Below are 57,671 nucleotides of genomic sequence, written 5' to 3'. Positions count from 1 at the left end.
CATCTATTTTCCTGTGTGTCCGCCTGCACTCCTCAAAGGGAAGGTAGGGAAACAGCTCTTCTGCCTGCTGTCCGATGGCATCTGCAAGATTCCTTCCCACAATCGTCTCAGCCTTTTTATTACAGATGAATACGGCGCCCTGCTCATTGATACCGAGGATACCGATCTCCATGATGTCAATCAGGCTCTGGAAACTGGATTCCAAACGCAAGGCCCTCCCGAACAGCTCATCGAAATTATAATTATTGGATGCAATGGACGCAAGATGGGCCTTCCACTTACGGTTCTCCCATAAGTCATACATCTTAAGCTTCAATGCGATTTCCACCAGGGTCCCGCTGTCCATCTGCCGCTGCCCCACGTCTATGATATGGGGAATCCCTTCCGGCACGTACCTCGCCTCATCCGGTGTGATTGCATACTGTATACCTTCTGCCAGCTTAAGGGACGCCCCCGGATAAAAAGGTATGTAATTAATGTGGCTGGCCCCCAGCTGGATCAGCTTTGTAACCGCCTCCTGGGCCATAGGCTCATTCAGGTTGACCAGAAGCGCCTCTGTCCCTGAGGGAATCAGGCTGAGGCGCTGCAGTATATCATGGGAAAATGTGACACATAGCATGACAATGGGAATGCCGCCCTCCACCTGGGTATGGAAATCAGGGAGATTTTCAAGGGCATCCGTGGTAATACAGTACAGGTCTGCTTTTTCCAATCCATTTTTCCTGATGGACGGCACATCCATTGAAAATGCCTCTATCCGGTTGTCAAACAGGAACTCCATCTGTTCCGCATGGAATGCCCCGGCCCTTTCATCATAAGAAATCACTGCTACACGTTTCAAAAATTACCTTCCCCCCTACTCCACAAACAAAGGCGTGGAATAATACCGGTCCCCGCTGTCCGGCAGCAGGGCCACGATGGTCTTCCCCTCATTTTCAGGACGTTTTGCCACCTGGATGGCTGCATACAGGGCTGCGCCTGAGGATATCCCCACCAGTATTCCCTCTTTCCTTGCCAGCAGTTTCGCAGTGGTAAAGGGCACATCATTGTCCACCGCAATGATTTCATCATATATGCCCGTGTCCAGCACTTCAGGGATAAAACCAGCGCCGATTCCCTGGATCTTGTGGGGGCCGGCGGCCTTTCCCGACAGCACGGCCGAGGTGGCGGGTTCCACTGCGATTACCTGGATGTCCGGGTTCTGCTGTTTTAAGTAGGCGCCGGTTCCGGTAATGGTTCCCCCGGTTCCCACGCTTGCCACGAAAATGTCCACTTTCCCATCTGTGTCGTTCCAGATTTCCGGCCCGGTTGTGCCTATATGGGCCTTGGGGTTCACTGGATTTACAAACTGTCCCGGAATAAAGCTGTCCGGAATCTCCTTTGACAGTTCCTCTGCCTTCTCAATGGCACCTGTCATGCCCAGCTCCCCGGGAGTCAGCACGATCTCCGCCCCGTAAGCCTTCAGTATGTTGCGCCGCTCTATGCTCATGGTGTCGGGCATGGTCAGTATCATCCTGTATCCTTTTGCGGCCGCAATGGACGCCAGGCCGATACCGGTATTGCCTGAGGTGGGTTCAATGATGACGGAACCTGGTTTCAGCCTGCCTGTCTGCTCCGCATCCTCAATCATGGCCTTCCCCACCCGGTCCTTCACGCTGCCCGCGGGATTCAGATATTCCAGCTTAACCAATATCCGTGCCTTCAGATTCTCCTGCCGCTCAATGTTGGCCACCTCTACCAGAGGGGTGTTTCCTACCAGCTCCATCACGCCTTTGTAAATCTTTTCCATAGACTCCACCTTTCCCTTTCCATAATTCATAGTTAAATACTAGGTTTAGTAGGATTATAGGGCGGGGACACACATTTGTCAAGTATGTATTATGTGTGTCCCCTGTATTTACAGAGATTTTTAATTGATTTTACCTGATATAGCGCTAACTGTCCGCTACTGGACCATGGCCCCGCTGCTTCCAAAGGTATAGGATACACCGTCTATATCCATGGTGGTATTGCTTATCATACAGCCGTTGGGATCCAGATAATACCATGATCCGTCCACCTGGACCCAGCCTGTCTGTTTCCTGTAATCCTTCATGTAATACCAGCTGCCGTCCACATGCTTCCAGCCGTCCGCCGGTATCAGGGATGCGTAATCCGCAAATGCAAGCTCAATGGTCACATTTCCATTGATGCCGTCCACGGTTCCGGTGTCCGTGCCCTGCCATATGGTACGGTTGGGGTAGCTGTTTATGGTTCCATACCTGGCATACCAGATGTCATAGGGGATCTGGCTGGTGTCCATATTCTTAGTCAGCCACTCATTATTGGCATAGACCACGGGGCGGTAGCCTGCATCTGCTATGGTCTTGCAGAACGCATTTACATTATCCGTAATCTGCTGTCTGGTCAGGCCGTTGTCCAGAAGGTGCTGGGACTCCACATCATAGGCAATGGGGTAGGAGATGGGGAAATCCTTTATCACCTTGAGCACATACCCCGCTTCGTCAATGGCTGTCTGTACATCCAGGGCCTGGGTATAGAAAAATACCCCTGCCTTGATCCCATTGGCATCGGCTTCCATTACATTCCGGTCAAAATAGGGGTCCTTATCCCTGTAATAGCCAACACGTATCATTGCAAAAGATACCCCGTCTGCAGCCGCCTTTGCCCAGTCAATGCCATTTTCCGCATTGGCCCTGTTCTGGTACTTGGTTACCGTGATTCCTTTTGCCAGGGCGCCTGCTATGGGGGCGCCTGACGCATCCACATACTGTCCGTTTTCCATGGTCCATGGCTGGGCTCCCATGGATGTGAATGTCATTGCCGCCCCCAGGATGCCTGCCAGCACGGCTGTCCTGAATACCGGACGGATGGGGGTTGGGGCGGATGGCCGGAGGGCTGCTCTGCCTGACATTTTCTTATCTCTCATTTTCATATTTTTGTCACCTCATATAATTATTATTGCCGTTTTCCCAATCTTACCATGTATCCGGCTTCCAGACTTTATCATTCTATTAATAATTCCTTTCAAGTTGGGATATGGCAAAATGCAGGCTATCTTGGAACGGCTCCATCTTGTTATATAAAAGTGCTTTTTAAGTTAAGTCCCACGTTTTAGGTCTGTGCAGGTATGGGGGAAGGATGGTCTTATTATTCCCTTTTGCGCTATTGATCTGTATTTGCGTCAAAAACAGGCATTGGCTTAAATCGGTATTGCATATATTCGTGTCACGTGTATCAGCACCTAAAAAATTGGCCCCATATAGGTTAGATTGTCCTAAATTAGCCGCAATCAGTAAGGACATACTGAAATCCTTGCCTTTAAGGTTTTTTTGTTTCATATTTTTTCCAATATAATTCTTAGAAGATACTTTACCTGAATCAGGAAAATAGGATTGGAATATTGTGCAGATATGCCTGAGGTAGTTATTCGACTTCCCACAAAATGGCTGGACATCTAAAACAGCCAGCCTTTCCAACGGTATATCTATTAATTTATTTCCCTCGTCAATTAACAATCCGGCCTGTTTCTTTTCGGACTGCGGCAACTGTAATATGAAACATTGTGATAAATACCAAAGCGTCTGATATACCCTCATGACAGCTAAAAATGAATTGAATATCTGTTCCGCCTCTTTTTGGGGAATCGTACGCCAATTCGGCAAGTCCTTAATATAACGGGTAACATACTGCCCCGCACCAAAACAATCATAAGCCATACAGCCTTTCAGCCCCTGTTCCGATAATTGTGGATATACCTTGCATTGATAATCAGGCTGAAGATTTTTACAGGCTGTCCCGGCTTTTTTATCTTTAGGAAACCCATCCGATTTTGAAAAATATAAGGCAACACAGCATAATCCGCTGCAGCTTCTGCAGTTGATCTTATATGGTTCGAATATGGATAAATCAATGTCTTTTTCATATATCATATGGATACCTCCTTCAAAAGGCGTAACATCTGTGACACCACTACGATATAGTATAAATAGTTAGGAGAATGAAGTCAACAAAGGCCAAGGAAGCGCTGCATAAATCAAAAAAGACAGACCGTCCTTTCCCGTGCTCCCACAGGTCCCATCGGTCTGTCTTCACTGTTAATAGAACACCTTAAAGTATTCCTGATACGTATCACGTATAAATACCAGGTGTTCCTTCATGTAAAAATAAGCAAACTCCCCGTTCCTCGCCATCAATGCATCGCTGATGTTCTGATGCTGCTGGGCAATCTTGGCAGCCACGCTTTTCTGGCGCACCGGAGGCACAAGGCTGCGGATGGCTGGGGATGTCTCCATACTGTTCATCTGGTCAAACCATTGGAGCAGCACAGGGTTGTGGGTGGCCGCTATGATGGAGCGGTGAAATTCCCCGTCCTCATAGCCCTTTGAGCCGATGCATCCTGCAATGGCCTTAAGCTCCTCATCCGTTGCAGTGACAGCGATTTCCCTTACCACAGACGGTTCCAGAAGGATACGTGCATTGGTGGAGTTAATGAACTGCTCGTTATATGCCTCCGTCTCCTCTTCCCCGCTTTCAAGTTCGCTGCCGTCAACCACCACGAAGCTCCCCTTGCCCTTGTGGGTTTCGATGACTCCGGCTTCATTGAGAAGGCGCAGGGCTTCACGCACCGTAATCCTGCTGACCCCGGTCATCTCAATCAGTTCCTTTTCACTTGGCAGCAGGTCGCCTTTTTTGTATATCCCCTGCACAATCATGTTCTTTATCTGCTCAACTACCTGCTCGTACAGTTTGGGCCTGTCCACTACCTGAAACATGCTGTTACCTCCACCCCTATAAAATAATGTGAAAGTATTATAACACAGGGGGTTCCCAAGGTGCAAGCCCTGGAGGGATCCAGATAAAAGCCCCATTGCAGGATTCAGATACAAACCGCAGCTAAAATGCCCAGCCCCTGTCTCACGGGTGTCCTGCCGCCTGCGCCCTGCTCTTTAAGAACCCGTCAAACGTAATGAACAGTATGCTGGTAACCACAAGACAGCCGCCCGCCACAATCCCCAGTGTCACCGGGTCATCAAACCAGATGGTGCCGAATACCACGCTGACAATCGGTTCCAGCATGGACACAAAGGCTGCCGTGGATGCACCCAGCCTGCTGATTCCATACATCATGAGGAAGTAACCGCTCACCGTGAAAAGTCCGGACCCGCCAATCAGAAGGGCCCAGCCGCTTAATCCCCCGGCCGGGGCCTGAAGGGTTCCTGTGGCTGCCGACAGCACTGCAAATATCACGGTTCCTGGAAGGGATACATAAAACAGCTTTGCCTCGATTGGCAGGTCATTGGCAGGCCCCTTTTCATTGGCAATCAGATATCCCCCATAGGTAAGGGAGGATGCAATGGCTGTCACGATCCCGATAACCGGCATCTTCCCGCCCGCCCCGGTTAAGAAGGCCATGCCTGTTATGGACACGATGATTGCAGCTACCTGAAGTTTGGAAAATCCCTCCCTGAACACGGTCCCCATGATAATGCACACCACGGTGGGATACAGGAAATTCAGCATGATGGCGGTCCCCACCGGAAGATACAGGTAACTGGTGTTTAACAGCAGCGCCGTGAACATCATCCCGCTGGCTCCCATGATAAGCGCCTGGATAAGCTGTATCCTGGACGCCTTTAAGCTGCGTCCCTTTATGCGGGCCATTAACAGGCACACAAGGCTGATTGTAAGGTTCGTAAAAAACATCAGGCTGTTCATGGGTAGTCCGTCCACCAGCAGCGTCTTCTGCATACTTGGCATGATTCCTAATAAAGTGGCTGCTCCTGCCACAGCAATTATTCCGATTAACATACGTTTGTTTCTCACCTCTCAAGCTGTTTCTTCATCATTTCCACAGCCTTTTTCTTCTGCTCCGCCAGCTGTCTGGCTTTAAATCCATCCTCCGTCAGAAGGGTCAGGGCGCCTGTGGGACAGACCTTGACACAGGCCGGGACCATCCCGGCTTTCTGGCGCTCGATACACGCGTCACACTTGCGCATTTTCCCGTCAGGGCCAAAGGCCGGAACACCGTAAGGGCATGCCATTGCACAGGAATGGCAGCCGATGCAGTTGGCGGTATCGTAAAGTGTGAACCCTGATTCTGCATCCTTGGTAAGGCAGCCGCAGGGACAGCCCATGACGCAGGGCGCATCCGCGCAATGCATGCAGCTTACCGAATAAAAATGCAGGTCCCCGGTCCTGCCTTCCAGGGTGAAGGTATGGCGGAAGGGCTGCTCCCCTGCCGGGATATCAATATCATTCTGGTCCATGCAGGCCAGTGCACAGGCGCCGCAGGCAGAACATTTTTCTGAATCAAAATATAAATACCGTTTCATTTTCTTAATTACCTCCTGCTTTCCTGACCGCACACCTGGTGGAGCGGTAAGCCGGGAATCCTGAATACGGGTCCAGATGGTCCCCATCCATGATACTCTCGGCATCGGCCTCCGAATACCCATGGAACAGGTTGACCAGTTTTTCAGGTACGGACAAGGTGGGATGGACCTTTACCCTGATGGCGCCCCGGGCCGTGGATATCTCAATCCAATCCCCTTCTTTGACTCCCAGGCGGTCACAGTCCGCCTGATTCATATCTGCGGTCGGCTCGGGCTGCAGGGAGCGGTTTCTGGGAACCTTGTGCAGACGGCTGTGGATGGCTCCTGGTATACGTGAACCGGATGTGAATACAAATGGGTATGCTTCCGGATCCGCATCGTCTAATGGCTCCTTATAGGTGGGCAGCGGCTCCAGCCCCCACTCAGGATGCTGTTCAATAATAGCGCTCTTAAGCTCAAACTTCCCGGTTGGCGTGTCAAGTCCCTTTTCCAGCAGTTCCAGATCACCATGCGTGCTTACCTCTGCAATCCTGACGGGGAGGTCTGCCTTCTTAAGTTCCTCCACTGTCACACCGAAATCATCCAGTATATAGTGCTGGATAAAATATTCATATCCGTTCTTAAGCACCTCGTCCGGCAGGTCCATGACCCTTGCAAGTTCGGTACAGATCTCCACATCGCTCCTTGCTTCCCCGATGCGCTCAATTACCGGGCTGGTATACCAGGCAACGCCGCCCGGATACGGTTTGAACTCCCCTCTCTCAAAGGAAGAACAGGCCGGAAGCACGATATCCGCCCACATGGCTGTGTCTGTCATGAAAAGGTCTGTGTCAACAAAGAAATCCAGGCTTTCCAGCGCCTTAAACATGCGGCCTGAATCCGGGAACATACGCCCATTCAGCCCCAGTGCGAACACGGCCCTTAAGGGGTATGGTTTACCTTCCAGGATCTGACGCGGCATATCCATGGCCTGCATCTCCCCCTCCAAATAGTTCCACAGCGGGAAGCGCTCAGCCCCCACCGGCTCCTTCACATCCCTGGGCCTTGTCTCATACAGGTATTGGTTCTCCCTTGTCTCAAATCCGCAGGGCACATGCATGTAGCTGTGCACGGACAGTTTCTGTCCTCCCGTCCTGTCAAAGTTGCCCGTGATGGCCAACAGGGCCATGACCGAGCGGTAATTCTGAAGCCCGTTGCGGTGATGGCACAGGGGGGCGGAGGACTCATTGCAGCTCATCCGGGGATTTTCGTGGATCAGCCGGGCCGCCGCCACTACCTGGGGGTAAGGCACGCCTGTGATGGACTCGATGTTTCCTTCATTAAACTGCCTTACATACTCCGCGTACTCTTCAAACCCGTACACATAGCGGTCTATATAGGGCCTGTCAATCCAGTCATTTTCTATGAGCACATTGGCAATTGCATGGGCCAGGGCGCCGTCGGTCCCGGTTTTCGGCTGGAGGAATAAATCCGCCAGTTTTTCAGTGGCCGGCGTGCGCCGGGTGTCCACAATCAGGAACTTAAGTCCTTTTTCCTTCAGTTCCATGGCGTTGTGGGCGCCCATATAGCTGGAATAGAACGGGTTAAATGCCCAGCCCAGGAACAGGTCTGAATTACCCATGTCAGGATTCCCCTGCTCTCCTGCGGCCACCTTCCATGCCATGAATGCCGCCGTGTAACAGGCGCTGGACTCACAGCCGTAGTTGGGGCTTCCAAAGGCGTAGGCCAGACGCCTTAACATCTGGCGGTACCACTTGGAATAACCGGAATAAAAGGCAACGCTCTCAGCCCCGTATGTCTCCTTACAGCGGTTTAAGCCCTTTGCGATTTCCGCATACGCCTCATCCCATGAGATCGGTTCAAACCTGCCCTCACCGCGTTTCCCAACCCGTTTTAAAGGCGTCTTGATCCTGTCTTCCCTGTAGATGTATTCACGGTTGGCCATCCCCTTGGTACAAAGGCGCCCGTCATTGGATGGATGGCCGTCAATGCCTTCGATTTTAATTACTTTACCGTCCTTTATGTAGGCATTGATACCGCAGTGCATACCCGGCGAACAGATGTCGCACATGGTGTGGCGGACCTCAATCCCTGTGTCAGATCCGGGTATCTTTGCTTTTATCCTACGTTCCAATTCTGTCATATCGCTGCCTCCAAATAATCCATAAAACTTTCTTCCAGCCCATAACGCACCAGCTGCCCCCTCTGCTCCGGGGTAAAACGGCATGGCTCGCCCCTGAGGAGTTTAATCAGATGTGCTTTCAGGATACCGGATATACCGTGGTTATCCAGTATGTTGAATCCCACCGGCTTCCCGTCCTGAATGACGGCCTGAAGGTAAAAACCTTTATTATTGTTGGTGTATGTATAGGTGTCCCCGGTCAGGCGGTTATCTCCCAGGCCGATGAAATCCATATCCAGGAAATGGGTGATATTGTGCAGGATATTGCCGTCCGTCCCATCCGCCACACCGGCCATGTTGCGTCCGGCCACGCGGCCTTGGACCCCTGCGTTGGCCCACAGCCCGATGATCTGGGTCTGGCCGGACTGCATGTTGTTGCCCTGACAGCAGTCGCCTGCGGCGAAAATGTCCCTGGCGCTGGTATGCATGCGCTCATCCACCACAATGCCCCTGTCAATGGCAATCTCATCCGGGTCCAGTATTCCGGTGCATGCCCTGGTTCCTATGTTTAATATGAGCATTTCCGTCTCAAGGCAGCTGCCGTCCCCCAGATGGACCGTGTAGCCTGTGACATTTCCCTGTCCGTCCACATGTTCCTCTGCTGATGTGATGGCCTGCCCGAAGGCCATATCCATGCCCATGGCCCGGATGCGTTCCTCTATGATTTCCGATACCTGGGGATATGCCGCCAGCGCAAATATGTGGGGCGCCATGTCGGCCAGGGTTACGTGGATGCCCTTCTTATGCAGGAGTTCCGCCACCTTGATTCCCACCATGGAAGCGCCTACCACCACTGCGTCTTTATAATCCCTGGCCGCAAGGGCATCATGGAGACGGACCGCATCCTCTACCGTCCTCATGCAGAATGCCCCTTTAAGGCCTGCAAATGAGCCGGGCACAAACGCCGAGGCCCCGGTTGCAACCAGTATCCTGTCGTAATGCCTTGTTTGTCCGTCCTCAGTTATAACAGCCTTTTCCCGTGCATTTACAGCCTTAACCTTTGTATGGGTGATGAAGCTGGCCTTATAGCGGCCCGCGATTTCTTCCAGGGTGCCAAAGGGGAACATCCCCTCAAAGGGCAGGCGCCCGGCTGTATAATAAGTGGTAAGCATGGGGTTGTAGGGCGGCAGAGCCGTATCACTGTATATATCAATGGCGGCATCACAGCCAGCTTCCCGGATGGCGGCCAGCCCATGATAGCCCGCGCACCCGAATCCTATAATTGCAAAACGTTCCATGACTGCGTATCAGCCCCTTTCCGTATTGTCTTTCTTCTATGACTTTCTTCTGTTATATTTCTTCCCTAATCCATAAAGCGGCAAAAAAGGATGCGTACGGCATCCCTTTTTGCCCAGAGCGTGTCTGGAAATTACATCCTGCCATGCGTGCGTCCCGCTTTGCAGGGCGTACGCATGGCGGGATTGAAATCCCAAACACGCTCCAGGGTCCTGTGCCACAGCAACCCTTTTATATGCATATCAGTTAAATCAGTTTCATTATTTCTCTTTTGATGCGGCTGCTTCCATGCGGACCGCGCCCCGGGCGCCCTCTGCCTTCTTGGATGCCACGTATTTGTAACGTACCTGTGTATATACAAACAGGATCACGATATAGATAACACAGCAGATGGCTGCCGGTACCGTCAGGTCTGACAGGTTCACGTAAGAGGTTCCCAGCATCAGGAATCCGATGAAAAGAAGGATTGTATGTAAGGTGCTGTCCTTCATATAAAATGCGGACTTCTTATATTCCTCAGGCAGATGCTTCGGCAGGTTCCAGCATGCCAGCAGGACCATGAATTCTGTAATCATATCGGTTCCCACGCCCATGTTGGAAATCAGTGTCAGGTCCATTCCCGTAACAAGGGGAAGCGCACCCATGACAAAGAACACACCCAGGATGATGACCGGAACGCCGTTTTTATTTTCCTCCGCGCATTTCTCAGGAAGCCAGCCCTCTTTGGCCGCTGCCTGGAGTCCGCGGGTCACCCAGCTCAGTGTTCCGTTCAGGGTGGTCAGCAGTGCGAACATGGCGCCGCCGAATACAAAGAAAAGATACAGCCATGTTGGGAAAATCTCCTGCGCAACCAGGGTAAGGTTCTGGAACGCCACATCCTCAATGGGCAGCACCCCGGCTGCCACGATGCCGATCAGCGCATAGAATACGGCTACGATGGAAGTGGACAGGATGATTACCTTCGGTATGGTCTTCGACGGTTCGATGATATCATCGCCGTTCTCAGCAACGAACTTCGCGCCGCCGCAGGCAAAGCTTAAAAGCGCAACACCTGTAAAGAAGTTCTTAGGTCCGTTGGGCATGATGTTCTTAGTTGCCAGGTTCAAGGTTCCCCAGTTAACCTTTGGAAGACCGAATATGATGAATGTAAACAGGCTGACCATCAGGAAGGCAACCATGCATTTCTGGACCTTGGCACTGGACTGGAGCCCGATCATATTAACGCCGGTACAGACAACCAGTGCAAACATGGCTATGAGTGATTCGTTAAAGCCAGTGAAAATGGAGCAGAAGTAACTTGCAAAACCTTTTGCAAATGTTGCAATCAGCACCTGGCTCAGCACGAACATGCCGATGTACATGAAACCTGCCTTGTCCCCCATCAGGCGCTTCACATATGTATAGCCTGCGCCGGATGCCGGTATGGTGGATGTCAGGATGATGAACGGGACACATGTCACGATTGCTAAAAGCGCGCCCAAGATGAATGCCAGCGGTGTGCCGTGGCCCGTAAGGCCGATTACAACGCCGGTCAGCACCATGATTCCTGAACCGATGATCTGTCCGACAGCCAGTCCCATACAGTCGCTGAAGCCTATCTTTTTATGGGTGTTTTCTTTGGTATTACTCATTCTAAAATTTCCCCCTTATTAGTAGAGTTTTACATTGATAGCATTTCTTACTTTACATACTTGTCATACATCATTGCCATCTGTTCCAGTCCCTTTATAAGCGTGTCCCTGGTACATCCGATATTGAGCCTCATGAATCCCTCTGCCTGGGTTCCGTAATGGCTTCCATCCCCCAGGGCCAGTCCGTACTCTTTTGCAAGGATTGATGTCAGCTCCCCGCTGCTTTTTCCAAAGCAGGTCATATCCAGCCACATAAGGAAGGTGCCCTCATGTTTTGTGACCTGTACCCTGGGCATGTGTTCCGCCGCAAACGAATTGACGGTTTCAACATTGCCTTTAAGGTAGGCCAGCTGTTCATCCACCCACGCATCCCCGTGTGTGTAGGCTGCCTCCATGGCTGTGAACGCAAGGTCGCATGGACCGAACATCCAGCACGCATCATAGCTGTCTGATATCTTCTGCTTTAATTCCGGGTTAGGAATGATCATGCAGGAGGAACCCAGGCCAGCCATGTTAAAGGTCTTGCTGATAGCAGTGTAAACCACCAGCCTGTCATAAATCGTTTCGAACTTTCCTGCCGTGGTGTAGGGACGTGTCATTCCGAAATCAGCATGGATCTCATCGCTTAACAGGTATACGCCGTACTGCACGCACAGCTCCACAATGCGCTCCATCTCTTCCCTTGTCCATACGCGGCCGATGGGGTTGTGGGGGTTGCAGATGACGGCTGCCTGAACGCCATTCTTCAGTTCTTCCTCAAATGTCTGAAAGTTAATGCTGTAATAATTATCCTTATGGTCCAGAGGACAGTCCACCAATGTGTGGCCGCTGTTCTTAACAGCTGCAAAGAACGGGTCGTATACCGGTGTAAACACCAGGACCTTCCCTCCCTTTGGCACCACTGCGTTCAGGGTGAAATAAATACCTGTCACCACACCGTAGCTCAGCAGCATCCAGTCCGTGTCCGGCCTCCACTGATGGCGGCGCTCCCACCATCCCTGGATTGCCGTATACACGCTGTCCAACGGCTCGCTGTATCCGATGACCGGATGGTCACAGCGTTCCTTGATGGCATCCAGGATTTCGGGCACGGACGCAAAATCCGTATCTGCTATCCAGAACGGCAGCAGCCCGTCCTTCTGCCCAAATGCATACTGCTTGTTCCACTTAATGCTGGTTGTTCCTCTGCGGTCAATCGCTTTGTCAAAATCGTACATAACCACATATCCTTTCTTTACTGGTATTGGCGGCAGCCATTCCTGTTATGTTTATGACAAGTTTACATGGCGCTATCGTCTACTCATGTCATGTATTATAACAAGTTGCATGTGGCTTTGCAACTGTTTACCGTTATTCTTTTGTAAGATATCGCCTGATTTTCGCTTTTGCACAAATATTATATGGCTATTTTGTGCACTATTACGGATTTATCTTGTTATTATATATTACATGTGTAGTTGTTAAGTTCTTGACAATATAAAAGCACCTATCTTGATACATGACAAGATTAGGTGCTTTTATGGCTGATTTCTATTATTTTCCAATAACGGCTGCTGTTTTCCTTATTTCAATCCACGCTCGGTATATTGTCTAAGTGCGACTGCACCCTACGTAGATGCGTGGTTGACCTCATGGCAGTGGGGGATATCGATTACTCTCCGCCACCACTGCCGTTAAGTTTGTTTTTGGCAATTCATCCCACCACCTTAGAGGATGGGAGAATCCTTGTTAATATTTGTTAAATCCTTTTACATCGCTTCCATAATACCTGCGGCGCTCCTGGCATCCGGCATCGATATCCAGCATCCGATATCCGACAATATCCGCGTCCAGCATCGGCATCCGGCATCCGTCAGCCGATTCCAAGGGCCGTCAGGATTGTAACTGCCACGGGCGGCACCAGAAGGGCCGGAAGCAGGTTCAAGGTCTTAATCTGCTTGATATTCAGGATACCCAGTCCGCTGCTGAGGATCAGTATCCCGCCCACCAGGCTGATTTCCGTCATAAGCGGGTCCGTGATGAACGGCTCGATTACCCTGGCAAGCATATAGATGCTTCCCTGCCAGCAGAACAGGACGCCCGCAGAGATGGCAACCCCAAACCCAAAGGTTGAACTAAGCACAATGGAGGTAATCCCGTCCAGGATGGCATTGGTAAACAGGAAGGTATTATCTCCCTGCAAAGCGCTCTGCATAGGCCCAAGGATGGAAAGTGTGCCCGCGCAGAACAAAAGGATGGCGGTCGACAGCCCCTGCGCAAGGTTGGAACCCTTTGATATCTTAGATACCACCCGGTCAAATGCAGACGCCAGGTCCAGCCTTGTCCCAATCAGGCCGCCCAGCGCCAGGCTCACAATAAATAATACATGATACCTGGATTCCGGCATGGCCTGGACAATGGAGTTGATTCCCAGTCCGGTTGCCGCCAGCCCCATGGCATCCATCATGACTGTTTTATACTTTTCCCCGATTCCTTTTTTTAATGTGCTTCCCACTATGCTTCCTATGAGTATGGTACTTGTATTGGCAATTGTTCCAATCATGGTCCTGTTATCCCCTTTATCCGTATTTTAATCCATTTTAATTCTTAGCTGTAATTCTTAGCTGTACTTCATACGATTTTGACTTATTATGTATTATATCATGTTTGGCGGCGAAGTAAAGAGGAATTGTAAATAATTTTTCCGGCCGCCGGAAGGCGGAGGACTTCATGTTCCCCGCCTTCCGTCCATAATCCTGCAGAATATCACCGCAGCCACCGTGGATATGAAGGTGGCCACCAGCGACGGTCCCACAATGGCCGTGGGGTTCACGCTGCCGTACTGGCTGCGGTATGCAATCATGTTCATGGGAATCAGCTGCAGGGATGAGATATTGATAATCAGGAAGGTGCACATTTCATTGCTGGCCGTTCCCTCGGGAACAGGTCCATGCCTTTTTCCCGGCGCGCGCCCTGTATCCCGTGCGCCTCCTGTATCCTGCGCAGTCCCTGTATCCTGCGCACACCTGCGCTCCTCCTCCACTGCCTTAAGCTCTTCCATGGCCCTGATACCTGCCGGGGTCGCGGCCCAGCCAAGTCCCAGTATGTTGGCAATCATGTTTACCGCAATCTGCTTCCTGGCCTCGCCTTCCGGCGCAAGACGCGGAAAGAGGAAGGTCAGGAGAGGGGACATCCTTCTGGCCAGCTGATCCACCAGACCTGAACGGTGGCCGATTTCCAACACCCCGGTCCACAAGGACATGACGCCCAGCATGGTGATACACAGGGTTACCGCCTCCTTTGACGACTGAAGGGCACCCTCGGTCACAGCTGACAGCTGGCCGTGCAAAGCCCCCCACAAAATACCTGTTATCATCATTCCGGCCCAAAGGTAATTAAGCATATGTAAACCATCCTGTCTGCATTATTTCATTCTATCCTATATGTATTCCGTGACGCCAGGCCGTATACCATATGGTCCCGGGCTTCTGCCATCCTGTGTATCCCGGATTTGTATCCCGGATTTTTCAAAATCAGGATTATTTGCAAAAACATTACTAAAAAACAAATGATACATGACAAAATCATTACCGCTGCCCCCGGAATCCATTTTCCCCTTCTGTCCCCTAAAACCATTTTCCGTAATATATCCCCGCTCCGCATAATGGATGCAGGCGCCTTGTTACAGTGCGTCCGCGAAATCAATGAATCCGTAAGAAAGCTTACGCTGAACGCACCAAATATTACGGTTCTTTACGGTTCCCTGACTTCGGTTGACCTTGGAGCGGCTCCATAGTATATTCTCAACCATGTCAGATATGACGCCGGTGCAGCAGGGCCGTACGCCCCATGAGGCAGGCCCTGTGCACCACCCCCCGATAATTGAAAGGAGAGAATGGATCATGAAAAAACAGACAAAATGGTTTATAATACCCTGCGCGGCATTAGGACTTACCCTTGGAAGCGCCCTTGTATCATTTGCAGCAACCGGATGGGCAGAGGAAAATGGGGAATGGGTATATTATCAGAAGGACGGCAGCAAGGCAACGGATGTGTTCGCCAAATCCGGCAACAACTGGTTCTACCTTGATTCAGACGGGACCATGGCAAAAAGCCAGCTGATTGAGAAGGACGACAATTACTATTATGTAAACTCAGCCGGAGCCATGGTAACCAGCGAATGGAGGGAGGTTGAGAATGAGGATGCGGGCGGCGATGAGCCGGACACCTACTGGTATTACCTCCAGTCCAACGGCAAGGCCGTGAAGAAATCCGGCAGCAGCGACAATGTCAAGTTCGTAACCCTTCCCAACGCCTCAGGACAGGGCAGATATACCTTTGACGAGGAAGGCCGCATGCTCTTTGGCTGGATTGACGAGAGCGGGGAAATGCTCACGGATGACGACGCCTGGAAAAGCGGGATGTACTACTGCGGCGAGAACGGCGATGGCCGTGTAGCCACCGGCTGGAAATACATTACCGCTGAAAACGATGAGGACACGGAGCGTGAGGGCGACGGCTACTGGTTCTACTTTGCCACCAACGGCAAAAAGACCAAGGACAATGACAATAAGAAAATCAACGGGCGCAAATACCGTTTTGACGAAAACGGCGCCGCACATTTTGAATGGTACAATAATCCAGGCACTGCTTCCGGTTCCAATGCAGTAAACAAATTCTACAGCTCAGAGGAACAGTGCTGGATGTCCACGGGCTGGTTCAAGGCCATCCCCAACGAGGACATTGACCCCGAGGGCCATGATGACGGCGACGAGCAGTGGTACTATGCTGATTCCAGCGGCGACCTGGCAATGGCTGAAATCAAGAAAATCAACGGCCAGTCCTATGGATTCGACCAGTACGGCAAAATGCTCCACGGTCTTTACAAAATTGAATTTGAGGAAAACGGCAAGACCATCCGCACGGCTGAGGAAATCGAATCCTTTGACGACCTGCCGGATGAGGACGAAGACGGCGTATTCGTATACTACTTCGCAGATTCACCAAAGGAAGGCGCCATGAAGACAGGTACGGTTACCATCGAACTGGACGGCGACAAATACGCCTACAGCTTCCAGAAATCCGGAAGCAAAAAGGGCGCGGGCATCGACGGTATCGACAGCGACTCCATCTACATCAAGGGCAGAAGGATTGAGGCCGAGGAAGGCACCAAATACCAGCCATTCACCTACAAGGATGAGACCTACCTGATCAGCACCGCAGGCAAGCTGATGAAGAACAAGAAAAACATCAAGGATTCCGACGATACCTACTATAAGACAGACAGCAAGGGAATTATTGTCGATTCTGGAAGTGAAAAACTGGACTGACAGGAATGATATACACCGATTTAACTTGACTTTCCCCCGGGTACATGGGGTATAATGTAGCAGACAGGGCGGCAGCGGAACCAATACGGTTTCCATTGCCGCCCATACCTGTTTTTATCAATATTTTTTTCAGAAAGGAAGTTTTATTATGAAGCAGCTGAAGAAGCTGGCTTGCCGGGCTGTCCTGGATTTAAGGATGACATTTCCCCCAAAGACCGTGTTATCCATCATCCTTGGCACAGCCATCACCACCTTCGGGATCTACAATGTACACCGACAGGCAGATATCACGGAGGGAGGTATCCTGGGATTGATCCTTTTGTTCAATTTCTGGATAGGCATGTCATCTTCCATACTGTCACCCGTACTGGATACCTTAAGCTATGCCCTGGGGTTCAAATACCTGGGCAGGGAGTTCCTTAAGACATCCATCTTTGCAACCATATGTATGGCCGGATTCTTCCGTTTATGGGAAATGTTCCCGCCGCTCCTTCCCAGCCTGGCAGACGCGCCGTTTACAGCCGCCCTGGTGGGCGGGTGCTTTATCGGAACAGGCTGCGGGCTTGTGGTGCGTCAGGGCGCCTCCTGCGCGGGCGATGATGCCCTGGCCCTGGTCATCTCCAAGATCACGGGCTGCCGTATCTCCAGGGCCTACCTGCTCACGGATGTCACGGTACTGGTCTTATCCCTGTCCTACATCCCTGCAAGGCGCATCGTATATTCGCTCATCACGGTCACGGTTTCATCATTCCTCATTGATTTCATACAGAACTATGGACTTGATAAGGACGGACTTGATAAGGATGACGATGAAGATGGAGGGGAATGCAGTACGGTAACCTGATGATAAATCATATGTCATGAAAGCGCCCCCTGGCCTGCCTCATTGATGAGGGAAGCCAGGGGGCGCTTTTTCCTGCTGATCCTGTTTCCATATTTTTAACTTATATCAAACTCTCCCAACCAGTCATGTTGTATCACATTTCGATTCAGGAACACCCATACTATTTGGATATTTATTCTGCTTTTAATTATAGAATCATGACATCGGAATTAACTTTTAAAAAGTACATGTCATATATTGAATTTTTAAAAAGCAATATATATTAACTTTTTTTGAATAAATAAGAAGTAAAATGAATATAATTATATATAAAACGATAAATTATATTGCTTTTAAATTTTTCAAGTGATATCATTGTGGTAAATAAAAGTAAAGGACGGGTAATTATGAAAATACAAAGGATTCACCTGGATGGATTTAAAAACTTAAATAGGGTAGATATCTCTTTCAACAAAATCACAGCATTAGTAGCAGTAAATAACTTTGGTAAATCCAATGTATTAGCAGGCATTCAATTCGGCCTTGATTTTATAAGGGCAAAAGAAGATGAACGTAATGGCTTTATGCAGGGAGACGACCTTATTCCAATAAATAAGTCATCTGTAGATAAAGATTTTCGATTCGAGGTGGAAACGGTAACATCAATTAATGAAATAAAATATCGGATTATTTATGGATTTTCCTTTAGATGGGTAAAATCGGATGGTGAAAAGGCTGAAATTTCCGATGAATATCTAAAAATAAAAGTTGATGTGAAAGGGACAAAATATACTCAATTAATTAACAGGCAGGGAAAACAGGCATTTTATAAAAGTTCCGAAACAGGAAGATGTACAACAGTAACTGCCATTGAAGATTTGGAATTAGTTGCAAATAAATTAAAAGCATTTGATCAGTTGTATTATATAGAAATCATTAAGAAATTAAACGATTTAAGATTATATATGGAAAATAATTTTGATGTCAAGAAATTTTATGTGCCGAGTCCCATTATCAGAAAGGGAATGCTGGATGATTTCATAAATGCAGAAAATCTGCCCAGGGTCATTGCAAAACTGAGACAAATAAATCCTGGAAAGTTTGACCTGCTTCTTGACGCTTATAAACGTCTTTTTCCTGATATAGAGGATATTATTGTTAAAGAACTTCAAATCAATAAAAATGGTGAGGTTGTTGTACCAGATGATATACCTTTTATTGTATCCAACAGCATTTACCTGCTTTTCGTAAGAGATAGGAATTTAAGTAAGCTGATAGATTTCGGGGCTATGTCAGATGGTGCCAAAAGGGTTTTTATGATTTTGACCAAGATAATCATGGCGGGGTTGGAGGAAAAAAATATTTCCCTGATTGCAATTGAGGAGCCTGAAAATTCCATACATCCATCCCTATTTAAAACTTATCTTCAAATTATTGCAGATTTACTGGATGACTGTAAAGTCATTATTACAAGTCATTCTCCATATATTATCAGTTTCATGGATATAGACAGCATTTACGTCGGTATTCATAAAAGCGGAGGCTTAGCGGAGTTTTATGGCATTAAAAAGAGCAAGGAAAAGGCTCTTTTAGATGATGCCGACTCTGTGGATATGAAGCTAGGCGATTATATTTTTTCACTGTTAACAGATGATGAAAGTGAAATTGAAACATACTTGGAGAGTGGATCAGTTGAATAAATGTTTAGTATTATTTGTAGAAGGAAAAACAGAGGTTGAATTTTATAAAGAGTTGATAAGGTATATAAGAGAATGTACTGCATCCGGTAAGCTTAACCACAAAATAATTTGCAGAAGTGTTAATGGCATTGGTGGTTTTAAGAAAGAAGTCAATCGAATATTTTTGAAGGAAATACTTCCAAAGCTGGACGGATATTCCGTAGTAGTCGCGCTATGTTACGATACCGATGTCTTTGGATATGTCCAGAAACCAAAGATTAACTGGGATAATATCGAAAAAATGCTTTTGCAGGATGGTGCAGAAAGGGTTATTCATATCAAGGCAGAAAAATCCATCGAAGATTGGTTTTTGCTCGATATGGAAGGAGTGAAGAAGTTTCTGAAACTAAAACCAGATGTGCAGCCCAGCGGAGTAAATGGCTATGAAAAGCTGAAATCCCTGTTTAAAAAGGCAAATAAAATTTATACAAAAGGTCAGGAAGTCAGTGGATTTGTCCAGGTACTTGACATAGGGTTAATCAGCAAAAAAGTATCAAAGGGCTTGGGATTACTTTATAGGGAATTAGAAGCACAGGAGACGATGGAAAAGAAAGGGAAATAAAGACTTTCCTAATCCCCCACAATCCACTCAAAGTATGACTTCGGATGGAGTACCGGATATGAGACTGATTTACATAATTATCCATAATATTAAAAGACGCCGCATATCATCATGATATACGGCGCATCCTTCACATCTGTCCCAGTCTTTTAGAATAAATCCTTATATATAACAGTCTATTATTATATCTGCGACACAATCCTCCTGACCGGCATATATAATTCCAGACAGAACGTGGCCCCCTCTTCCTCAAAAAAAGAGGTCATGTCATTGGCATACACCCGTCCCTCAGTCTCAATCCCGTGGCTCCGGCCCCACTGGACCATACGGTTGATCATATCCGGGCTGGGAAGGGTCTCCCTGGATGTAAGGACCGTATAGATACACATCTTTTCCTCTGTCAGCGCATAACAGGACGGATCAAAGGCTTCCCCCAGCTGGTCTTCCAGTTCTTTATAAAACAGGAGCAGGGTGCCATGCTGGGTCAGTTCCCTTCCATTGTACGTAAGCTCATTATAAAAATACGTCATATCCAGACCTGATATGGTGGAGGCCAGACGGAACCACTCCCTCAGGCCATGGTGAAGGTCCCGGCACTGTCCCATGATATAAGCTTTGGGGAACTTCCTGAGGGAATACCGGTTCAGGCACTCCTCAATGTGGTCCATATCCCTCTGGACCAGCTTCAGCCTGGCAATGGCCTGCTGGTGCATGCGTATGGTCTCTTCCTCCTCAGCCATCCGCTGCCTGATCCGTTTCCTCCTGGATTCCATGGACCGCCCGCCGCTCATAAGGCCTTCTATCTCCTCCAGGCTGGTATTCATCTTTCTCTGGTACAGGATATACATCAGCTTATATATATCGTCTTCCGAATAATATCTGTATCCGTTATCTTTTTTCCTGGCATTGATAATGCCCTTTTTCTCATAAAAACGCAGGGCGTCCCTGCTAAGCCCCACCATCCGGGCCACATCCCCTATGAGATACTCAGCTTTTTCCTGGACATCTGTTTTCTGCATATTCTTCACCCTCTGCTTTTTTCATATTCCCTCCCAATAGATTAAAATATTCCAGCTGATTGGTCAATGGGTTCCGGGAAAGTGCAAGAGAACCGTAATAAAAATGACAGATTCTTAATATCCGCTCCATTATCCACACTGCGGGACAGTCCGATAGTGGATAATGTGGATAACTTGTGGATATCTCTGTTAAAATGTTGGGGATAAGGGGCTTTCATATGTGGATTTTCCTTTGGACATATGATAATATTTACCATATAGCCTTGTAAACCGGGGCTTTAAGCGTATACTGCATCCAATGCAGGGAAAGGGCATGTATGTTGTGGAAAAGTGAGGCGGCAAAGTATAAATCCTGGAAAGAGGGCGTGATACACACCACCCTGAACCCCAAAGGCCCCGGGGCCGTGCGCATCCATCTGATACCGCCCAGATGGCGTCCTTTTAGCAAAAGTCCCTATGTGATGATACTGAACGGGTACTATATCCTTCCCCTTGGCTACTCCTGGTCCATTCTTCTGGGGAATTTCATACGGGAGGTAAACCGGTATGAGGGCCGTCCTGTGGATGATACGGATATGGGACACATTGTTGATGCGGCGGTAAAAAAGACCAGGGACGCCTGGCATGTACCTGAAAAACAGCTGCGCCTTGACCTCCAGGACATGCTTTCCATGCTGTACGGGGTTGCCCGCGGCGGGGAACCCGACGGTGACATCGGGCCATTATCCCTGCGCCGGTACGCCGCCCACATGACGGCCCCCCACCGGATGGACCTGATGGTCAGCTCCATGACAAAGCAGGACGGGGCCTGGAACTGTAATCTTAAATGCCTTCACTGCTATGCCGCCGGACAGCCCCAGGCAGTGGTCAGGGAACTGGATACCGCCCAATGGAAAAAAATCATTGACTGCCTGCGCAGCGCCGGGGTTCCCCAGCTTACATTTACAGGCGGGGAGCCGACCATGAGGCCGGATCTGGTGGAGCTGGTAGATTACTCCAAGTGGTTTGTGACGCGCCTGAACACCAACGGCATCCGCCTGACGCCCCAGCTGTGCCGGGAACTGTACGAAGCCAGCCTGGACAGCGTACAGATTACCCTCTATTCCTGGAATGGGTCAATACACAACCGCCTGGTGGGGAACATGACCGCAGATAGCCATGATACCGTGGATAATGACGGAGATAACGAAGGTAATGGGGATAACGGAGGTAATGACGGATTCAGTAAAACCACAAAAGGCATCCGGCATGCCCTGGCCGCCGGGTTGAATGTCAGTATCAATACACCACTATGCCGCGAAAACCAGGATTATATAAAAACCCTGGAGTATTTATACAGTCTGGGGATATGTTATGTCACCTGTTCCGGGCTGATAGAGACAGGTAATGCCGCCCTGGGCGCTTCTGTATCCAGCCAGCTCTCCATTCAGGAGATGGGGGCAATCCTGGAGGATGCGGCTGCATTCTGTCAAAATCACGGGATGGAGTTGAGTTTCACCTCCCCTGGACGGGCAGATCCGGAATTGTTAAGGCGGCTGGGGCTGTCTGTGCCCATGTGCGGGGCATGCCTGTCCAACATGGCCATTGCGCCGGATGGTTCCGTGGTGCCCTGCCAGAGCTGGCTGGGCAATGGGGCTGTACTGGGCAACCTCACCAGGGACGCCTGGAAGACCATCTGGAACTGCCGGACCTGTGCCGGGATCCGGTCCATGGGGGAAGAAGAGGGTTTGCGCTGTCCGCTTAGGAAAAGTGACATGCCGGGGTGCCTTCCCACAAACCAAAACAACCAGGAGGACCAGGATCCATGCTTGAAATAGAAGAAAAGAAACACCATCTGCGCAACTTTTCCATCATCTGCGCCATTGGCCTTCTAATCCTTATCATTTACGTACTCTATACCAGCAGGCCGCTGGATGAGATAACGGATTACCAGGTCTACGTGGAAACGTGGAATGACGGAAGTATGGATATTACATACCGGTATGAATGGAAGGTATTAAACGATACCAGGGAAGGGCCTCTTACCTGGGTGCGCCTGGGGCTTCCCAACAACCACTGTGAGGTCACTGATTTCGGAGGCGCCATCGACCACGTGTCCAACTCCTATCTTTTCTCCGAACCCGTGTTGAAAGCATATCTGGACCGGAACTATTATAAGGACCAGACAGCCGTATTCTGGTTTACCATCCATCAGGAGGACATGCTCTGCATGAACCGGGATGACAGCCAGAAACCATTTTATGATTTTACCCCGGGATGGTTTAATGATATCCCCATCAGACATTACACATTCACCTGGAAACAGGGGAATTACATTGTGAGCCATAATGCGGACCGCGAGGAGGATGGTTATCTGGTCTGGGAAGGTTCCCTGAAGAAAGGGGGCACCAGGCAGATGAAGGTTTACTGCCGCCTATACGGATTTATCAATCCTGATTTAGTACAGCATCAGGACTACAGCACCGGCATATCCGGGGACAGCGGCCCTGACATATCCAATGTCCTGATAATCATACTGCTAACCGGATACCTGGGCTATAAACTCACCTGGGGCTCCGATGAAGAAAACTACAGCCGTGGGCGGGGATATTATGGCCATGGCTCCCACCGCGGAGGCGGCGGCAGCTGTGCATGCGCCTGCGCGGGGTGTGCATGTGCATGCGCATGTGCGGGCGGCGGACGGGCCGGATGCAGCCAAAAGGATTTTTACCACCGGGAATTGCATAAAGAATAAAAAACGGGCAGACAGGCGCACATCGTTCTATAAAAACAATGCCGTTCCTGTCTGCCCGATCATTCTATTCCGTTTCAAAACCAATAATAGTAAAAATCCGATGATACCTGAAAGATATTACTCCTGTGCCTCGCCCATCAGATCATCCATTACATGCTTTACCGTGTCAATCTTCCCGGCCCGGTAAGCATTGCTTCCGCAGAACAGAAGCGCATGCTCCGTATCCCCCTCAGCCGCCTTTACAAGGGCCATGGTGATACAGTATGGAATGGTCCTTATATCGCAGTGCTCCAGACACTGGAAGCAGGATTTGATGACAGGGCGGTCCCCTGACTTAATCTGCCTGAGGAAGGGGTTCATGATGGCCCTGCCCGGCATTCCCACCGGACTCTTGGTAATCACGATGTCCTCTTTCCCTGCCTTGATATATTCCTGCTTATAAGCCTCGGAGGCATCACACTCCTCGGTGGTGACGAACCTGGTGCCCACCTGGACACCGTCCGCCCCCAGCTCCAGCTGGTGCAGCACGTCCTCGTGGGTGTAAATCCCTCCGGCCGTGACCACCGGGATATGGCGGCCATACTTGGCGCCGTATTCCCCTACTACCTTTATGATTGCCTTCACCTCTTCGTCATAAGCAGCCTGGTCATAGGTTGCCGGAACATCCTCGGTGTCGGCGCCGTAGGAGGTGAGCTGGTCCAGCGAGAACCCAAGGTGTCCGCCGGCCAGCGGTCCTTCTATCACCACCAGGTCCGGCGCCACATGACATTTCCTGTCCCACATCTTGCAGATGACCATGGCGGACTTGGCGGAAGATACAATGGGGGCCAGCTTAATCCGGCGGGCGGGCAGCTCCTGTCCGCTCTCTTTCATTTCCGCGTAAGCGGCTTCCACATGCTCCGGAAGGGCAACCGGAAGCCCTGCGCCGGAGATGATGATGTCAGCCCCTGCCTTGACCGCTTCCTTAACCCACATATCATAGTGCTTGGTGGCAACCATGATATTAAAACCAATGGCGCCGTCCGGGGAAATCTCCCTGGCGGCCTGCATCTCCCGGCGGATAGCCCTTAGGTTGGCCTCCACAAAATTCGTAGTAAAATCAGGTTCCCTGAAACCGATCTGGGCCGACGATATAATCCCCACCCCGCCGGCAGCCGCAACCGCGCCCGCAAGCTTATGAAGGCTTATTCCAACACCCATGCCTCCCTGAATAATAGGTTTTTTAACTACTAAATCCCCAATTACCAATGGTTTTAATTCGTTCATTACATTCTCCTAAATCTAAGATACCTTTGTTCTGCCAGTTCTTCCTTTGTCATGGAAAGGCAGCGTTCAAAAAAACCTGCCATGGCGCTGTCCATGTATTCAGCAACACGGTAAAGGTTATCCGTACATACGGGTTCTTCTTCCGGTACAATCCGTTCCACCAGTCCCAGCTTCTTAAGATCCTGGGCCGTTACTTTCATGACCTTGGCTGCATCCGGCGCTTTCTTGCTGTCCTTATACAGGATGGATGCAAATCCTTCCGGCGACAGGATGGAGTAGATTGCATTTTCCAGCATCCACACCTCATCGGCCACGGCCATGGCAAGGGCGCCGCCGCTTCCGCCTTCTCCTATCACCACGGAAAGCACAGGAACCTTCAGGTCTGACATCTCAAACAGGTTCCGCGCAATGGCTTCCCCCTGTCCCCGTTCTTCTGCCTCCAGTCCGCAGAATGCTCCTGGCGTATCCACAAAACACACCACGGGACGTCCAAAGCTTTCCGCCTGCTTCATGAGACGCAGGGCCTTGCGGTATCCGTCCGGCGAGGGCATGCCGAAGTTGCGCTTCAGGTTATCCTTGGTGTTCTTGCCCTTCTGCTGTCCGATTACAGTCACGGGCATGCCGTGGAACATGGCAATCCCGCCTACAATGGCGCCGTCGTCGCCAAAATACCGGTCCCCGTGGAACTCGATGAACTCATCAAATATGGCGTTGATATAATCCGTTGCAACGGGACGGTCTGATTTCCTTGAGAGAAGGACCGTGTCCCAGGCTGTCTTTGCCGCGCCGCCCAATGTTTTCCCATCGGATGTCTTTCCACCAGATGTCTTTCCGCCGGATGTTTTCCCACCGGACCGCGCCATTTTCCCAAGTTCATCCACAGCGGCCGCTGCCTTACCCACCGGCAGGTCCACATTCATCCTGTGGCTGCGGTGCATGTAAAGAATCTGCCCGATAACCTTTTTCTGGTCCTTACGCTCCACAATCTTATCAACAAAACCGTGTTCCAACAGGAACTCGGCACGCTGGAAGCCTTCCGGCAGCTTCTGTCCGATGGTCTGTTCAATGACCCTGGGTCCTGCAAACCCGATAAGGGCATGGGGCTCGGCAATGATGATATCCCCCAGCATGGCAAAGCTTGCGGTCACGCCGCCCGTGGTTGGATCCGTGAGCACGCTGATAAACAGCTGCCCGGCCTCATGGTGACGCTTTAAGGCAGCGGAGGTCTTGGCCATCTGCATCAGGGATACGATTCCCTCCTGCATCCTGGCGCCGCCGGAGCAGGCGAAGATGATCACAGGAAGCTTTTCCTTTGTGGCCCGCTCCACTGCGTCTGTTATCTTCTCACCTACCACATGGCCCATGCTGCTCATGATAAAACGCGCGTCACAGACACCTACCACCGCGGGATTTCCGTCAATCATGCCTTTTCCCGTGACAATGGCTTCATTCAGGCGGCTCTTTTCCCTGGCAGCCAGGACCTTCTTCTCATAGCCCGGGAAATCCAGGGGATTGGAGAAAGGCATTTCCTTATTCCACTCCTCAAAGGTTCCCTCATCTACAAGCATCTCAATCCTGCGGTATGCGTGGACACGGAAATAGCCGCTGCATTTTGGACATACGTAGTAATTGTTCTTCACGTCCTCCACGTAGATGGGCTGGCCGCATTTGTTACATTTGCGCCACAGCCCTTCCGGGATGCCCGGCTCCTCTGCATCACCTTTTGGCGGTTTGTATTTCGTATCTATCTTTGTATACGTTTTTTTAAACATATTCCGCAACATAGGCATTTCCTTTCACTATTTCACATAATCCGGGAAGTACTTCTCAATAAAGCTTGTATCCGTATCACCTTCCTGGAATGCATCATTTTCCAGAATCTCGTACTGGAAGTTAATATTGGTTTCAATTCCCTCAATAACAACCTCGCCCAGGGCGCTGCGCATCTTGGCAATGGCCGACTCCCTGTCTTTATCATACACAATCAGCTTCATCAGCATGGAATCGTAATTGGCCGGAACCTTGTAATCGCTGTAGATATGGGTGTCCACCCTGACCCCGTTGCCCCCGGGTATGTGGACATTGGTGATAAGGCCCGGACACGGCATGAAGTTCTTTGAGGGGTTCTCGGCGTTGATACGGCACTCAATGGCATGGCCCTTAATGGTCACGTCTTCCTGGGTCACGCTTAAGGGTTCCCCTGCAGCCACACGGATCTGCTCCTTAATCAGGTCCATGCCGGTAACCATCTCGGTCACGGGATGCTCCACCTGGATCCTGGTGTTCATTTCCATGAAATAGAAGTTCTTATCCTTGTCTAAAAGGAATTCAATGGTGCCCGCATTCTCGTATCCAACGGCCTTGGCCGCCCGCACCGCGGTATCGCCCATCCTGCGCCTGAGTTCAGGGGAAATGACGTCGCAGGGAGCTTCCTCCAGCACCTTCTGGTGGCGTCTCTGGATGGAACAGTCACGTTCCCCCAGATGGACCACGTTGCCGTGCTTATCCGCCATGATCTGGAACTCCACATGCCTTGGCTTTTCAATGTATTTCTCAATATACATGGTGTCATCGGAGAAGCCCTTCACGGACTCCATCTGGGCCGCATTGAAAAGCTCCGTAAAATCCTCTGCGCTCCTGGATATACGCATGCCTTTTCCGCCGCCGCCCGAAGACGCCTTAATCATCACCGGGAAGCCGATTGTCTTTGCCATCTCAAGGCCGTCCTGCGGGGTGTGCACCGGTTCCTTGCTGCCCGGCACCACGGGCACGTCTGCCTCCATCATGGTTTTGCGGGCTTCTGACTTGTTGCCCATCTTGCTTATGATTTCAGCGGACGGTCCGATAAAGGTAATGTTACATTCCGCACACAGCTTGGCAAACTTGGCATTCTCTGAAAGGAAGCCAAATCCCGGATGGATGGCGTCGGCCTTCATGGCAACGGTTGCAGCCAGGATGCGCTCCATATTCAGATAGCTCTGGCCAGAGACAGCAGGCCCGATACAGATGGCTTCATCAGCCAGCAATGTATGAAGGCAGTCCTTATCCGCCTCAGAATACACGGCAACGGTCTGTATGCCCATCTCACGGCATGCACGGATGATACGGACCGCAATCTCACCTCTATTGGCAATCAAAATCTTGTTAAACATCGGTATTCTCCCTCGATTCCCAAACTATTTAGTCTGTACTATCCAACCATGAAGGTCAGCTCTGCGCTTACCGCCAGCTTGCCGTCCACCGTGGCAGTGGCCTTGCCCACGCCCACAGGGCCTTTCTGCTTGATGATCTCGCACTCCAGCTTCACTTTATCCCCCGGCACGACCTTGCGCTTGAATTTGGCCTTGTCGATTCCGCCAAAGTAGGCAACCTTTCCCTTAAAACCTTCCTGGGACAGGATGGCTACCGCGCCTGTCTGGGCCAGTGCCTCCACCAGAAGGACGCCCGGCATGACCGGTTCCTGAGGGAAATGTCCCTTGAAAAATGACTCGTCATAAGTCACGCATTTATATCCAACCGCCCGCAGGCCCGGTTCCAGCTCTTCGATACAGTCAATCAAGAGGAAGGGATGTCTGTGAGGTATGATTTCCTGGATTTCTTTTACTCCCATTAACATGGTGTTTTCCTCCTGTTTATTTAATCCTGAACAGCGGCTGTCCGTATTCCACCACTTCCTCGTTGTTCACAAGGATGGCTTCCACCACGCCGTCATATTCGCTTTCTATCTCGTTCATCAGCTTCATGGCCTCGATGATGCCCAGTACCTGGCCCTTCTTCACGGTGTCACCCACCTTTACGAATGCATCCGCATCCGGTGAGGAGGACTCATAGAAGGTCCCTACCAGGGGGGAGGTCACTACTTTATCCGAACCGATATCCACGCCCGCTGTCTGGACCGCCGTCTCCTGTACCTGGGACACGGTGATGCCTGCGCCGGCTGCCGTGTTAAGCATCTGGACAGCCGCCTGGTCCATGGACGGAGCTGCAACCGTGACAATCTGCGGCTGCTCCTTCTTGCACTTTAAGGAGAGCTTCATGTTGCCTTCTTCCAATTCAAAGCTGGTCAGCTTGTTCTCAGATACCGCCTGGATCAACTGAATGATTTCATCTATATTCATCACATTCTCCTCCTGTTATTCGCTGAATTTCCTGACAATCAGGCTGGCATTGTGCCCGCCGAAGCCAAGGGAGTTACTGATGGCAACATTGACATCCATGGCAACGCCGTCCCCTTGGGTGTAGTCCAGGTCACAGCCCTCGCCCGGTTTCTCAAGGCCGACGGTTGCATGTACGTACCCGTCTTCAATGGACTTGACGCAGGTTATGAATTCCACACCGCCTGCAGCGCCTAAAAGATGGCCAATCATGGACTTCGTGGAGTTAATCTTCACCTTCTTTGCATGTTCCCCCAGGGCCAGCTTAATGGCCTTTGTCTCAAACAGGTCATTGTGATGGGTGCTGGTTCCGTGTGCATTTACATAGTCAATGTCCTCCGGCTTTAGGCCTGCATCCTTAATGGCATTCTCCATGGCGCGGGCAGCGCCGCTTCCGTCCTCTGCCGGGGATGTGATGTGGAAAGCGTCGCAGGTTGCGCCGTAGCCCACTATCTCAGCCAGGATATTGGCACCGCGGGCCTTTGCATGCTCTAAGGATTCAAGGACAACCACGCCTGCGCCCTCGCCCATGACAAAGCCGTTGCGGTCCTCGTCAAATGGGATGGATGCACGTGCAGGGTCATCCGTGGTATTCAGGGCGGTCAGTGAGGTGAATCCTGCAATACCGATGGGGGTAATGCTGGCCTCTGCCCCGCCTGCCACCATCACATCCGCTTCTCCGTACTGGATGGAACGGAATGCCTCGCCGATGGAGTGGGTGCCTGTGGCACAGGCCGTGACCACGTTAAAGCATTTGCCCTTCAGTCCGAATTGGATGGCAACATTGCCTGCCGCCATGTTGCTGATCATAAGAGGCACCAGCAGCGGATTCACACGGCTGGGTCCCTTTTCCAGAAGCTTCTGGATATCTTTTTCCATGGCCTGGAGGGAACCGATTCCAGATCCCACGCACACGCCTACGCGGTAGGGGTCTTCCTTCTCCATGTCAATGCCTGAATGCTCCAGGGCTTCCTTGGACGCAGCAACTGCGAACTGGGAAAATGCCTCCATGCGGCGCGCTGCCTTGGGGTCCATGTAATCCTTGGCATTAAAGCCCTTTACCTCGGCTGCCAGCTTACACTTATAATCAGTTGTATCAAAATATGTGATGGGGGCGATTCCCACCTTCTTGTCCTTCAATCCCTGCCAGAAACTTTCCACGTCATTGCCAATGGGGGTAATGGCGCCCATACCGGTAATCACAACTCTTGTTTTCATACGCTCACACTCCTGTCCTTCTCTACATTGCCATGCCGCCGTCTACACAGAGAACCTGGCCTGTTATATACTTTGCATCTTCGGAAGCCAGGAATGCCACTGCATTGGCAATATCCTGGGTCTCCCCGAACTTCTTCATGGGAATCTGCTCCGTGACAGAGGATTTGATGCTGTCACTGAGCACATCTGTCATTTCCGTTGTAATGAAACCAGGGGCCACTGCATTGACCGTGATTCCCCTGCTTGCAAGCTCCCTTGCAGCGGATTTGGTGATTCCGATCACGCCGGCCTTGGCCGCGCAGTAGTTGGCCTGGCCCGCATTGCCCAGCACGCCGGACACGGAAGAGATATTGATGATCCTTCCCGCCTTCTGCTTTAGCATCTGGCGTGAGATATGTTTGATACAGTTAAATACACCCTTTAAATTGGTGTTTATGACCGCGTCAAAATCCTCCTCGGACATCTTCATCAGCAGGTTATCCCTGGTGATTCCTGCGTTGTTAACCAGGATATCCAGGCGTCCATATCTGGAAACGATATCTGCCAGCATCTGTCCGCAGGCCTCGAAGTCGGAAACATTGCACTGCAGCGCCTCTGCCCTGCCTCCTGCGGCCTCTATCTCTTTTACCACTTCCTCCGCCTTTTGGGCAGAGCCATTATAGTTTACAATCACCGCAGCACCCTTTGCTCCCAGGGTCAGGGCTATCTGACGGCCAATCCCACGGCTGGCGCCTGTTACCAGTGCAATCTTTCCTTCCAGCATACTAAAATCTCCTTTCGCTGCATTGAACGCGTGACGTCATTCCCGGACGCCTACTTCAATGCCTCCACTACCTTGTCTATATCTTCCAGTTTTTCCACGTTCATGGTCCTTACTTCTTTGTTGATTTTCTTCATGAATCCTGCCAGTGTCCTGCCAGGCCCAATCTCGATGAAGGTGTCCACCCCTTCATTTATCATGGTTTCCACGCTCTGCTGCCAGCGCACGGATGAGGATACCTGCCTGGTCAGCAGGTCCTTTACAGGCTCTGCCGTTGTGACAGGCTGCGCATTGACATTTGCCACATAAGGAATCCGAGGGGTGTGGATATCCACATCCGCCAGTACCTGGGCCAGCTTCTCCCCTGCTCCGGTAAGCATGCCTGAATGGAAGGGACCGCTTACGTTCAGCATCAGGGCACGCTTTGCCCCTGCAGCCTTAAGCTTTTCACAGGCCTCTTCCACTGCCGCCTTTTTGCCGGAAATCACAATCTGTCCCGGGCAGTTGTAATTGGCAATCCACACGCCTTCCATGGATCCGGTGACAGCTTCGATGGCAGCTGCGTCCAGTGCCAGGATGGCTGCCATGGCGCCTTCTCCCACAGGAACCGCTTCCTGCATCAGGATTCCTCTCTGGCGCACCGTGCGGATGGCGTCCTCGTCACTCATGACGCCGGCTGCCGCCAGCGCACAGTATTCTCCCAGGCTCAGTCCGGCCGCCATATCCGGCTTAATCCCCTGTTCCTCCAGCACCCTCATCATGGCGATGCCTGCAGTGACCATGGCTGCCTGGGTGTATTCCGTTATATCCAGTCTGTCGTTTTTCTCAAAACACAGCTCCGGCATGGAAAATCCCAGAAGCTCACTGGCCTTGTCAAAGATTTTTTTCCCTGTCTCCGTCTGCTCATAGAAATCCTGGCCCATGCCGCAGACCTGTGCTCCCTGTCCTGGGAAAATAAATGCAATCCTGCTCATCCTCTTACCCCTCTTAATTCCAGTGCATAAGGCTGGATGCCTCTGCCATCATCTCTTCAATCATTTCCTTACAGGACTGCTTCTTGGATATCATGCCTGCAATCTGGCCCGCCATGACGGTTCCGTTCATCACATCGCCATCCTGGACAGCCTCACGCAGCTTGCCCAGTGTCAGGTATTCCAGTTCCTCAAAGGACTTGCCTTCCTGCTCCAGCTTAATGTACTCCCTTGTCATCTGGTTCCTGAGGCCTCTGACAGGATGTCCGTGGCTGCGGCCTGTAACCGTTGAATCAATATCCTTTGCCTTGATGATGCGCTGTTTGTAGTTCTCATGTACCGTACATTCATCCGCCACCACAAACCTGGTCCCCATCTGCACGGCCTCTGCGCCCAGCATGAAGGCTGCTGCGATTCCCCTTCCATCGCCGATACCGCCTGCCGCGATGACCGGGATGGACACAGCGTCCACGACCTGTGGCACCAGGGTCATGGTTGTCTCCTCGCCGATATGGCCGCCGGATTCCATTCCCTCTGCCACAACCGCGTCAGCGCCGTACTTTTCCATGCGGCGCGCCTGTGCCACGGATGCAACCACCGGAATCACCTTGATACCGGCTGACTTCCACATTTCCATATATTTTTCAGGATTGCCGGCTCCGGTAATCACAACCTTGATGCCTTCCTCCACCACTACCTTTGCAACATCATCCGCATGGGGACTTAAAAGCATGACATTGATACCGAATGGTTTCTTTGTCAGTTCCCTTGCCTTGCGGATTTCATCGCGTACCACCTCTCCAGGTGCATTGGCTCCGCCGATCACGCCGAAACCGCCTGCTTCGGACACGGCCGCCGCCAGATTATGTTCTGCTACCCAGGCCATGCCGCCCTGAATAATAGGATATTCAATTCCTAACATTTCTGTAATTCTTGTTTTCATTGTTCTACCTCCAAGTTGTACATTCCTGAGCGAAATTTCCTTAATCAAACAGCGTGTTTCAGTAGTATCCACACGCCGTCGTTGTTTGTATCTCTCTAGTTTTTACGCTTCCACGCCTTTGTTCTTTAAGTAGTTCATAACGTCGCCTACAGTGGTTAACTGCTCCAGGTCTTCAGCAGGAATCTCTACAGAGTACTCATCCTCCAGGGCCATGACCAGTTCAAACAGGTCCAGGGAATCAGCTCCCAGGTCTTCCTTGAAGGAAGATGCCTCTGTTACGGTGTCAGCCTCCACACTTAACTGCTCTGCAATGATTTCTTTCATTTTCTCTAACATGATTGTTGTTCTCCTTTTACATTTTCATAGTTTTTATATTTTAATTTTATTTTTACCATTCTAACAGGGTTGCGCCCCATGTAAGGCCTGCGCCAAAACCTGAGAACACGATTTTGTCCCCGGATTCAAGCATTCCCTTCCTGTTTATCTCATCCAGGAGAAGGGGAACGGACGCACCGCTGGTGTTGCCATAGTGTTCCATGTTGACCGGGAAGCAATCCACACTTACCTTTAAACGCTTTGCAATGGACTCTATGATCCTGTAATTGGCCTGGTGGATGACAAAGTATCTGACTTCTTCCGCCGCAACGCCTGCATCGTCCAGCACCTGCTTGATACATTCAGGTACCTTCCTCACTGCAAACTTAAATACTTCCTGTCCATCCATGGTCATATATCCCAGCTCCGGCTTCTTGCCCAGAAGGAAATTCCCGTTTGTCCTGGAACCGCAGGTCAGCACATTGCCCTTGGTGCCGTCGGAATGCATGTTGATCCCAAGGATTCCTGTCTCATCCGCCTTTACCACCACGGCGCCTGCACCGTCCCCAAAGAGCACACAGGTCCCTCTGTCCGTCCAGTCAATCAGTTTACTTAATACATCGGAGCCAATTACCAAAGCCGTCTTATATATGCCGCTGCTTATGAATGCATGGGCTGTATTCAGCGCATATACAAATCCTGTACATGCCGCGCTGATGTCATAGCAGGCCGCATTGACCGCACCAATCATGCCCTGCACCTCGCACGCCCCATTGGGAAAACAGTAGTCCGGTGAGGAAGTCCCAAGAAGGATAAGGTCAATCTCCTCCGGCTTTACGCCTGACTGTTCCAGTGCCCGCATTGCAGCATTGGCCGCCATGTAGGAGGTGCTTTCAGTTGTGGCAATCCTTCTTTCACCTATTCCCGTCCGGCTGCGGATCCATTCGTCGTTGGTCTCCACAATCTGAGCAAGGTCATTGTTGGTCACTATCTGCTCCGGCACATATGAACCGGTTCCTATGATTCTTGTTGTCATTCTTCTTACCCGTCCCGAATCCGTTCTGCAAGAGGACTCATGCCTTCCATTTTTGTATCCTTTAGGGAAATACTTTGAACATCAAAGTAATACTACAGGAAAGATAAGTATTTGTCAAGAAATATTTTTAGCGTGTTTTTGTGCTTTTTTGTCAAGTTTACTGCTTTTTGACATTTCTTACCATTTCTATCATTTACATATATTGACTTAGCACCCTAAATTTGGTAAGTTTAATTTGTAAAAGGGGATAAAATTATAATAAGGGGGTTGAAAACCATGAAGACAACAGGTGTTATTCGTAAACTGGATGAGCTTGGAAGGATCACGCTTCCTATTGAACTGAGAAGGAGTCTTGACCTGGACGTTAAGGACGGTCTGGAGATTACGGTTCAGGACGACTGCATCATCCTCAAGAAAGCAGAGTGTGCGGATATCTTCACCGGCAGCACGGATGAACTGCTGGAATTTGAAGGTAAGAAAGTTTCTAAACAGTCTGTCATTGCCCTGGCCAAACTGGCCGGATTGAATGTAACTGAGTAAAAGCACATGTACATAGAAAGAACCCGGGTTGCTGCCTTTGATATGGCGGCTGGATGCCTGGGTTCTTTCTATGATTGAGTTAGTCTGCCTATGATGAGGTTACGTGGTCTGCAATTCCCTTACTTACCCTCACAGCCATGTATGGTTGTACATGGCTGTGTATGGTTTGGATCTGTACCTTCAATTTCCTTGTATCATATGTTAAAATGATATTGTATAGCAAATCAATGAAGAAACAGGATGCAAAAATTGTGTGCCCTCTAGTAGTACTAAGGAGGGTGATGCCATGAGCGTGATGGAAGTATTAACATTATTGCTTGTTGTTTTCGCGGCATTGTCATACATAGACAATAAACACAATAAAAAATAGCATCCTCCCCGCCTAAAGTGGATGCTATCTGGATAAAAAACCACTGAGGGCATCAGATTTTGTGTCTGATATCCTTCCTGATTTGATTATACACCAGGCGCTTGTTTTTTTCAAGCGCCTTTTCAAACCTACACTTTCAAAACCAACCTATCCCTTCCTATATTTATAGAAGCTGCTGGTACACATCCCTCTTGCTGATGCCCCGGTCCTTTGCAACGGACTTCATGGCTTCCTTCTTGTCCTGTCCCATGGACATATAGTGTTCCAGGTGCTCCTCAAGGCCCATCTCCTCCCATGTGCGAATCTGTTCTTCCCGAAGCTCCCGGGGGGACCTGCCTTCAATCACGATCACACATTCTCCCTTTGGCTCCTCCTGTCCATAGGCGGCCAGCGCGTCTTCAAAGGTGGTCCTGAAGGCTGTCTCAAACTTCTTGGTCAGCTCCCTTAATATGGTAATCCTGCGGTTCCCCAGCACCTCATATAAATCCTTCAGGGTCCTTACCAGGTGATGGGGCGCTTCATATATTATGATGGTCCTTGTCTCATCCTTAAGCTCCCCCAGTATCCTGGCCCGCTCCTTCTTATCGCCTTTCTCAGAAGGCAGGAACGCCTCAAAGCAAAACCTCCGCGTGGACAGCCCGGACATGGTAAGGGCTGTGATACAGGCCGCGGGACCGGGAAGGGATGTCACCTCAAGTCCGGCTTCATAGCACTGGCGCACCAGCTCCTCACCCGGGTCTGAGATACCCGGGGTCCCTGCATCCGTTATGAGGGCGATGTTAACCCCGTCCTTTAACTGCTCCACCAGGTATCTGGCCTTATCCACCTTATTATATTCATGATAGCTGGTCATGGGCGTCTTAATCTCAAAATGGTTCAGGAGCTTGATACTGTGGCGGGTATCCTCTGCCGCTATCAGATCCACTTCCTTTAATGTCCTGAGGACCCTGAAGGTGATATCCTCCAGGTTGCCGATTGGCGTTGCACAAAGATATAATCTGCCTGCCATGGGTCCCTCCCTTCCGGTACTGCGTTTCGCAGCCCTAATATCCATACGTAACCCTTATCTGCCGGGTATACTCACCCTGTTCATTAAACACGATTACAGGCGCCTCCATCTTAAGCAAGGCCCCGCCGCCGCGCACAGCCTCAATCAGTACCATGTTGGCTTCCCTGTCCACATAGGGGTGGACCATCTTCATACGCTTTGGCTCCAGTCCATGTTTTTTCATGGTCTGGATGATCTCGATGAGCCGCCTTGGCCTGTGGACCATATAGAAACGTCCTCCCGGCTTTAAGACCCTGGTTCCTTCCCGCACAACGTCCTCCAGTGTGCACTTGACCTCATGGCGGGCAATGGCCTTTGCATCCCCCGGGTTCTTAAGTCCATGGGCATCATTCATATAGGGCGGGTTGGACGTGACCACATCAAAAGAGGCCAGGGCAAACAGCTGGCTGGCCTCCACGATATCACCTGTGACAATATCCACCTTTTCTTCCAGATGGTTATATCGGACGCTGCGTCTTGCCATATCCGCGGACTCTTCCTGAATCTCAAGTCCGGTAAAATGCTCCCCCTCTGTCTTTGCAGTGAGAAGGATCGGGATGATGCCTGTGCCTGTGCCCAGGTCCAGCATCCTCTCCCCCTTTTTCACCACTGCAAATCCCGAAAGAAGGACCGCGTCCATACCAAAGCAGAAAGCACCCTTTCTCTGGATGATACCATATTGATTCCGCTGCAGGTCGTCAATGCGCTCGTCGTCCCGCAGCATCACAGGGCCTGCCTGGCTCCAGGTATGTTCCATAGGATAACCTCCGTTTTAATTATCATCCAGCTTTGACTTGCCTTCTCTTTTCTCCAGGGCCTCCAGATGCTTTAACTCTGCATCCGGCACATCCTGGGCCTGCTTGTCCCCGCCCTTTCCCTTCTTCTTCCTGGGCTTGAACTTGAGGTTCTCCACCTTGTATTCCCGGATTTCCTTTTCATCCTTATCCACGGTCACAATCACCTTCACCAGCTGGCGCAGGACATTGACGCTCTGGACCTCTCCCTTTAACCCGTCATTGGTGGTCACATAATCCCCTGTATTAGGAAGCCTGCTGTTAAGGACCTCGTATGTCTCTTCCTCATTCTTAAGGCAGCACATCAGCCTTCCGCAGACACCGGATATCTTGGTAGGATTCAGGGACAGGTTCTGTTCCTTTGCCATCTTGATGGAAACGGGTATGAACTCGGACAGATAGGAGTGGCAGCACAAGGCCCTGCCGCATATGCCGATTCCCCCCATTATCTTTGTCTCATCCCTGACGCCTACCTGGCGCAGTTCAATCCTGGTCTTAAACACGCTTGCCAGGTCCTTTACCAGCTCACGGAAATCAATCCGTCCGTCCGCGGTAAAGTAGAACAGTACTTTATTATTGTCAAATGTATATTCAGCATCAATCAGCTTCATCTCCAGGTTATGCTTCTTAATCTTATCCTGGCAGATTTTGAATGCCTCTTTTTCCTTATTCTTATTCTTTGTTTCCACTGCCTCATCCTCAGCAGTAGCCATACGGATGACCGGCTTTAACGGCGGCACCACTTTGGACTCATCCACTTCACGGTTGCCAAGCACCACATATCCATATTCGATTCCCCTGGCCGTCTCCACAATCACGTGGTCCCCGGTCTTTACCTTACGGCCCGCCGGGTCAAAATAGTAAATCTTGCCTGCTGTGCGGAAACGCACTCCAATCACTGTAATCATTCTGTTCTCCTTTAACTGCCGGCCCGCGCATGGCATTGCCGTATGCCCTGGCCATCTATCCATCTCAATTTACAACTTAACCCCTTAAGCCTCCGGCTTTCCGGGTCATTCAGTTCTCCTTCATGGTCAGGAACATCAGCTCCATGACCAGTTCCATATTCACATTGGCATCCAGGCGCACCCTTGCCTTTTCAATGGCCTGCAGTATCCGCTCAAGTCCGTCATAACCGCTGACCGTGCTCATGGCCTTGATGGTGGAAAACTCATCCTTGAAAATCAGTAGGTTGATATCCTTGGTGGTCTTATACATCAGCACATCCCTGTACCACATCTGCATGAAATCCAGGCATCCGCGGATATCCAGGTTCTCATCCTTCAGCTTACGGATGTACTCCAGAAGTTCAGATATATCCGCATCCTTCAAATGCTTCAGCATGAGGATAAGGGCATCATACATGACCCTGAACTCCTCAGACTCAGCCAGGTGGATGGCCTTGCCCAGGTTTCCCCTTGCAAATGCCGCATAGATATCAGCCTGGCTTTCCTCAACTCCCAGGGACTGCACCAGGTATTCCCTTACCACCTCGTCCCTTAACGGCTTAAGCTTAAGCTGCACACAGCGCGACAGGATGGTCGGAAGGAATGCGTCCTGGTTGGTTGTCAGCAGAAGGATGACCGCATAGGACGGCGGTTCCTCAATGGTCTTTAAGAGGGCATTCTGTGCCTGGACCGTCATCTTCTCAGCCTCGTCCACAATATATATCTTGTAATAGCTGCTGTAAGGCCGCACCATGATGGTATCGTTAATCTGTTCCCTTATATCGTCCACGCCTATGCTGGCCGGTTTTTCATGGGTCACATAAATCAGGTCCGGATGGTTGCCCGAGAGCACCTGCTTGCATGCATGGCAGGCCATACACGGGTCCGGCAGCCCCTTTTCACAGAGCAGTTCCAGTGCAAATGCATTGGCAAGGGACTTACGCCCCATTCCAGCTTCCCCGCTTAAGATATAAGCGTGGGATATCTTCCCTGTCTGTACCGCGTTGCGGAAATGCTCCTTTATCTGTTCATGACCTAATATATCGTTAAAACCCAGCATTGTGATGGTCCCCCTTGGCGCAAATGTACTAAAATAGTATATCATAAGAAATTTTCAATGTATACCCTTAAGTTTTTCCAGCGCCATGGCTGGACCTCTGTTGCTTTCCCGTTGTCTTTCCGTTGCTTTCCCGTTGTCATTCCGTCCCTTTCCCGTTCCACCCTCCCGTGCAATCACCTGGCCCATTATTCCTATCCAAAGAAAAAAAGCCATGCAGGACAGCGGTCGTCCGGACCGGTTAGTCCCCCTGCATAGCTTCTGTCATTGTGTGAATCAGTCCAGGATGATTAATGCCATAAACACCAGATCATCATCGCCCGTGTTAGCCAGACCATGCCCCTTGCCGGAGGGTGTGAAGGTCACATCCCCCGCCTTTACCGGACGGGGCACCCCATTGTCATCGTAGTTGCCTGTGCCTGACAGGATATAGTAAGTCTCGCTCTCCCCATGATGTTCATGGTATCCAAGGGAACATCCCGGTTCAATCACCACTTCCGCGTATAGTCCGCATTTGCCATTCAGTTCCTTCCCGCCAAGGATGTGCCTGATAATCACATGGCCTGCGCCTCCGCACATGTTTTCGATTTTTTCTGTTTTCATAAATTTTCTGCCTCTCTTTCCGTGTTTTGAGTCAATCTGAATTGAGTTGATTTGAATTGAGTTACTTAACTATGGTTTAAAATTTTATATTATAACCTATCTTTGTAATTTCCGGGCCATACCGGATATCAGTACTGCTATTTCCTCCATGGTGACCGATTGGCTGACGGTTGTTGCCAGGTTTCTGAAAGTTTTTGGGAATTATCCACTTTCAACATATACGGCATCTGACCTGCCGCCTCTTTGCTTTAAAACTTGTTTTAAAACATAGAGGCGCTTAAGAACGTACATTCTTAAGCGCCTTCGCTTTTCTGTATCCCAACTATCTGTTAATGGTGCATATTATATGAGTATTTTTTTCAAAAGTCAAGGTTTTTCTGGTTTTCATATTCTATCATACATCTGTTATCCCCACTCTGCCAATCCGCATTTTCCTACTCCTGTTTCCTCTTCATATTGCGGAATTCATAGGGGGTCATCTGGAACTTCTGTTTGAAGAGCCTTGAAACACACCTCAATCCCCGCACCTCTCCTGATATTCCGATGGTAACACCCCCAGAAGCTTCTTAAACTGCACACTGGAATACACGGTATCCGAATACCCCACCTGGTCCGCCACCTCATACACCTTCACCCGGCAGTCCTTTAAAAGGGACATGGCAACCTGCATCCTGTAATAGGTCAGGTAGTTGGTAAATGTGTAGTCCGTCTCCTTCTTGAACACGCGGCTTAAATATCCCTCGCTGATTTCCAGATAGCCTGCCGCAGCGCGCTCTGGGCATATTTAAAATCCCCATAGGCGGTCAGGATGATGAATCTGGACCGGCAGCCCATCTCCCGCAGCTTTGTAATCATCTCCACCCCGTCCATACGGGGTATCTTCACATCGGTCACGATAATATCCGGGGACAGGCGCCCTGCCATGGACACGCCTTCCTCCCCGTTGGGGGCCCCCCACAATCACGCATCCCAGGGCCGCCAGGTTCTCAGCCAGGATTGCAATCTCCGGTATCTGGTTAATCCTGGCGTTCCACTTGATGGTATCCAGCGTATTTATAGAGACAATGGGGATTCAGCTGGGTCTGGTACAGCTTCAGAGTAGTCTTATTATATGGTTTCATTATACATTTTTCCATTTAATATTCTTACATTTCTTTTGTTATCCTGAACTTTTGTATATTTTTTATCTATTTTTACTTATATATATATCTATATTGCACACCCCCTCTGCCATTCACATGAATTTGCCTCATTAAGGAATGTAAGGAATATGTATTTTTATTACACTTATTATATTTTTTCCAAAACTTTGTTAATTCAATTGACAAATATAAATAAATTTGCTAGAGTATAATCATAATACCGGGGTTATATTAGTTATAATTTACCATTTTATACAATAGTATTTCAACCCCCGCTCTTTTTTGTTGTTCATATTATCCAATTTCCATCAATGGCAAATGTGGAGGGCCGGAACCGCCTTCACATTGATATAAACCAAACATTATAAGGAGGTATATTATGAAAATTAAGAAAACCCTTGCTGTTCTCCTATCTGCCGCCCTGCTGGCCGGAGGCCTGTCCGGCTGTTCCAAGCCTGCCGCAGACAATAAAGCGGACAGCGCTGACGCCGCGAAGGACACGGATGCCCCAAAGGCAGACGGAGGGATTACCATCACCATGGTTGAATCCCTGACCAGCCCCGAACGTACCAAACTGCTGCGTTCCATGGCTGATAAATACGAGGCTGATAATCCCGATGTAAAAATCAACATCATATCCCCTGCCCAGGAGTCCGCGGATGCCAAGATTGCCCAGATGATGCAGGGCGGCGAAAAAGTTGACATCATTGAAATCCGCGACCACACCCTGAGGACCTATGTCACCAATAACTGGCTGGTCAACATGCAGCCCTATATTGACAACTGGGATGAAAAAGACACCCTCAGCGGCGCGGCTGAAGCAGCCATGCGTATCTGTGACGGCCTGCCTTACTACATGCCATTCGGGTTCTATGAGAGGGCTGTATTCATCCGTGAAGACGTCTTCAAGGAAGCCGGACTTGAATATCCCACAACCTGGAGGGAGCTGATAGACAGGGCCGCCCAGCTGACAAACCCGGCCAGCAGCAAATACGGTTTTTCCTTCCGTGGCATTAACGGATGTTATGAAAACGCCAACCTTATGATTTATGCGGCTGTGGGCTACGACAGACTGGCAGACGATAACGCAGGTTATTTCATTGATGACAATGGAACCACCATCTTCACGCTGCCAGAGACGCGCCAGGCCCTGTTGGATTTCAAGGAACTGTTCCAGAAGGCCTCTCCTGCGGACTCCATTGCATGGGGCTTCTCTGAACAGGTACAGGGCTTCATAAGCGGCACGGCTGCAATCCTGCTTCAGGACTCTGATGCGGTTCCCACCATGACCAGCGATTTAAGCGATGACCAGTGGGATGTCATTCCCCTTCCGATGGGGGATGCCGGCTCCGTATGCCTGCCAAACGGATATGGCGGCTGGGGCCTGACCACGCTCAGCGAGCATCCAGACAAGGCGGCTGATTTCCTGCTGTTCCTCAGCAAGGAAGAAAACAACACTGTTTTTGCCGCCCAGAACGGAACCCTGCCGGTCCACACCACTGCTTTTGAATCAGAGTACTTTAAGGGCGATGAATACCAGACCTATCTCACCTATGCGGAAGATGACAATTACCACTTTGTATATCCCTGCATGATGTATGAAGCATATGCCACCTACAAATCCCAGGTTGATGAGGTCTTCCAGAAGTATCTCAGTGATGAGATCACGGTTGACGACCTTCTGGAGTGGCTGGACGGCTTCTGGACCGAGGCATTTAAGACAGAGGGTAAACTCTGGTAACCTGAAGCACAAAGTGGAACGCACATCTGACGGAAAGCAATTTTCAAACACACCCTGGGGCACGGAGCAGTCAAATGCTCCGTGCCCCAAATACTACCGGCATCCTGAAAGGAGTGAATGCATTGAAACGCACCAAGAAAGAACAAAATGACGCGCGGTTTATATTCCTTATGCTTTTCCCCGCGCTGTTGGTCCCAGTCTGTATGACCTACTATCCCATGTTCAAGGGTATTGTCATGGCTTTCCAAAACTATAAGCTGACAAATATCAACAATATTTACTGGAACAACTTCGCAAACTTCAAACAGCTTTTTACCCGTTCCATCACAAACGAGTTCTACGGTACCATGAAAAACACAATGATATGGGTGGTTGTGTCCCTGGCGTTCCAGTTCCTGGTCGGATTTGGACTGGCCCTGATCCTGAAAAAGAAATTCCGCGGCAGTTCCCTGTACCAGGGACTTGTATTTTTCCCATGGGCTGTCTCCGGCTTTGTCATTGCCTTAATATGGCGGTGGATGTTCAATGGTACTTCCGGTGTGTTCAATGATATGCTGATGCGCATGGGCCTGATTGGAGAACCGGTAGGCTGGCTGGCAAGCAAGAACACGGCCATGCTTTGCTGCGTCATCACCAACATATGGTACGGCGTCCCATTCTTTACCATCATGATTTCCGCTGCACTGCGCGGCATCGACCCCGGCCTCTATGAAGCAGCCGAGGTGGACGGTGCCAATCCCCTGCAGAGATTCTGGGCCATCACGGTCCCCAGCATCAGCCCGGTGCTGAAGCTGACCCTGCTTTTACGTGTCATCTGGATTTTCAACTTCGCAGAAATCATTTACACCATGACGAAGGGCGGTCCCTCCGGATCAACTGAAATCATCACAACCCTGATGATGAAATTCATCGATTCCTTTGACTATGGCATGGCCAGCGCCACCGGTGTCGTATGTATCATCATCCTGACCATTTTCGCATCTTCCTATGTGGGTATGCTGAAGATGGAAGACGCGGAATGAGAGGGGGAATATATATGAAGCACCATACATCACGCCGGACCAAAAGAACCATGGCCAAATCCGTAAAAGGGGTATTCCTGATACTATATCTGATTATTGTCATGTTCCCATTTTACTGGATGTTAAATACGTCGCTGAAATCATCCATGACCGATATTTACGCATTCCCGGTAACCTACTGGCCGGAACAGCCGAGCCTGGTTAATTATCTGGAAATCCTGTGGAAGGGCAATTTCACCACCTATGTGCGCAATTCCTTTTTCTACTCCATGATTGCCAGTGTGGCCGCTGTAATTGTAGGCCTGTGTGCCTCCTACGTATTATCGCGTTTTAAGTTCAGAGGAAAGAAGGCAGTGCTGATTTTCTTCCTGGTCACCCAGATGGTTCCCGTATTCACAGTACTGGCGCCCATGTACCAGATTCTTGCCAAGCTGCACCTGCGCAATACCTTTTTCACCCTTCCTCTGTTGTACTTCAATATGTGTATCCCGTTCTCCGTGGTGACCCTGCGCGGATTCTATGCAGGCGTGCCGGTTTCCCTTGAGGAAGCCGCCCGGATTGACGGATGCAGCCGCTTAAAGGCCATCTGGCACATTTCCCTGCCAATCATGAAGCCTGGCATTGCGGCTACACTGATTTTTGATTTTATCAACAGCTGGAACGAGCTGTTCATGGCAACCTATTTTATTGATGAGGAAACTTATAAGACAATTACGGTAGGACTTAATTCCCTTATTCTCAAATATGATGTAAAATGGGGGGAGATGGCAGCCGGTTCCATCCTTGCGCTGCTGCCCACCATCTTCTTATTCGCATTTGCCCAGAAATATATGGTAGAAGGCCTGAGCGCCGGCGCTGTTAAGGGTTGATGCAGACTGACAATTGATGGAGGAATATAAATATGGATATCTTTTTTACCGAGGAAAAACTGGCCTGCAGGATTGATGCCCTGGCCCCATGGCGCATGAGGGACGCAGTAAAAGCCCATGGCCTGCGGATGCTTAAGTGTCCCCCGGAGGATGTCAATCCGTCCCCGCCTCCTATGGATGACGGCTGGACGGAAGCGGCTTTGGGGCAGGAATGGTCCGGACGTGACAAATATCTGTGGCTTTCCTGCGATTTGGAATTCCCGGCCCAGTGGAGCGGCAGGCAGCTGGTGGGCCTGTTTAATTTCGGTGTCACCGGCAGCTGCTCCACTTATGGATTCGAGGCCCTTTTATATGTGGACGGCACTCCCTTCCAGGGCGTGGATACCCACCACCAGGAAGTGTATTTCCCGGAACATTATGCAGGGCGTACCGTGCCTGTGGTATTCCGCCTCTGGTCCGGGCTGGAGGGCGGGGGCGTCCCCCGGACCATGACCCATGTATTCAGACAGGCTGAGACAGCGTGGCTGGATGAATCCGTGGACCAGCTGTATTATACCGGCCGGATGATCCTGGAAACACTGCCGCTGCTCTCTGATAATGATCCTGTCCGTACAGCCCTGAGGGATGCCCTTAACCAGGCACTTTTGGCAGTGGACTGGCGGGACGGGGGGAGCGGGGCATTCTATGCTTCCGTCAAAACAGCGTGGGATACCCTGGACAGGCTCCTGGCTTCCATGGATAAGCAGTCCATCGTGGACCTGGTATGTGTCGGCCACACCCATATTGATGTGGCATGGCTATGGCGTTATAAGCACACCCGCGAGAAGTCTGCACGCTCCTTCTCCACCGTACTGCGGTTAATGGAACAATATCCGGAATACACGTTCCTGCAGTCCCAGCCCCAGCTTTATGAGTATATCAAAAACGACTTCCCCGAAATCTATGAGGGAATCCGCCAGAAAATCCGGGAAGGGCGCTGGGAAGTGGACGGCGGCATGTGGATTGAGGCAGACTGCAACATTCCCAGCGGCGAGTCCCTTACCCGCCAGATTCTAGTGGGCACCAGGTTTACGGAAAAAGAATTCGGCACCAGGATGCACTATCTGTGGCTGCCGGATGTGTTTGGATACTCATGGGCCTTGCCCCAGATACTGAAAAAGTCCGGCCTGGACACATTCATAACCACAAAAATCAGCTGGAATGAATGCAACCAGATGCCCCATGATACCTTTTACTGGGTGGGGATTGACGGAACAAAGATCTTGACCCATTTCATCACCACGCCTGCTGCATCGGAAGAACAGGGAACGTGGTACTATACTTATAATGGCGAGATGGTTCCAGGGGCTGCCGCCGGAATCTGGAATAACTACAGGAACAAGGACCTGACCTCCAAACTGCTGATGGCTTACGGCTACGGTGACGGCGGCGGCGGTGTCAACCGGGAGGAACTGGAGCAAAGGCGTATCATTGACCGTCTGCCCGGCCTGCCGCATATCCGGCATGGCAACGGAGCCCGGTACTTCAAGGAACTGCAGGACAGGGTAGACTCCACAACTGCCTATTTCCCGGAATGGGACGGCGAACTGTATCTGGAAAACCACCGCGGGACATACACCAGCCACGCCTATAATAAATGGATGAACCGCCGCCTGGAGTACCTGTACCGGGATACGGAGTGGCTTGCTGCAATGGCTGCATGCAGTCAGGGGCGTCTGTCCGGTGAGGAACAGGAAGCCCTGACAGAAGGATGGAAAATCATCCTCCGAAACCAATTCCACGATGTAATCCCAGGCTCCGCCATCCGTGAGGTCTATGAAGACTCCTTCCAGGAATACAAAGAGGCATGGGACATCGGAGAAAAAATCAGCGGTAATGCCTGCCATATCCTGGCCCGGGGCGGGGACGGACTGTCGGTCATCAACAGCGGTAACTGGACCTATGAGGGGCTGGTGGAGCTGCCTGATTCACCGGACACCGCCTACCTTGGACCGGACGGCAGACCCTGCCCCATGCAGCATTGCAAAGGAAAGACCTATATCAGCTGCACGGTCCCGCCAATGAGCATAAAAGCCCTGACAGCCGTTAAAACCGCTCCCCCAAAAGAACAGGCATCAGCCTTGGAAACACCCTTTACCTTTGACGGGCATACCCTCTCCACACCATACTATGAAATTGAATTGAATGAAAAAGGACAGCTTACCAGCCTTTATGACAAGGATAACCGGCGCCGGGTACTGGCTCCCGGGGAGCGGGGCAATGTCCTGCAGTTCTTTGAGGACCGCCCCAATATGTGCGATGCCTGGAATATCAATCTGTTCTACCAGGAAAAGATGTGGGAAGCCGAGGACCTGGTAACCATGGAACTTACGGAAAATGGTCCCCTGTGTGCAGTAATCCATATGGAATGGAAATACAGCAAATCCTATATCTGGCAGGACCTCTGCGTATACGCCAACGAGCGCCGTATTGATTTTAAGACCCGGGTGGATATGCATGAAACCCACCAGCTGATGAAGGCCGCATTCCCGGTTGACATCCGCACCACATATGCCACCTATGATATCCAGTATGGCAATGTGCGGCGGCCTAACAACTGGAATACCAGCTGGGATATTGCCAAATTCGAGATGGTCCTGCACAAATGGGTGGACCTTTCCGACAGCGGCTACGGCGTCAGCCTGATGAATGATTCCAAATACGGCTGCGACGTAAAAGGTAACCTTCTGAGGCTGACCCTGATAAAGACCGCCACCAACCCCGACTATCTCCAGGACCAGGGAATGCATCAGTTTACCTACTCCCTGTACCCCCATGCAGGGGATGTGGCCCACAGCCATACGGAACAGGCGGCATACTATCTTAATAACCCGGTCAGGACCTGTGCCGGAACCATCCAAACCGGCAGCTTCCTCAGTTTCAGCGCTGAAAATATCATGCTGGACGCAGTAAAATGCTCGGAAGACCGGAAGTATCTGGTTGTCCGGTTCCATGAATTTGCCGGGGCGCAGACACGGTTCACCATAACGCCTGGATTTGATTACGCTGCCTGGACGGAGGGCAGCCTTCTGGAAGACCCCACTGAGGACTTCCGCTCCGCCGGATGCCTGGAACTGACCATACATCCTTTTGAAATAAAAACACTGATGTTTCAGCTAAGCTGAAAGGAGCACATACTATGTCATACTTCGCCGGAATCGATCTGGGCGGGACAAAATCAGCTGCCTGTATTGCAGAAATCCGCGACGGGGATATCCATATCCTGAAAAAGGCCAAATTCCCCACCATTGCCCACAGTCCACAGGCCACCCTCTTAAAGCTTAATTCCCTTCTGCACGGCCTTCTGTCAGACTGCGGTATTGAATCCGGAAACCTGGAGGCCATTGGTATTTCCTGCGGAGGTCCCCTGGACGCGGCCAGGGGGGTCATATTGTCACCGCCCAACCTCCCGGCCTGGGACCATATCCAGGTATGCCGCTGGTTTTCAGAAGAATTCAAGGTTCCAGCATTCCTTGAAAATGACGCCAACGCCTGCGCCCTGGCCGAATGGCAGTTCGGCGCGGGCGCGGGCACGGAAAACATGATATTCCTCACCTTTGGCACCGGATTTGGCGCCGGACTGATCCTGGGCGGCAGGTTGTACGGAGGAAGCTGCGGCCTGGCCGGTGAAATCGGACATGTCCGCGCAGAGCAGGCAGGCCCTGTCGGCTATGGGAAAGCCGGAAGCTATGAGGGTTTCTGCAGCGGCGGCGGGATTGCCCGCTTTGCCAGGGACGCAATTGAAAAGCAACTGTTCCAAGAGTCCCCCCGGCAGCTTCTGGCTGCTTCCGGGGAGATAAACGCCAGGGAAATATGCCGCCTTGCAGACTCAGGAGATCCCTTCTGCCTGCATATCATAAACATCTGCGCCACAAAGCTGGGCCAATGCCTGGCCATGCTCATCGATCTTTTAAATCCGGATGCAATTGTCATCGGAAGTATCTACGAGCGCAATGTGGGCCTGTTCCTGCCCACCATAGAAGAGACCATTGCCCGGGAAGCCCTCCCGGCCTCTGCAGGACGGTGCAGCATACTTCCCAGCGCCCTTGGGGATGATATTGGCGATTACGCGGCGGCAGCCGTGGGTTATATGGGGCTTGGCAACGTCCAGGACCTTGCCGGATCAGGAAACCACATCAGGAATTAAATACAAATATGGAAGGAAACCTATATCACTATGAATTCAAATTCCGGTCTTAATGCAGCTGGCTTAAAACAGAATAACAGGACCCTGCTTCTTCAGCAGCTCCAGTTCCACCCCCGTTCCAGGGCTGACTTAGCCAGACTTACCGGCCTGACCCGGGCGGCTATCACCAACATCGTGGACCAGCTGTCTTTGGAAGGTGTGATTCTGGAAGGACAGCGGCAGGAAGGCGGCAGCGGCAGGCCTTCGGTCAACCTGGAGCTGAATCCCCAGGCATACCACGCCGTGGGCCTGTGCCTGAAGCGTGACTACATGCACATGGGAATCGTGGATTTGTGCGGCAACATCCTGTATAACCACAGGGAACCCATTGATAACCTGCCAGATGACCCTCAGGACGCTGTTGCTGCTGTCATCGGCCGCATCCAGAGGATGCTGGCCCAGCATCCTGCCCCCGGTAAGCTGTTAGGAATCGGCGTATCTTCTCCCGGCCCCCTGGACAGGACAACGGGATATATCCTGAAGCCCCCCAACTTCGCCCGTTTCAGCAATACGCCCATCGCGCCCATGCTGGCCAGCCAATTTCAATGTACCGCCTTGCTGGAAAATGACATCATGGCCCTGGCCCTGGCGGAAAATGTTTACGGCATAAGAGGAAAATATACAAACTTCCTGGAACTGGTGGCTGACGCCGGTATTGGCGGCGGCCTGATCCAGGACGGAAAACTGTCCCAGGGAATGCGTGGTCTGGGACATATCTCCCTGGACATCCACGGTCCCCGGTGCCAATGCGGCAACTATGGATGTGTGGAGATATTTGCCACCATAAGCAGGATTGTGGAATGGGCCAGGACACAGGACCCAGGTCTCAGGGATTGGTCCATCATCGTGGACCGGGCGTACAGCCGGGAACCGGCGGCCATGCATGTGCTTGAAAAAGAAGCCGGATATCTGGCCGCAGCCATTACCACGGCAGCTAATATTGTGGATTTCGACGCAGTGGTCCTGTCCGGCAGCCTGGCCTACCGCTCCAGGCTTTTGTCTGAACAGATTCAGGACCTGGTAAACCAGAGAACCTTTAACAGCAATGAACGGACCGTGGAGGTCATTGCCTCCCAGCTGCCGGAGCATTACTATATCCTGTCCGGCGCAACCCTCATATTCTCCCATTGGATGGAGCACAGCTGCTAAACATATCATTACATAAGGGAGTGTCATGTCATATGATTACATATCAGCCTGAAATTATGGATTTAACAAAAACCAGAACATTTACAGCGAAAAACCGCACCAATCTGGTGACTGTAAATAACCTGCTCGTACCTGGGGAATACAGGCCCAAGCCTTTTGACTCCCAGGACTTTACAATACTCTGTGAAAAGCTGAAGGAAGCCCGCCAAAACCACCGCCCCGTGGTATGCTTCTTTGGCGCCCATGTGATTAAATGCGGCTTGTCCAATTATCTTTTATGGTTTGTTAAAAACGGATACATTACCCATCTTGCGGGGAACGGCGCGTGCAGTATCCATGACTTTGAACTGGCCTATCTTGGGGGGACCTCGGAACATGTCCCCACCGCAATAGAGGACGGCACCTTCGGTATGTGGGAGGAAACCGGACGCTGGATGAATGAGGCAGTCATTGCCGGCGCATCACAAAACTACGGTTATGGCGAAAGCCTGGCTCATTATATAGATGAACATCCCAATCAATTCCCTTTCCGGGACCACTGTGTATTTTACCAGGCATACCTTCATGGTGTACCTGCCACCTACCATGTGACCATGGGAACCGACATCATCCATGAGCATCCGCTCTGTAATTTTGAGGCGCTGGGTAAAACCAGCGGCAGGGACTTCGGGTATTTCTGCCAATCCCTGTCCGGACTGGAAGGCGGCGTCTTCCTCAATATAGGCTCCGCCATCACGGGACCGGAGGTATTCTTAAAGGCGCTCTCCATCTGCCGCAACCAGGGCCATGGACTCAGACAGATTACCACTGCCAACTTTGATATCATTCCCCTGGGTGATTACCGGACAGATGTAAGCAAGGAACATTTCCACTATTACTACCGTCCCAGGAAGAACGTAATCAACCGTCCGGTTTCCCTTGGCGGGACAGGCCTGTACATTGAAGGCAACCATATGTGCACGCTCCCCAATTTATATGAACGTCTAAAAGACACGGTGTAACGGAAAGGTGATTATATGGAACAACTATTTTTAACAGAATCAGACCTTGATTCCATCCTGAAAAAACTGCCCAAGGTCAGGATAGGTGTGCTGGGGGATGTGTGCCTGGACCTGTATTGGTTCGCGGATATGAAGCGCAGCACCCTGTCACGTGAAACACCGCACTATAACCTTCCTGTTGTTACCGAGCGCTGGGCGCCCGGGGCCGCCGGCAATGTGGTACAGAACCTAAGCGCCCTTGGCCTGGCCCAGGTTGAGACCCTGTCCATCGTGGGCAATGACTGGAGGGGAAATCTGCTGGATACCGGTTTTAAGGACCTTGGCCTTCCCACGGACTGCCTTATCCGGGACAATTCCCGGGTTACCCCTGCCTATATAAAGCCCAACCGTATGGGGATTTCCAATGTTGTTTATGAAGATCCGCGCATTGATTTCGTGAATTATACGCCCATATCCCAGGAGACAGAACAACAGGTAATCGATGCCCTTACGGCCATGGCCGGACGCGTGGACATTCTGGCTGTGTCAGACCAGCTTCCCTGCGGTGTGGTAACAGGACGTGTACGCCGGACGCTTGAGGATTTGGGAAAACAGGGACTGAAGATTGTTGTTGACAGCCGTGACCAGATCCATACCTACCGCAATGTCATCATTAAACCCAATGAATACGAATCGGCCGCAGCCCTGGGCCGGCAGGTGGAGTGCACCGTGGAAAACTATATCCCTATTGCCGGGGAACTGACAGAACTCACAGGCGCGCCTGTGGTTGTAACACTGGGCGCCCTGGGCGCTGTCTGGGCCGATGGACATGACACCGGTTTTGCCCCTTCTGTCCCGGCTGCAGGCCCCATCGACATCGTGGGTGCAGGAGATACCTTCCTGTCTGCGTTCTGTGCGGCAGCAGCCACAGGATGCGGCATAGGACAGGCCGTGGCATTTGCCAACCTGGCTTCCGGTGTCACGGTTAATAAAATCCATCAGACAGGAACAGCCACTCCCGAAGAAATCCGGGCAAAAAGACAGGAGCAGACAACGTAATGGAACATAGTATAGAAATCATGACATCAACACGGCCCACCCCAGGACAGATCAAGGCGGCCGTCCTGGATTTTGACGGAACGCTTTCCACCCTGCGCCATGGCTGGGAAGAAGTCATGGAACCTCTGATGGTGGAAATGATATGCGGCCCGGACCACAGGGATGACGGTTCCATCCGTCAAGCAGTCCGGGAATATATCAGGGAATCCACGGGAATCCAAACCATACACCAGATGAACTGGCTTGCCGGACAGGTGGAACATTTTAACTTCCACCCGGAACACCATGATGGCTGGTGGTACAAGGATGAGTATAACACGCGCCTTATGAAACAGGTCAGCCAGCGTATTGCAGATGTGGAGAGCGGGCGGAAAAAACCGGATGACTTCCTGATTACGGGTGCGCGCCAATTCCTCCAGGGCCTGAAAGACCGGGGAATTACCATCTATATTGCCAGCGGCACGGACCACAGGGATGTGGTCAGGGAAGCCGAAGTCCTGAAACTTAGTGGTGACTTCGCCCTGGTCCGTGGTGCGCCGGAACACATGATTGCCTGCCCCAAGGAAGCTGTCATCCAGATGATTTTTCAGGAGAAAGCGCTGCAGGGACCGCAGCTGCTGCTTTGCGGCGATGGCAAGGTGGAAATTGCCCTGGGCGTTAAGAATCAGACCTTTACCCTGGGCGTTGCCAGCCTGGAAGGCCCACGCCGCGGGGTCAATCCCGAAAAACGGGCCAAGCTGATACAGGCCGGGGCGCAGGCCATCGTGGGGGATTACCTGGATTCACAGGCAATTTATGAGTATTATGGAATGTAAGATGGGATTCTGAGAATCAGCCGGATTGGCAGACAGCCTGCCTGATCCGGCTGATGGGAGAAAGTCGTTCCAGAAAACGCTCCATTACATAATTGCGGATGATAACCTGTGCCTTGCCACTGTCTCCTTTAGAGATGTTGCGAACAAGAGCTTTCAATTGGCGCGATGTGTGTATCATTATAAAAGCACCTCCAAATACTGACGAACGGTTTTCTCCACTGAAAAGGCTTTAGCGTACCGCAGAAGCAATGGGATATTCTTCTCCTTCAAACGGATATATGTTTTAACTCCCTCTTGCAGATTTTGAATTTCAATATGCCGGCGGCTGCGAAACAAATCGCAGATTGTGCGTTCGGCATTATAAGCCCTTACTGTGTGACCCGATGGTGAGCGCACTTCCACAATACCTTCCCCGAAAAGCTCCTCTTTTACTTTATAAACCTTGATACCCTGCTTCGATAATCCTGCCGAGTTTTTGCCTGTTTTAAAAGTAACAGAAAATGGCGAGGGTTCACGGTTGGCAAGATTCAGAAGGTAAAGAGCTGTTTCGTGAGAGAATACCGCTTCTGGATAACGCACCTGAATTACATATAGTCCATCTTCCCAAACGTCTTGGGACATATATAAGCCGTGGGCAACACGTATAAGCCCATATTTACATACAAAATCTCCGAGAACAGTTCTAGAAACTCCGGCGGCCACCGCATCCGACGTTTTTAAATATCCATTATTTTCTTGTAGCAGCTTATTTAATGTTTCTGCGCTGGTCATAGTATCACCTTACTTTCGTGCCCTTATTATAATTCGTTTGGGCGTAAAAGTAAAGAAGGTTTTTGCAGCGGAGGCGGTATAGCACGTTTTGTCGGGCATCCTTCCCAGTGCCCTGGGTGATGCAATCGGTGATTACGCAGCAGTATCCGTTGGCTATATGGGCCTTATGGATGAACTATAAAAAGCAGATTGTGGCCTCTACCCAAACAATCAATGGCCACAATCTGCTTTCCCTGTTTAATTACTTCCACGTTTAATTACTTCCACTAACAGCCTTTGATTACCCTCATGATTTCCTCCAGGCAATCCTCCAGCACCACATTCCCATACCACTTCACAATCCCGCACCGGTCCAGGTTCTCCTGCTTAAAGTCCTCTTCATCCGCCAGGAATCTCCTGCACATTTCCTTATACTTGGGAACCTTCTGCTGTTCTTCCCGCTCCAGGGCGCGTCTTAACCGCAGTCCGTCCTCCACATGGATATAGAGGGGAACCAGGGCATCCGCACCGTAAAACAGGCGCATTTTCTCATAGGACTCAAGGGTGCCCATGACCAGGTAGCATCCATGTCCCAAATCAATCTGCCCATCATCCACTGTAAAATAATTCCATGGACCGTATACGGTATCATAGGTCCTGCACTCTATCAGGGTGCCGTTTTCCCTGCACTTGTGCAGATATGCCTCATCCACAAAAAAATACTCCACCCCGTCCGTCTCCCCGTCCCGGATTGGACGGGTTGTATACATGCGCACGGTCTTAAGTTCCGGCATCCTGCTGTGCAGCTGTTTATAAATCGTGTCCTTCCCAGACGCACTTTTACCCATTACATAAAATATCTTTCCCATCACGCACTCCGCTATCCCTTTCATCCTGTCAGTCTTTCTGCACTATCTCTATATAAGCCAGGGACTGGTCAGCCGGCCCCTGGACCGGAAGTCCCTTTTTCATGTATTCCATTATCACATCCAGGGAACGCCTGCTGATCCACTCCCCCGGGGCCACAATGGGAATCCCCGGCGGATAGATATATACGAATTCCCCGGAAATGCTCCCGGCACAGTCTTCAAGCCTTACTTTCCTGTGTTTTCCGTCCATGGCATCTGCAATGGTCATGGCCGTATCGCTCCGCATACTGTATACACTGCTTATCCCGGACTTTGCTGGACCCGTCCTGTTGTCTATCTCCATCAGAGCATCCCCCAGACGCCTTAACCCCTCCGAACGGTCCATAGGGGTTGTTATGGCGGTTACATAGTCCGCCCCGCACATCTCCATCTCCAGGTGGTATTCCCGTCTGAGGATGCTGTCCAGGTCCGCCCCGGTAAGGCTGCTATCTCTGGTTGAAATCACAATCTTGGATACATCCAGATTATGGATTCCATACTGTCCTATGATATCCGTATCCACAAGACGCAGGCGCCCCATCCCCCGCAGCCGTTCCCTCAGCTTCATGATTTCCCCGCGGTACGGCTCCATATCCATATGTTCCATCTGGTATATGCTGTTCTCAATGCTGGCCATGAACACATAGGAGGGGCTGCTGCTCTGCACCATGTGTACATACCGGTCAATCCGCTCCCTGTCCCCATAGCATCCCTGGTCCGGGCGGTTGTTCCTGATGTGCAGAAGGGCTGTCTGGGTCAGGCTTGGCATGGTCTTATGCACGCTCTGGATGACCACATCCGCGCCCAGGTCCAAGGCGGACACAGGGAACATTTCCCCAAAACGGAAATGCGCGCCATGGGCCTCGTCCACAATCAGCGGAAGCCCCGCCCCGTGGACCACCTCTGCAATCCCCTTAATGTCCGACACCACGCCGTCGTACGTGGGGGACACGATAAGCACTGCCTGGGTATCCATGTACCGTTTCAGCATCATATCCACATCCGACGGAAGGACTCCGCCCTGTATCCCCAATCCGTCTATCTCCTGTGGATAAACATAGGAAGCCTTAAGCTGGTTCAGGCAGATTCCATGATACACGGATTTGTGGCAGTTCCTGCTGACCAGGATACGCCCTCCCCGGGGCACGGCCCCGCATACGGCGGAGAGGATCCCGCTGCTGCTTCCATTGACAAGGTAGTATGTCTGGTCGGCTCCGTATACCTGTGCTGCCCAGTCCATGGAGGATTGAAGGATGCCTTCCGGGTGATGGAGATTGTCAAAGCCGTCTATCTCCGTTATGTCCACCGTGAACGGGTCCGGGAATCCCATGTCCCCTGTCCGCTTATGTCCGGGCATGTGGAATGGATACATATCCGACCTTGCATATTCTTTAAGCTTGTGAATCAGTAAATCCTGCTGTCTCATTTTTATATGGCTCCTGTTCCATGGCAGGTAAATGGCGGATTTTATGCATTTCCCTGAAGAATCGTTGTTGTTTTGTTTTTCATAGTACTACAGAAACCTTGCCGAATCAAGCATCATACACGGTTAAGGGCCTGTTTGGACATTCCTCCCTGTCCTTCGGACCTATGGGAACTCCAACAGGATCTTGGGATACTGGTTCTCTTGTGCCAGACGGAACGCATCTTCCGCCTCATCTAACCTGCATACATGGACCAGCGGCTCCAGTATCAGATTGTCCATGATATTCTTAATCCTGGGCAGCATGTAGGCGGAACGGTAAAATGGGATGATGGCGGCCTCCTTCAGGTAAAGTTCAGCAATCGTCACCGGAAGCAGCTTGGTCAGGCCGTAGGTACCTGAGAAAAGCAGTGTTCCCTGGCGGGCCAGCATCTTTGGGGCCAATGCCAGAAGACGGTAGTCAGAAGATACCTCTATGACAATATCATAACCAAGCATATCCGGTATGATGGAAACAGCCGACGGAATGATGTCATTTAATGGATCCACCGCCAGCTCCGCTCCCAGTTTCAATGCCAGCTCCCGGTTTTTTTCACTGTAGTCAAATAAGGTAATATGGGTTGCCCCCCGCATTTTTGCCAGCTGCAATATAATCAGGCCCAGGGCGGACGCTCCCTGTATCAAGGTTTTATTACCCACCCTGAGGTTAGAGCGGTCAATGGCGTGCAGCGCATTGCCGATTGTATCAGAAAGGCAGCCGCACTGCAAGGAAATCCGGTCAGGCAGCTTGATAAGCTGGCTTGCGCTCCAGACAATGTACTCCGACATGGTACCCGACGCCATTTTTATATTATAGCAATGGTTTTCTTTTGCATCCATACAGTAAAAACATGTGCCGCAGAATTTGTAGATGGTCCCGATCACCCTGGTGCCTTGGGAAAAACCGTTTTCCACGGCAGCCGGGCCGGCATCCACCACCACACCCGAGAATTCATGTCCAATCGTGCCAACAGGGGACGACCACAAAAGCCGGTTTAAATCCTGCTTAAAAAAGGAGATGTCCTCCATGTTGATGGCGCTGTAGGCCACTTTGATTTTAACATCGTCGGGTTTTGATATCTGCGGTTCCTTTACATCTGCAATTATAAGTTTCCCTGGTTCGGTTAATTTAATCTGCTTCAATCTTTTATCCCCCACTGCCTGATTTCCGTGGCTTTATATTCGGATACGGTCTTTCCTGTACTCTTCTTAAACAGCTGGCTGAAGTAGTGGTAATCCGTAAAGCCCGAGTCCAGGGCAATGGATGATATCTTACCCGCAGGTTTCAGATTTAATAGAAGCACAGCTGTTTTGATACGGATATGGTTAATATAATCCGAAAACTTATATATGAATTTATTTTTAAAAAGGTAACTGATATATGTCTCCGATGTGCTGCAGTACTCCGCTGCCTTTTTAAGCGATATGTTTTCATGATAGTGGGCAGCAATATATATCAGTGATTTTAATAAGATGGGGTTGGCATCCTTAAGGGCCGGACCGCATTTCTTTCTCAGGTATAAAAACTGCATGGAAATACAGCGGGCCTCCTCCTCCAGGGATTCATATACCGTAAAAAGGCTGTCATCCGGTATACCGGATATGGCAGAAAGGGACAGGTACAGAGCTGCCAGGGATGCGTGTACTTTCCCGCAGGAAATGGTATCGAAACTGGCTTTTAAATCTGATTTATAATAATTCCCTATGGTGCTATACAGGATGTCCGGATGATTCACAAAAAGAGAATACGTAGTTTCCACCAGATGGGGTAAATCCGGCCGGGCCGGCTGGACCTTAGGTGTAAACGTGCGGATATCAATCTTCTTCTGCTCAGCACAAAAGTAGCTGAGCTCATAAGCGCCCGTAATCAGGGCAGCCTGCCTTGTGGCATCGGATGCCTGGCCGCAGACGGCATCTAAGATTAAAAAGGTTACATGGGCATTGGCATTCTGTATGT

54 protein-coding genes (2 of these 54 cut by a window edge) are annotated in these 57,671 nt (G+C 50.7%); 17 read left to right on the top strand and 37 right to left on the bottom strand.

The window, feature by feature from the left end:
• The 13 genes from LK536_RS50060 to LK536_RS50000 form a co-directional block, all read right to left on the bottom strand.
• On the bottom strand, window positions 1–841 hold the 5' end (the start) of the coding sequence (locus LK536_RS50060) for a sigma-54 interaction domain-containing protein (RefSeq protein ID WP_329602255.1). Its footprint begins 1,250 nt before the window's first position; the window shows 841 of its 2,091 coding nt (coding positions 1–841); the start codon lies at window positions 839–841; its stop codon lies off the left edge, out of view.
• 15 nt (window positions 842–856) lie between these two features.
• Window positions 857–1,789, bottom strand: a complete 933-nt coding sequence (gene cysK, locus LK536_RS50055) for a cysteine synthase A (RefSeq protein WP_008726579.1) — start codon at window positions 1,787–1,789, stop codon at window positions 857–859.
• Between the two features lie 156 nt (window positions 1,790–1,945).
• A complete protein-coding gene (locus LK536_RS50050) occupies window positions 1,946–2,935 on the bottom strand; it encodes a glycoside hydrolase family 25 protein (RefSeq protein ID WP_331472240.1) in 990 nt (329 codons plus the stop codon).
• Between the two features lie 160 nt (window positions 2,936–3,095).
• Entirely contained in the window at window positions 3,096–3,932 is an 837-nt protein-coding gene (locus LK536_RS50045) for a pentapeptide repeat-containing protein (protein ID WP_120058279.1), read from the bottom strand.
• Window positions 3,933–4,097: 165 nt separating this feature from the next.
• Window positions 4,098–4,775 (bottom strand): FadR/GntR family transcriptional regulator, encoded by a 678-nt coding sequence (locus tag LK536_RS50040; protein ID WP_162158534.1) that lies wholly within the window; start codon window positions 4,773–4,775, stop codon window positions 4,098–4,100.
• Between the two features lie 142 nt (window positions 4,776–4,917).
• A complete protein-coding gene (locus LK536_RS50035) occupies window positions 4,918–5,811 on the bottom strand; it encodes a DMT family transporter (RefSeq protein ID WP_008726583.1) in 894 nt (297 codons plus the stop codon).
• 11 nt (window positions 5,812–5,822) lie between these two features.
• Complete coding sequence (locus LK536_RS50030) at window positions 5,823–6,335, bottom strand: 4Fe-4S dicluster domain-containing protein (RefSeq protein WP_008726584.1); 513 nt, start codon at window positions 6,333–6,335, stop codon at window positions 5,823–5,825.
• 4 nt (window positions 6,336–6,339) lie between these two features.
• A complete protein-coding gene (locus LK536_RS50025) occupies window positions 6,340–8,478 on the bottom strand; it encodes a molybdopterin-containing oxidoreductase family protein (protein ID WP_227796579.1) in 2,139 nt (712 codons plus the stop codon).
• The gene (locus tag LK536_RS50020) at window positions 8,475–9,755 is read right to left on the bottom strand and encodes an NAD(P)/FAD-dependent oxidoreductase (RefSeq protein WP_227796578.1); all 1,281 of its coding nucleotides are present in this window, start codon (window positions 9,753–9,755) and stop codon (window positions 8,475–8,477) included. The genes LK536_RS50025 and LK536_RS50020 overlap by 4 nt, the downstream gene beginning before the upstream one ends.
• A 258-nt stretch (window positions 9,756–10,013) precedes the next feature.
• Entirely contained in the window at window positions 10,014–11,384 is a 1,371-nt protein-coding gene (locus tag LK536_RS50015; RefSeq protein WP_008726589.1) for an APC family permease, read from the bottom strand.
• Window positions 11,385–11,431: 47 nt separating this feature from the next.
• Complete coding sequence (locus tag LK536_RS50010; protein WP_227796577.1) at window positions 11,432–12,601, bottom strand: MalY/PatB family protein; 1,170 nt, start codon at window positions 12,599–12,601, stop codon at window positions 11,432–11,434.
• Between the two features lie 635 nt (window positions 12,602–13,236).
• Window positions 13,237–13,926, bottom strand: coding sequence for a DUF554 domain-containing protein (locus LK536_RS50005; RefSeq protein WP_008726591.1), 690 nt, complete (start codon window positions 13,924–13,926; stop codon window positions 13,237–13,239).
• Between the two features lie 165 nt (window positions 13,927–14,091).
• Entirely contained in the window at window positions 14,092–14,766 is a 675-nt protein-coding gene (locus LK536_RS50000) for a nucleoside recognition protein (protein WP_025484738.1), read from the bottom strand.
• Window positions 14,767–14,931: 165 nt separating this feature from the next.
• On the opposite strand from LK536_RS50000, the gene LK536_RS49995 reads away from it, so the two are divergent.
• The 5 genes from LK536_RS49995 (at window position 14,932) to LK536_RS49975 (ending at window position 19,817) form a co-directional block, all read left to right on the top strand.
• Window positions 14,932–15,159, top strand: coding sequence for a hypothetical protein (locus LK536_RS49995; RefSeq protein ID WP_506092200.1), 228 nt, complete (start codon window positions 14,932–14,934; stop codon window positions 15,157–15,159).
• 106 nt (window positions 15,160–15,265) lie between these two features.
• On the top strand, window positions 15,266–16,693 hold the full coding sequence (locus LK536_RS49990; protein ID WP_025484736.1) for a PspC-like choline-binding domain-containing protein: 1,428 nt from the start codon (window positions 15,266–15,268) through the stop codon (window positions 16,691–16,693).
• Between the two features lie 148 nt (window positions 16,694–16,841).
• On the top strand, window positions 16,842–17,537 hold the full coding sequence (locus tag LK536_RS49985; protein WP_120058285.1) for a YitT family protein: 696 nt from the start codon (window positions 16,842–16,844) through the stop codon (window positions 17,535–17,537).
• Window positions 17,538–17,923: 386 nt separating this feature from the next.
• Window positions 17,924–19,216 (top strand): AAA family ATPase, encoded by a 1,293-nt coding sequence (locus LK536_RS49980; RefSeq protein WP_025484734.1) that lies wholly within the window; start codon window positions 17,924–17,926, stop codon window positions 19,214–19,216.
• Complete coding sequence (locus LK536_RS49975) at window positions 19,209–19,817, top strand: hypothetical protein (protein ID WP_025484733.1); 609 nt, start codon at window positions 19,209–19,211, stop codon at window positions 19,815–19,817. The genes LK536_RS49980 and LK536_RS49975 overlap by 8 nt, the downstream gene beginning before the upstream one ends.
• A gap of 182 nt (window positions 19,818–19,999) precedes the next feature.
• Here the strand turns inward: LK536_RS49975 and LK536_RS49970 are convergent, their stop codons facing one another.
• Window positions 20,000–20,836, bottom strand: coding sequence for a MerR family transcriptional regulator (locus LK536_RS49970; RefSeq protein ID WP_025484732.1), 837 nt, complete (start codon window positions 20,834–20,836; stop codon window positions 20,000–20,002).
• A 317-nt stretch (window positions 20,837–21,153) separates the two neighbouring features.
• On the opposite strand from LK536_RS49970, the gene LK536_RS49965 reads away from it, so the two are divergent.
• Entirely contained in the window at window positions 21,154–22,653 is a 1,500-nt protein-coding gene (locus LK536_RS49965; RefSeq protein WP_227796576.1) for a radical SAM/SPASM domain-containing protein, read from the top strand.
• The gene (locus tag LK536_RS49960; protein WP_227796575.1) at window positions 22,641–23,570 is read left to right on the top strand and encodes a hypothetical protein; all 930 of its coding nucleotides are present in this window, start codon (window positions 22,641–22,643) and stop codon (window positions 23,568–23,570) included. The genes LK536_RS49965 and LK536_RS49960 overlap by 13 nt, the downstream gene beginning before the upstream one ends.
• A 117-nt stretch (window positions 23,571–23,687) precedes the next feature.
• On the opposite strand, the gene LK536_RS49955 is transcribed toward LK536_RS49960, so the two are convergent.
• The 11 genes from LK536_RS49955 to LK536_RS49905 all read right to left on the bottom strand — a co-directional run bounded on the left by LK536_RS49955 (window position 23,688) and on the right by LK536_RS49905 (window position 34,233).
• A complete protein-coding gene (locus tag LK536_RS49955; RefSeq protein ID WP_008726605.1) occupies window positions 23,688–24,836 on the bottom strand; it encodes an NAD(P)H-dependent flavin oxidoreductase in 1,149 nt (382 codons plus the stop codon).
• On the bottom strand, window positions 24,836–26,620 hold the full coding sequence (locus LK536_RS49950) for an acetyl-CoA carboxylase carboxyl transferase subunit (RefSeq protein ID WP_025484724.1): 1,785 nt from the start codon (window positions 26,618–26,620) through the stop codon (window positions 24,836–24,838). The genes LK536_RS49955 and LK536_RS49950 overlap by 1 nt, the downstream gene beginning before the upstream one ends.
• Before the next feature lie 15 nt (window positions 26,621–26,635).
• On the bottom strand, window positions 26,636–27,988 hold the full coding sequence (locus tag LK536_RS49945) for an acetyl-CoA carboxylase biotin carboxylase subunit (protein ID WP_227796574.1): 1,353 nt from the start codon (window positions 27,986–27,988) through the stop codon (window positions 26,636–26,638).
• Window positions 27,989–28,026: 38 nt separating this feature from the next.
• On the bottom strand, window positions 28,027–28,452 hold the full coding sequence (gene fabZ, locus LK536_RS49940) for a 3-hydroxyacyl-ACP dehydratase FabZ (protein WP_008726610.1): 426 nt from the start codon (window positions 28,450–28,452) through the stop codon (window positions 28,027–28,029).
• Between the two features lie 16 nt (window positions 28,453–28,468).
• Window positions 28,469–28,954 carry an acetyl-CoA carboxylase biotin carboxyl carrier protein gene (gene accB / locus LK536_RS49935; RefSeq protein WP_025484720.1) on the bottom strand — a complete coding sequence of 162 codons (486 nt, stop codon included), beginning with the start codon at window positions 28,952–28,954 and terminating at the stop codon, window positions 28,469–28,471.
• 15 nt (window positions 28,955–28,969) lie between these two features.
• A complete protein-coding gene (gene fabF, locus LK536_RS49930) occupies window positions 28,970–30,208 on the bottom strand; it encodes a beta-ketoacyl-ACP synthase II (RefSeq protein WP_008726614.1) in 1,239 nt (412 codons plus the stop codon).
• 22 nt (window positions 30,209–30,230) lie between these two features.
• Entirely contained in the window at window positions 30,231–30,971 is a 741-nt protein-coding gene (fabG, locus tag LK536_RS49925; protein WP_008726615.1) for a 3-oxoacyl-[acyl-carrier-protein] reductase, read from the bottom strand.
• A 50-nt stretch (window positions 30,972–31,021) separates the two neighbouring features.
• The gene (gene fabD, locus LK536_RS49920; RefSeq protein WP_008726617.1) at window positions 31,022–31,942 is read right to left on the bottom strand and encodes an ACP S-malonyltransferase; all 921 of its coding nucleotides are present in this window, start codon (window positions 31,940–31,942) and stop codon (window positions 31,022–31,024) included.
• 13 nt (window positions 31,943–31,955) lie between these two features.
• On the bottom strand, window positions 31,956–32,882 hold the full coding sequence (gene fabK, locus LK536_RS49915; protein WP_008726619.1) for an enoyl-[acyl-carrier-protein] reductase FabK: 927 nt from the start codon (window positions 32,880–32,882) through the stop codon (window positions 31,956–31,958).
• Window positions 32,883–32,984: 102 nt separating this feature from the next.
• On the bottom strand, window positions 32,985–33,218 hold the full coding sequence (acpP, locus tag LK536_RS49910) for an acyl carrier protein (RefSeq protein ID WP_008726620.1): 234 nt from the start codon (window positions 33,216–33,218) through the stop codon (window positions 32,985–32,987).
• A gap of 52 nt (window positions 33,219–33,270) precedes the next feature.
• Complete coding sequence (locus LK536_RS49905) at window positions 33,271–34,233, bottom strand: beta-ketoacyl-ACP synthase III (protein WP_227796573.1); 963 nt, start codon at window positions 34,231–34,233, stop codon at window positions 33,271–33,273.
• 276 nt (window positions 34,234–34,509) lie between these two features.
• On the opposite strand from LK536_RS49905, the gene LK536_RS49900 reads away from it, so the two are divergent.
• Entirely contained in the window at window positions 34,510–34,773 is a 264-nt protein-coding gene (locus LK536_RS49900) for an AbrB/MazE/SpoVT family DNA-binding domain-containing protein (RefSeq protein WP_008726624.1), read from the top strand.
• A 533-nt stretch (window positions 34,774–35,306) separates the two neighbouring features.
• Here LK536_RS49900 and rsmI read toward each other — a convergent pair.
• The 7 genes from rsmI to LK536_RS49865 all read right to left on the bottom strand — a co-directional run bounded on the left by rsmI (window position 35,307) and on the right by LK536_RS49865 (window position 40,516).
• Window positions 35,307–36,152, bottom strand: a complete 846-nt coding sequence (rsmI, locus tag LK536_RS49895; protein WP_227796572.1) for a 16S rRNA (cytidine(1402)-2'-O)-methyltransferase — start codon at window positions 36,150–36,152, stop codon at window positions 35,307–35,309.
• Window positions 36,153–36,186: 34 nt separating this feature from the next.
• The gene (locus LK536_RS49890) at window positions 36,187–36,948 is read right to left on the bottom strand and encodes a tRNA1(Val) (adenine(37)-N6)-methyltransferase (protein WP_008726629.1); all 762 of its coding nucleotides are present in this window, start codon (window positions 36,946–36,948) and stop codon (window positions 36,187–36,189) included.
• A gap of 15 nt (window positions 36,949–36,963) precedes the next feature.
• A complete protein-coding gene (locus LK536_RS49885; RefSeq protein WP_008726630.1) occupies window positions 36,964–37,893 on the bottom strand; it encodes a PSP1 domain-containing protein in 930 nt (309 codons plus the stop codon).
• 109 nt (window positions 37,894–38,002) lie between these two features.
• Window positions 38,003–38,992 carry a DNA polymerase III subunit delta' gene (gene holB / locus LK536_RS49880; protein ID WP_025484714.1) on the bottom strand — a complete coding sequence of 330 codons (990 nt, stop codon included), beginning with the start codon at window positions 38,990–38,992 and terminating at the stop codon, window positions 38,003–38,005.
• 273 nt (window positions 38,993–39,265) lie between these two features.
• Window positions 39,266–39,592 (bottom strand): cupin domain-containing protein, encoded by a 327-nt coding sequence (locus tag LK536_RS49875; protein WP_227796571.1) that lies wholly within the window; start codon window positions 39,590–39,592, stop codon window positions 39,266–39,268.
• A 514-nt stretch (window positions 39,593–40,106) separates the two neighbouring features.
• Window positions 40,107–40,316 carry a helix-turn-helix transcriptional regulator gene (locus LK536_RS49870; protein WP_227796570.1) on the bottom strand — a complete coding sequence of 70 codons (210 nt, stop codon included), beginning with the start codon at window positions 40,314–40,316 and terminating at the stop codon, window positions 40,107–40,109.
• 5 nt (window positions 40,317–40,321) lie between these two features.
• Complete coding sequence (locus LK536_RS49865; protein WP_235712214.1) at window positions 40,322–40,516, bottom strand: response regulator; 195 nt, start codon at window positions 40,514–40,516, stop codon at window positions 40,322–40,324.
• Between the two features lie 597 nt (window positions 40,517–41,113).
• Here LK536_RS49865 and LK536_RS49860 point away from each other — a divergent pair.
• The 9 genes from LK536_RS49860 (at window position 41,114) to LK536_RS49820 (ending at window position 52,594) form a co-directional block, all read left to right on the top strand.
• Entirely contained in the window at window positions 41,114–42,475 is a 1,362-nt protein-coding gene (locus LK536_RS49860) for an ABC transporter substrate-binding protein (protein WP_227796568.1), read from the top strand.
• A gap of 122 nt (window positions 42,476–42,597) precedes the next feature.
• Window positions 42,598–43,497: a carbohydrate ABC transporter permease gene (locus LK536_RS49855; protein WP_120058321.1), complete on the top strand. Its 900-nt coding sequence runs from the start codon at window positions 42,598–42,600 to the stop codon at window positions 43,495–43,497.
• A gap of 14 nt (window positions 43,498–43,511) precedes the next feature.
• Window positions 43,512–44,366, top strand: a complete 855-nt coding sequence (locus tag LK536_RS49850) for a carbohydrate ABC transporter permease (RefSeq protein WP_120058322.1) — start codon at window positions 43,512–43,514, stop codon at window positions 44,364–44,366.
• 32 nt (window positions 44,367–44,398) lie between these two features.
• Window positions 44,399–47,530 carry an alpha-mannosidase gene (locus LK536_RS49845; protein ID WP_227796567.1) on the top strand — a complete coding sequence of 1,044 codons (3,132 nt, stop codon included), beginning with the start codon at window positions 44,399–44,401 and terminating at the stop codon, window positions 47,528–47,530.
• Window positions 47,531–47,544: 14 nt separating this feature from the next.
• Complete coding sequence (locus LK536_RS49840) at window positions 47,545–48,552, top strand: ROK family protein (protein WP_120058292.1); 1,008 nt, start codon at window positions 47,545–47,547, stop codon at window positions 48,550–48,552.
• A 30-nt stretch (window positions 48,553–48,582) separates the two neighbouring features.
• Entirely contained in the window at window positions 48,583–49,740 is a 1,158-nt protein-coding gene (locus LK536_RS49835) for an ROK family protein (protein WP_120058293.1), read from the top strand.
• Window positions 49,741–49,796: 56 nt separating this feature from the next.
• Window positions 49,797–50,741, top strand: a complete 945-nt coding sequence (locus tag LK536_RS49830; RefSeq protein WP_506092199.1) for a GSU2086 family protein — start codon at window positions 49,797–49,799, stop codon at window positions 50,739–50,741.
• A gap of 15 nt (window positions 50,742–50,756) precedes the next feature.
• Entirely contained in the window at window positions 50,757–51,779 is a 1,023-nt protein-coding gene (locus LK536_RS49825; RefSeq protein ID WP_227796565.1) for a bifunctional heptose 7-phosphate kinase/heptose 1-phosphate adenyltransferase, read from the top strand.
• The gene (locus LK536_RS49820; RefSeq protein WP_120058296.1) at window positions 51,779–52,594 is read left to right on the top strand and encodes an HAD family hydrolase; all 816 of its coding nucleotides are present in this window, start codon (window positions 51,779–51,781) and stop codon (window positions 52,592–52,594) included. Before LK536_RS49825 ends, LK536_RS49820 begins: the two co-directional genes overlap by 1 nt.
• 177 nt (window positions 52,595–52,771) lie before the next feature.
• On the opposite strand, the gene LK536_RS49815 is transcribed toward LK536_RS49820, so the two are convergent.
• The 5 genes from LK536_RS49815 to LK536_RS49795 all read right to left on the bottom strand — a co-directional run.
• Complete coding sequence (locus tag LK536_RS49815) at window positions 52,772–53,365, bottom strand: type IV toxin-antitoxin system AbiEi family antitoxin domain-containing protein (RefSeq protein WP_227796564.1); 594 nt, start codon at window positions 53,363–53,365, stop codon at window positions 52,772–52,774.
• Between the two features lie 266 nt (window positions 53,366–53,631).
• Window positions 53,632–54,213, bottom strand: a complete 582-nt coding sequence (locus LK536_RS49810) for a guanylate kinase (protein WP_227796563.1) — start codon at window positions 54,211–54,213, stop codon at window positions 53,632–53,634.
• A 28-nt stretch (window positions 54,214–54,241) separates the two neighbouring features.
• A complete protein-coding gene (locus LK536_RS49805) occupies window positions 54,242–55,678 on the bottom strand; it encodes an aminotransferase class I/II-fold pyridoxal phosphate-dependent enzyme (protein WP_227796562.1) in 1,437 nt (478 codons plus the stop codon).
• A gap of 162 nt (window positions 55,679–55,840) precedes the next feature.
• Entirely contained in the window at window positions 55,841–56,857 is a 1,017-nt protein-coding gene (locus LK536_RS49800) for a zinc-dependent alcohol dehydrogenase (RefSeq protein ID WP_227796561.1), read from the bottom strand.
• Window positions 56,854–57,671, bottom strand: the 3' portion of a protein-coding gene (locus LK536_RS49795; RefSeq protein WP_227796560.1) for a helix-turn-helix domain-containing protein. Its footprint extends 610 nt past the window's final position; the window shows 818 of its 1,428 coding nt (coding positions 611–1,428); the start codon falls outside the window, past its right edge — the gene reads right to left on this strand; its stop codon occupies window positions 56,854–56,856. The genes LK536_RS49800 and LK536_RS49795 overlap by 4 nt, the downstream gene beginning before the upstream one ends.

It is taken from the genome of Clostridium pacaense (assembly GCF_020709765.2).
GTDB lineage: Bacteria > Bacillota > Clostridia > Lachnospirales > Lachnospiraceae > Enterocloster > Enterocloster hominis.
This window is presented reverse-complemented; position numbering and strand designations above follow the sequence as displayed.

Excerpts from the sequence above, each read along its gene's own strand:
- cysK (WP_008726579.1), bottom strand. The coding sequence starts at position 1,789 with ATGGAAAAGATTTACAAAGGCGTGATGGAGCTGGTAGGAAACACCCCT.
- LK536_RS50050 (WP_331472240.1), bottom strand. The coding sequence starts at position 2,935 with ATGAAAATGAGAGATAAGAAAATGTCAGGCAGAGCAGCCCTCCGGCCA.
- LK536_RS50045 (WP_120058279.1), bottom strand. The coding sequence starts at position 3,932 with ATGATATATGAAAAAGACATTGATTTATCCATATTCGAACCATATAAG.
- LK536_RS50040 (WP_162158534.1), bottom strand. The coding sequence starts at position 4,775 with ATGTTTCAGGTAGTGGACAGGCCCAAACTGTACGAGCAGGTAGTTGAG.
- LK536_RS50035 (WP_008726583.1), bottom strand. The coding sequence starts at position 5,811 with ATGTTAATCGGAATAATTGCTGTGGCAGGAGCAGCCACTTTATTAGGA.
- LK536_RS50030 (WP_008726584.1), bottom strand. The coding sequence starts at position 6,335 with ATGAAACGGTATTTATATTTTGATTCAGAAAAATGTTCTGCCTGCGGC.
- LK536_RS50025 (WP_227796579.1), bottom strand. The coding sequence starts at position 8,478 with ATGACAGAATTGGAACGTAGGATAAAAGCAAAGATACCCGGATCTGAC.
- LK536_RS50020 (WP_227796578.1), bottom strand. The coding sequence starts at position 9,755 with ATGGAACGTTTTGCAATTATAGGATTCGGGTGCGCGGGCTATCATGGG.
- LK536_RS50015 (WP_008726589.1), bottom strand. The coding sequence starts at position 11,384 with ATGAGTAATACCAAAGAAAACACCCATAAAAAGATAGGCTTCAGCGAC.
- LK536_RS50010 (WP_227796577.1), bottom strand. The coding sequence starts at position 12,601 with ATGTACGATTTTGACAAAGCGATTGACCGCAGAGGAACAACCAGCATT.
- LK536_RS50005 (WP_008726591.1), bottom strand. The coding sequence starts at position 13,926 with ATGATTGGAACAATTGCCAATACAAGTACCATACTCATAGGAAGCATA.
- LK536_RS50000 (WP_025484738.1), bottom strand. The coding sequence starts at position 14,766 with ATGCTTAATTACCTTTGGGCCGGAATGATGATAACAGGTATTTTGTGG.
- LK536_RS49995 (WP_506092200.1), top strand. The coding sequence starts at position 14,932 with ATGATACATGACAAAATCATTACCGCTGCCCCCGGAATCCATTTTCCC.
- LK536_RS49990 (WP_025484736.1), top strand. The coding sequence starts at position 15,266 with ATGAAAAAACAGACAAAATGGTTTATAATACCCTGCGCGGCATTAGGA.
- LK536_RS49985 (WP_120058285.1), top strand. The coding sequence starts at position 16,842 with ATGAAGCAGCTGAAGAAGCTGGCTTGCCGGGCTGTCCTGGATTTAAGG.
- LK536_RS49980 (WP_025484734.1), top strand. The coding sequence starts at position 17,924 with ATGAAAATACAAAGGATTCACCTGGATGGATTTAAAAACTTAAATAGG.
- LK536_RS49970 (WP_025484732.1), bottom strand. The coding sequence starts at position 20,836 with ATGCAGAAAACAGATGTCCAGGAAAAAGCTGAGTATCTCATAGGGGAT.
- LK536_RS49965 (WP_227796576.1), top strand. The coding sequence starts at position 21,154 with ATGTTGTGGAAAAGTGAGGCGGCAAAGTATAAATCCTGGAAAGAGGGC.
- LK536_RS49960 (WP_227796575.1), top strand. The coding sequence starts at position 22,641 with ATGCTTGAAATAGAAGAAAAGAAACACCATCTGCGCAACTTTTCCATC.
- LK536_RS49955 (WP_008726605.1), bottom strand. The coding sequence starts at position 24,836 with ATGAACGAATTAAAACCATTGGTAATTGGGGATTTAGTAGTTAAAAAA.
- LK536_RS49950 (WP_025484724.1), bottom strand. The coding sequence starts at position 26,620 with ATGTTGCGGAATATGTTTAAAAAAACGTATACAAAGATAGATACGAAA.
- LK536_RS49945 (WP_227796574.1), bottom strand. The coding sequence starts at position 27,988 with ATGTTTAACAAGATTTTGATTGCCAATAGAGGTGAGATTGCGGTCCGT.
- fabZ (WP_008726610.1), bottom strand. The coding sequence starts at position 28,452 with ATGTTAATGGGAGTAAAAGAAATCCAGGAAATCATACCTCACAGACAT.
- accB (WP_025484720.1), bottom strand. The coding sequence starts at position 28,954 with ATGAATATAGATGAAATCATTCAGTTGATCCAGGCGGTATCTGAGAAC.
- fabF (WP_008726614.1), bottom strand. The coding sequence starts at position 30,208 with ATGAAAACAAGAGTTGTGATTACCGGTATGGGCGCCATTACCCCCATT.
- fabG (WP_008726615.1), bottom strand. The coding sequence starts at position 30,971 with ATGCTGGAAGGAAAGATTGCACTGGTAACAGGCGCCAGCCGTGGGATT.
- fabD (WP_008726617.1), bottom strand. The coding sequence starts at position 31,942 with ATGAGCAGGATTGCATTTATTTTCCCAGGACAGGGAGCACAGGTCTGC.
- fabK (WP_008726619.1), bottom strand. The coding sequence starts at position 32,882 with ATGAAAACAAGAATTACAGAAATGTTAGGAATTGAATATCCTATTATT.
- acpP (WP_008726620.1), bottom strand. The coding sequence starts at position 33,218 with ATGTTAGAGAAAATGAAAGAAATCATTGCAGAGCAGTTAAGTGTGGAG.
- LK536_RS49905 (WP_227796573.1), bottom strand. The coding sequence starts at position 34,233 with ATGACAACAAGAATCATAGGAACCGGTTCATATGTGCCGGAGCAGATA.
- LK536_RS49900 (WP_008726624.1), top strand. The coding sequence starts at position 34,510 with ATGAAGACAACAGGTGTTATTCGTAAACTGGATGAGCTTGGAAGGATC.
- rsmI (WP_227796572.1), bottom strand. The coding sequence starts at position 36,152 with ATGGCAGGCAGATTATATCTTTGTGCAACGCCAATCGGCAACCTGGAG.
- LK536_RS49890 (WP_008726629.1), bottom strand. The coding sequence starts at position 36,948 with ATGGAACATACCTGGAGCCAGGCAGGCCCTGTGATGCTGCGGGACGAC.
- LK536_RS49885 (WP_008726630.1), bottom strand. The coding sequence starts at position 37,893 with ATGATTACAGTGATTGGAGTGCGTTTCCGCACAGCAGGCAAGATTTAC.
- holB (WP_025484714.1), bottom strand. The coding sequence starts at position 38,992 with ATGCTGGGTTTTAACGATATATTAGGTCATGAACAGATAAAGGAGCAT.
- LK536_RS49875 (WP_227796571.1), bottom strand. The coding sequence starts at position 39,592 with ATGAAAACAGAAAAAATCGAAAACATGTGCGGAGGCGCAGGCCATGTG.
- LK536_RS49865 (WP_235712214.1), bottom strand. The coding sequence starts at position 40,516 with ATGGCAGGGCGCCTGTCCCCGGATATTATCGTGACCGATGTGAAGATA.
- LK536_RS49860 (WP_227796568.1), top strand. The coding sequence starts at position 41,114 with ATGAAAATTAAGAAAACCCTTGCTGTTCTCCTATCTGCCGCCCTGCTG.
- LK536_RS49850 (WP_120058322.1), top strand. The coding sequence starts at position 43,512 with ATGAAGCACCATACATCACGCCGGACCAAAAGAACCATGGCCAAATCC.
- LK536_RS49845 (WP_227796567.1), top strand. The coding sequence starts at position 44,399 with ATGGATATCTTTTTTACCGAGGAAAAACTGGCCTGCAGGATTGATGCC.
- LK536_RS49840 (WP_120058292.1), top strand. The coding sequence starts at position 47,545 with ATGTCATACTTCGCCGGAATCGATCTGGGCGGGACAAAATCAGCTGCC.
- LK536_RS49835 (WP_120058293.1), top strand. The coding sequence starts at position 48,583 with ATGAATTCAAATTCCGGTCTTAATGCAGCTGGCTTAAAACAGAATAAC.
- LK536_RS49830 (WP_506092199.1), top strand. The coding sequence starts at position 49,797 with ATGGATTTAACAAAAACCAGAACATTTACAGCGAAAAACCGCACCAAT.
- LK536_RS49825 (WP_227796565.1), top strand. The coding sequence starts at position 50,757 with ATGGAACAACTATTTTTAACAGAATCAGACCTTGATTCCATCCTGAAA.
- LK536_RS49820 (WP_120058296.1), top strand. The coding sequence starts at position 51,779 with ATGGAACATAGTATAGAAATCATGACATCAACACGGCCCACCCCAGGA.
- LK536_RS49815 (WP_227796564.1), bottom strand. The coding sequence starts at position 53,365 with ATGACCAGCGCAGAAACATTAAATAAGCTGCTACAAGAAAATAATGGA.
- LK536_RS49810 (WP_227796563.1), bottom strand. The coding sequence starts at position 54,213 with ATGGGAAAGATATTTTATGTAATGGGTAAAAGTGCGTCTGGGAAGGAC.
- LK536_RS49805 (WP_227796562.1), bottom strand. The coding sequence starts at position 55,678 with ATGAGACAGCAGGATTTACTGATTCACAAGCTTAAAGAATATGCAAGG.